General features: G+C 62.1%; 51 protein-coding genes, 3 tRNA genes and 1 pseudogene (1 of these 55 running past the window's edge). 49 read left to right on the forward strand and 6 right to left on the reverse strand.

Annotation, left to right across the window (positions count from 1 at the left end; translation table 11 throughout):
• Positions 1–132, reverse strand: a 132-nt coding sequence (locus tag AC1RNA_RS16500) for a P-II family nitrogen regulator (protein WP_492951862.1), incomplete at its 3' end; no start/stop codon positions are given.
• Between the two features lie 291 nt (positions 133–423).
• On the opposite strand from AC1RNA_RS16500, the gene AC1RNA_RS16505 reads away from it, so the two are divergent.
• Positions 424–1,923 carry an NAD(P)H-hydrate dehydratase gene (locus tag AC1RNA_RS16505; protein ID WP_492951789.1) on the forward strand — a complete coding sequence of 500 codons (1,500 nt, stop codon included), beginning with the start codon at positions 424–426 and terminating at the stop codon, positions 1,921–1,923.
• Here AC1RNA_RS16505 and AC1RNA_RS16510 read toward each other — a convergent pair.
• Positions 1,920–3,068 (reverse strand): multicopper oxidase domain-containing protein, encoded by a 1,149-nt coding sequence (locus AC1RNA_RS16510; RefSeq protein WP_492951790.1) that lies wholly within the window; start codon positions 3,066–3,068, stop codon positions 1,920–1,922. The two genes, AC1RNA_RS16505 and AC1RNA_RS16510, sit on opposite strands and share 4 nt — an antisense overlap.
• Before the next feature lie 323 nt (positions 3,069–3,391).
• Between AC1RNA_RS16510 and AC1RNA_RS16515 the strand changes: the two genes are divergently transcribed.
• From AC1RNA_RS16515 to AC1RNA_RS16550, 8 genes are all read left to right on the forward strand, one after another.
• Positions 3,392–3,476: transfer RNA gene (locus AC1RNA_RS16515), tRNA-Leu, on the forward strand.
• Positions 3,477–3,667: 191 nt separating this feature from the next.
• Positions 3,668–5,026, forward strand: a complete 1,359-nt coding sequence (tig, locus tag AC1RNA_RS16520; RefSeq protein WP_492951791.1) for a trigger factor — start codon at positions 3,668–3,670, stop codon at positions 5,024–5,026.
• A 225-nt stretch (positions 5,027–5,251) separates the two neighbouring features.
• On the forward strand, positions 5,252–5,884 hold the full coding sequence (locus tag AC1RNA_RS16525; protein WP_009340794.1) for an ATP-dependent Clp protease proteolytic subunit: 633 nt from the start codon (positions 5,252–5,254) through the stop codon (positions 5,882–5,884).
• Between the two features lie 379 nt (positions 5,885–6,263).
• Positions 6,264–7,538: an ATP-dependent Clp protease ATP-binding subunit ClpX gene (clpX, locus tag AC1RNA_RS16530; protein ID WP_009340793.1), complete on the forward strand. Its 1,275-nt coding sequence runs from the start codon at positions 6,264–6,266 to the stop codon at positions 7,536–7,538.
• Between the two features lie 318 nt (positions 7,539–7,856).
• Positions 7,857–10,280 carry an endopeptidase La gene (lon, locus tag AC1RNA_RS16535; RefSeq protein ID WP_492951792.1) on the forward strand — a complete coding sequence of 808 codons (2,424 nt, stop codon included), beginning with the start codon at positions 7,857–7,859 and terminating at the stop codon, positions 10,278–10,280.
• Between the two features lie 481 nt (positions 10,281–10,761).
• A tRNA-Val gene (locus AC1RNA_RS16540) sits at positions 10,762–10,838 on the forward strand.
• Between the two features lie 171 nt (positions 10,839–11,009).
• A complete protein-coding gene (locus tag AC1RNA_RS16545) occupies positions 11,010–11,702 on the forward strand; it encodes a glycosyltransferase (RefSeq protein WP_492951793.1) in 693 nt (230 codons plus the stop codon).
• A 30-nt stretch (positions 11,703–11,732) separates the two neighbouring features.
• On the forward strand, positions 11,733–11,984 hold the full coding sequence (locus AC1RNA_RS16550) for a hypothetical protein (RefSeq protein WP_492951794.1): 252 nt from the start codon (positions 11,733–11,735) through the stop codon (positions 11,982–11,984).
• A 44-nt stretch (positions 11,985–12,028) separates the two neighbouring features.
• On the opposite strand, the gene pepT is transcribed toward AC1RNA_RS16550, so the two are convergent.
• Positions 12,029–13,282: a peptidase T gene (gene pepT / locus AC1RNA_RS16555; RefSeq protein ID WP_492951795.1), complete on the reverse strand. Its 1,254-nt coding sequence runs from the start codon at positions 13,280–13,282 to the stop codon at positions 12,029–12,031.
• 216 nt (positions 13,283–13,498) lie between these two features.
• Positions 13,499–13,798: an HU family DNA-binding protein gene (locus tag AC1RNA_RS16560; RefSeq protein WP_002715618.1), complete on the reverse strand. Its 300-nt coding sequence runs from the start codon at positions 13,796–13,798 to the stop codon at positions 13,499–13,501.
• Between the two features lie 222 nt (positions 13,799–14,020).
• On the opposite strand from AC1RNA_RS16560, the gene AC1RNA_RS16565 reads away from it, so the two are divergent.
• The 30 genes from AC1RNA_RS16565 (at position 14,021) to AC1RNA_RS16710 (ending at position 43,425) form a co-directional block, all read left to right on the forward strand.
• Positions 14,021–14,097, forward strand: a tRNA-Asp gene (locus tag AC1RNA_RS16565).
• A gap of 212 nt (positions 14,098–14,309) precedes the next feature.
• Positions 14,310–14,603: a hypothetical protein gene (locus AC1RNA_RS16570; protein WP_048755945.1), complete on the forward strand. Its 294-nt coding sequence runs from the start codon at positions 14,310–14,312 to the stop codon at positions 14,601–14,603.
• A gap of 194 nt (positions 14,604–14,797) precedes the next feature.
• Entirely contained in the window at positions 14,798–15,889 is a 1,092-nt protein-coding gene (locus AC1RNA_RS16575) for a tartrate dehydrogenase (RefSeq protein WP_492951796.1), read from the forward strand.
• A 185-nt stretch (positions 15,890–16,074) separates the two neighbouring features.
• Complete coding sequence (locus AC1RNA_RS16580) at positions 16,075–16,440, forward strand: NADH-quinone oxidoreductase subunit A (protein WP_002715621.1); 366 nt, start codon at positions 16,075–16,077, stop codon at positions 16,438–16,440.
• Entirely contained in the window at positions 16,437–17,024 is a 588-nt protein-coding gene (locus tag AC1RNA_RS16585; protein WP_492951863.1) for a NuoB/complex I 20 kDa subunit family protein, read from the forward strand. Before AC1RNA_RS16580 ends, AC1RNA_RS16585 begins: the two co-directional genes overlap by 4 nt.
• A gap of 9 nt (positions 17,025–17,033) precedes the next feature.
• Positions 17,034–17,681 (forward strand): NADH-quinone oxidoreductase subunit C, encoded by a 648-nt coding sequence (locus AC1RNA_RS16590; RefSeq protein WP_009340784.1) that lies wholly within the window; start codon positions 17,034–17,036, stop codon positions 17,679–17,681.
• Positions 17,678–18,109, forward strand: a complete 432-nt coding sequence (locus tag AC1RNA_RS16595; RefSeq protein ID WP_492951797.1) for a thioesterase family protein — start codon at positions 17,678–17,680, stop codon at positions 18,107–18,109. Before AC1RNA_RS16590 ends, AC1RNA_RS16595 begins: the two co-directional genes overlap by 4 nt.
• The gene (locus tag AC1RNA_RS16600; protein ID WP_009340782.1) at positions 18,106–19,323 is read left to right on the forward strand and encodes an NADH-quinone oxidoreductase subunit D; all 1,218 of its coding nucleotides are present in this window, start codon (positions 18,106–18,108) and stop codon (positions 19,321–19,323) included. Before AC1RNA_RS16595 ends, AC1RNA_RS16600 begins: the two co-directional genes overlap by 4 nt.
• 70 nt (positions 19,324–19,393) lie before the next feature.
• Entirely contained in the window at positions 19,394–20,032 is a 639-nt protein-coding gene (gene nuoE, locus AC1RNA_RS16605; RefSeq protein ID WP_009340781.1) for an NADH-quinone oxidoreductase subunit NuoE, read from the forward strand.
• Complete coding sequence (gene nuoF / locus AC1RNA_RS16610; protein WP_492951798.1) at positions 20,032–21,357, forward strand: NADH-quinone oxidoreductase subunit NuoF; 1,326 nt, start codon at positions 20,032–20,034, stop codon at positions 21,355–21,357. Before nuoE ends, nuoF begins: the two co-directional genes overlap by 1 nt.
• Before the next feature lie 5 nt (positions 21,358–21,362).
• Entirely contained in the window at positions 21,363–23,435 is a 2,073-nt protein-coding gene (gene nuoG, locus AC1RNA_RS16615; protein WP_048756932.1) for an NADH-quinone oxidoreductase subunit NuoG, read from the forward strand.
• Between the two features lie 7 nt (positions 23,436–23,442).
• The gene (nuoH, locus tag AC1RNA_RS16620) at positions 23,443–24,513 is read left to right on the forward strand and encodes an NADH-quinone oxidoreductase subunit NuoH (protein WP_048755951.1); all 1,071 of its coding nucleotides are present in this window, start codon (positions 23,443–23,445) and stop codon (positions 24,511–24,513) included.
• A gap of 7 nt (positions 24,514–24,520) precedes the next feature.
• Positions 24,521–25,009, forward strand: coding sequence for an NADH-quinone oxidoreductase subunit NuoI (gene nuoI, locus AC1RNA_RS16625; protein WP_009340777.1), 489 nt, complete (start codon positions 24,521–24,523; stop codon positions 25,007–25,009).
• Positions 25,010–25,015: 6 nt separating this feature from the next.
• Positions 25,016–25,654 (forward strand): NADH-quinone oxidoreductase subunit J, encoded by a 639-nt coding sequence (locus AC1RNA_RS16630; protein ID WP_492951799.1) that lies wholly within the window; start codon positions 25,016–25,018, stop codon positions 25,652–25,654.
• A complete protein-coding gene (nuoK, locus tag AC1RNA_RS16635) occupies positions 25,651–25,959 on the forward strand; it encodes an NADH-quinone oxidoreductase subunit NuoK (RefSeq protein ID WP_002715632.1) in 309 nt (102 codons plus the stop codon). The genes AC1RNA_RS16630 and nuoK overlap by 4 nt, the downstream gene beginning before the upstream one ends.
• 7 nt (positions 25,960–25,966) lie before the next feature.
• Entirely contained in the window at positions 25,967–28,048 is a 2,082-nt protein-coding gene (nuoL, locus tag AC1RNA_RS16640) for an NADH-quinone oxidoreductase subunit L (RefSeq protein WP_492951800.1), read from the forward strand.
• The gene (locus tag AC1RNA_RS16645; protein WP_492951801.1) at positions 28,048–29,556 is read left to right on the forward strand and encodes an NADH-quinone oxidoreductase subunit M; all 1,509 of its coding nucleotides are present in this window, start codon (positions 28,048–28,050) and stop codon (positions 29,554–29,556) included. The genes nuoL and AC1RNA_RS16645 overlap by 1 nt, the downstream gene beginning before the upstream one ends.
• Positions 29,557–29,571: 15 nt before the next feature.
• Positions 29,572–31,005, forward strand: coding sequence for an NADH-quinone oxidoreductase subunit NuoN (gene nuoN / locus AC1RNA_RS16650; protein ID WP_492951802.1), 1,434 nt, complete (start codon positions 29,572–29,574; stop codon positions 31,003–31,005).
• Positions 31,005–31,784 carry a biotin--[acetyl-CoA-carboxylase] ligase gene (locus AC1RNA_RS16655; protein WP_492951803.1) on the forward strand — a complete coding sequence of 260 codons (780 nt, stop codon included), beginning with the start codon at positions 31,005–31,007 and terminating at the stop codon, positions 31,782–31,784. The genes nuoN and AC1RNA_RS16655 overlap by 1 nt, the downstream gene beginning before the upstream one ends.
• Complete coding sequence (locus AC1RNA_RS16660; protein WP_492951864.1) at positions 31,784–33,454, forward strand: ribonuclease J; 1,671 nt, start codon at positions 31,784–31,786, stop codon at positions 33,452–33,454. Before AC1RNA_RS16655 ends, AC1RNA_RS16660 begins: the two co-directional genes overlap by 1 nt.
• Positions 33,455–33,462: 8 nt before the next feature.
• Entirely contained in the window at positions 33,463–33,864 is a 402-nt protein-coding gene (mce, locus tag AC1RNA_RS16665; protein WP_492951804.1) for a methylmalonyl-CoA epimerase, read from the forward strand.
• Position 33,865: 1 nt separating this feature from the next.
• Positions 33,866–34,141 (forward strand): DUF1467 family protein, encoded by a 276-nt coding sequence (locus AC1RNA_RS16670; protein WP_009340769.1) that lies wholly within the window; start codon positions 33,866–33,868, stop codon positions 34,139–34,141.
• A gap of 531 nt (positions 34,142–34,672) precedes the next feature.
• Positions 34,673–35,035, forward strand: a complete 363-nt coding sequence (locus tag AC1RNA_RS16675) for a DUF2946 domain-containing protein (protein ID WP_492951805.1) — start codon at positions 34,673–34,675, stop codon at positions 35,033–35,035.
• An 85-nt stretch (positions 35,036–35,120) separates the two neighbouring features.
• Positions 35,121–37,535: a TonB-dependent receptor family protein gene (locus AC1RNA_RS16680; protein WP_492951806.1), complete on the forward strand. Its 2,415-nt coding sequence runs from the start codon at positions 35,121–35,123 to the stop codon at positions 37,533–37,535.
• Positions 37,532–38,752, forward strand: a complete 1,221-nt coding sequence (locus tag AC1RNA_RS16685; RefSeq protein ID WP_492951807.1) for a sialidase family protein — start codon at positions 37,532–37,534, stop codon at positions 38,750–38,752. Before AC1RNA_RS16680 ends, AC1RNA_RS16685 begins: the two co-directional genes overlap by 4 nt.
• A gap of 8 nt (positions 38,753–38,760) precedes the next feature.
• Positions 38,761–39,267, forward strand: coding sequence for a TlpA family protein disulfide reductase (locus AC1RNA_RS16690; protein ID WP_492951808.1), 507 nt, complete (start codon positions 38,761–38,763; stop codon positions 39,265–39,267).
• Between the two features lie 29 nt (positions 39,268–39,296).
• Entirely contained in the window at positions 39,297–39,812 is a 516-nt protein-coding gene (locus AC1RNA_RS16695) for a copper chaperone PCu(A)C (protein ID WP_492951809.1), read from the forward strand.
• 160 nt (positions 39,813–39,972) lie between these two features.
• Positions 39,973–41,310, forward strand: coding sequence for a proline--tRNA ligase (gene proS, locus AC1RNA_RS16700; RefSeq protein WP_492951810.1), 1,338 nt, complete (start codon positions 39,973–39,975; stop codon positions 41,308–41,310).
• A gap of 139 nt (positions 41,311–41,449) precedes the next feature.
• Complete coding sequence (locus AC1RNA_RS16705; RefSeq protein WP_009340762.1) at positions 41,450–42,718, forward strand: lipoprotein-releasing ABC transporter permease subunit; 1,269 nt, start codon at positions 41,450–41,452, stop codon at positions 42,716–42,718.
• Positions 42,719–42,726: 8 nt separating this feature from the next.
• The gene (locus AC1RNA_RS16710; RefSeq protein ID WP_009340761.1) at positions 42,727–43,425 is read left to right on the forward strand and encodes an ABC transporter ATP-binding protein; all 699 of its coding nucleotides are present in this window, start codon (positions 42,727–42,729) and stop codon (positions 43,423–43,425) included.
• A 17-nt stretch (positions 43,426–43,442) separates the two neighbouring features.
• On the opposite strand, the gene AC1RNA_RS16715 is transcribed toward AC1RNA_RS16710, so the two are convergent.
• Together AC1RNA_RS16715 and AC1RNA_RS16720 are read right to left on the reverse strand one after the other, a co-directional pair.
• On the reverse strand, positions 43,443–43,838 hold the full coding sequence (locus tag AC1RNA_RS16715; RefSeq protein WP_492951811.1) for a DUF3551 domain-containing protein: 396 nt from the start codon (positions 43,836–43,838) through the stop codon (positions 43,443–43,445).
• A gap of 27 nt (positions 43,839–43,865) precedes the next feature.
• Positions 43,866–44,123, reverse strand: coding sequence for a DUF3551 domain-containing protein (locus AC1RNA_RS16720; RefSeq protein ID WP_009340759.1), 258 nt, complete (start codon positions 44,121–44,123; stop codon positions 43,866–43,868).
• A gap of 529 nt (positions 44,124–44,652) precedes the next feature.
• Between AC1RNA_RS16720 and dnaE the strand changes: the two genes are divergently transcribed.
• From dnaE to rseP, 10 genes and pseudogenes are all read left to right on the forward strand, one after another.
• Entirely contained in the window at positions 44,653–48,123 is a 3,471-nt protein-coding gene (gene dnaE, locus AC1RNA_RS16725) for a DNA polymerase III subunit alpha (protein WP_492951812.1), read from the forward strand.
• 75 nt (positions 48,124–48,198) lie between these two features.
• Positions 48,199–50,505, forward strand: coding sequence for a caspase family protein (locus AC1RNA_RS16730; protein ID WP_492951813.1), 2,307 nt, complete (start codon positions 48,199–48,201; stop codon positions 50,503–50,505).
• Positions 50,506–50,758: 253 nt separating this feature from the next.
• A complete protein-coding gene (locus AC1RNA_RS16735) occupies positions 50,759–51,757 on the forward strand; it encodes a 30S ribosomal protein S2 (RefSeq protein WP_009340756.1) in 999 nt (332 codons plus the stop codon).
• 119 nt (positions 51,758–51,876) lie between these two features.
• Positions 51,877–52,800: a translation elongation factor Ts gene (gene tsf / locus AC1RNA_RS16740; protein WP_492951814.1), complete on the forward strand. Its 924-nt coding sequence runs from the start codon at positions 51,877–51,879 to the stop codon at positions 52,798–52,800.
• Positions 52,801–52,842: 42 nt separating this feature from the next.
• Positions 52,843–53,559 (forward strand): UMP kinase, encoded by a 717-nt coding sequence (gene pyrH / locus AC1RNA_RS16745; RefSeq protein WP_492951815.1) that lies wholly within the window; start codon positions 52,843–52,845, stop codon positions 53,557–53,559.
• Positions 53,560–53,575: 16 nt separating this feature from the next.
• Positions 53,576–54,139, forward strand: a complete 564-nt coding sequence (gene frr / locus AC1RNA_RS16750) for a ribosome recycling factor (RefSeq protein WP_492951816.1) — start codon at positions 53,576–53,578, stop codon at positions 54,137–54,139.
• A 9-nt stretch (positions 54,140–54,148) separates the two neighbouring features.
• On the forward strand, positions 54,149–54,907 hold the full coding sequence (locus tag AC1RNA_RS16755; protein ID WP_492951817.1) for an isoprenyl transferase: 759 nt from the start codon (positions 54,149–54,151) through the stop codon (positions 54,905–54,907).
• An 8-nt stretch (positions 54,908–54,915) separates the two neighbouring features.
• A pseudogene (locus tag AC1RNA_RS16760) lies at positions 54,916–55,757 on the forward strand (phosphatidate cytidylyltransferase).
• Positions 55,758–55,761: 4 nt separating this feature from the next.
• Positions 55,762–56,985 (forward strand): 1-deoxy-D-xylulose-5-phosphate reductoisomerase, encoded by a 1,224-nt coding sequence (gene dxr, locus AC1RNA_RS16765; RefSeq protein ID WP_492951818.1) that lies wholly within the window; start codon positions 55,762–55,764, stop codon positions 56,983–56,985.
• A gap of 46 nt (positions 56,986–57,031) precedes the next feature.
• Positions 57,032–57,671: the 5' portion of an RIP metalloprotease RseP gene (gene rseP / locus AC1RNA_RS16770; protein ID WP_492951819.1), read on the forward strand. Its footprint extends 509 nt past the window's final position; the window shows 640 of its 1,149 coding nt (coding positions 1–640); its start codon is at positions 57,032–57,034; its stop codon lies beyond the right edge, outside the window.

Here is a 57,671-nt window from a genome sequence, read left to right on the forward strand (position 1 = left end):
TTCGGCGTGGCCTTTCTGGCGGCCGAAGCCCTTGGCCTCGGTCACGGTGATGCCTTGAAGGCCGACTTCCTGAAGGGCTTCCTTCACCTCATCGAGCTTGAACGGCTTGATGATCGCCTCGATTTTTTTCACCTGCACGCCTCCGGCATTTCAGACTGGCGCCGCTGATGCGGCGCGGATCGTTCGGGGCCGTTTGGCGGCCTCGTTCGTTGGCCCCTTAAAAGCAGACTCCGTGCCAACTGGCGCGGCTGTCGATTGTATTGGATTATCAAACTGTTAATCTCTTCTCTGCGAGCGTCGTTGGAGCTTTTGGCTAAGTCTGTGGCGTCAAAATATGCAACTGCACAATTTTAAGGCAGGCAATCTGCCGCCGCTTTGGGCGGACATGCCTTCAAGACAGGCGGTATTGGGCGAGGGCTGGTCATGGAACTCCTGAGCGTGGCCGAAATGACTTGTGCTGATGCGCTTGCGGTAAAGGACGGCGGGGACAGCTTCGCGCTGATGCAGCGGGCGGGGCAGGCCGTGGCCGCTGCCGCGCAGGTGCTCGCACCTTCCGGAGACATCGTGGTAGTGGCTGGACGCGGTAACAATGGCGGCGACGGTTTCATTGCCGCCGCCGATCTCGCCGCGCGCGGCCGCAACGTCGCCGTGGCTTTGCTTTGCAACCCGGAGACACTGACGGGCGACGCGGCTCGTGCTGCGAAAGAGTGGCATGGTCCACTGCTGCCGTTCGTACCCCGATCGCTCGGCAAGCCCGCGCTCGTTATCGACGCGCTGTTCGGCGCGGGACTCGACCGTGAAGTCAAAGACGAGCCGCGCGCGATGATTGAGGCGATCAACGCCAGCGGCGCATTGGTGCTTGCGGTCGATCTGCCGAGCGGCGTTAACGGCAACAGCGGCGAGGCGATGGGCGTTGCGGTCCAGGCCACCCGCACGGTGACGTTCTTCCGTAAAAAGCCTGGCCATCTCCTGCTGCCCGGCCGTCTGCATTGCGGGAAGGTGAGTGTCGCCGACATCGGCATTCCGCCGCGCGTGCTCGATGTCATTCATCCGAAAACCTTCGAGAACGATCCCGCGTGGTGGCGAGGCCATTTTCCCGTCCCAGGCATCGCCGGTCACAAATACGGACGCGGTCATGCGGTGGTGATGTCGGGCGGCATGGCGGAAACGGGTGCCGCGCGGCTTGCGGCGCGCGCGGCGTTGCGCGCGGGCGCGGGACTCGTCACGGTCGCCTCACCGCGCGATGCGTTGGCGGTGAACGCGGCTGCGCTCACCTCCGTGATGGTGCGCGAGATCGGCACGGCGGTCGACTTCGCAAGCTACCTCGAGGATGCCCGGCTCAATGCTTGCGTGATCGGTCCCGGTGCGGGCATCGGCTTGCGCACGCGCGACATGGTGCTTACGGCGCTGTCAGGGCCGCGCGCCGTGGTACTCGATGCCGATGCGCTGACGAGTTTTGCCGACATGCCGCAGACGCTGTTCGACGCCATCGCGGCGCAGCCCGGCGTGCAGGCCGTGCTGACGCCGCATGAAGGCGAGTTCGCGCGGCTGTTTGCATCGCTCGCGAACAAGGATCATCCGCTTTCGAAACTGGAGCGTGCGCGCCTCGCGGCGCGCGAATCGAATGCGGTGGTGCTGATCAAGGGCGCGGACACGGTGGTGGCTGCGCCCGACGGGCGGGCGTCGATTGCGGAGAATGCGCCGCCATGGCTCGCGACCGCAGGTGCGGGCGACGTGCTCTCGGGAATGATTGGCGGGATGCTGGCGCAGCGTGTGAGCGCGTTCGAGGCGGCATCCATCGCGGTGTGGATGCACGGCGAAGCCGCGCGCATGTTCGGCCCCGGCCTGATCGCGGAAGATCTCGCGGACGTACTGCCGAATGTGTTTCGCGATCTCTATCGGCGGTTTGACGTCAACCTTTAGCCGACCTCATACCAGCGCAACCGTCGCGGCGAATTCCACTTGGTTCCCATGCATTGCATCAGCCACTTGCCGGGATGCGCGGCGTTGAACGCGATGCTTTGCGTCTGGCCGGGGTTGAATGCGAGCGTATCCAGCCAGTACGGCTTCCAGCCGTCGTCGAGGCGGTCGAGCACCCTGAAATGATGGCCGTGCAGGCGGAACGTCGCGGCGGATCCGCCGGGCGGATTGGTGATCGTAAGCACCACGGTGCGGTTAACGGTGGTGTGGAAAACGGGAGGCAGCGCCGGGTCGAACGCGATCGCGGGAAGCCACTGTCCCCGTTCGAGCGCCAGATCGATACGCTGGGCATTCTTCAGGTCGATTTGCGACGGCGGAGGTGAAGGTGTCGCCGGCGGAGGCAGAGGGGCCGCGCGCGGGGGCGACGAGAACGATGTGACGACATGGCTGATCGGTATCGGCTTGGTGCCGTCGTGCAGCAGGATTTCGTTGCGCGTGCCGACCGGCTGCGTCGCATCGAGCAGGGCATCGACCCGGCTTCCGGGTGCGAGCACGATCTGGCCATCGCGTGCGACGAATGATTCAGCCGGCTGACTGTCGACGGAGACGACGGTAATGACGCAGTCGACAAATTTCAGGGCGATGACGCTGCGCTGGCAGCCATTGACCAGCCGCAGGCGAACGCGCTCGTTGGGGCGCACGGTGATGTCGTGGATGACCCTGCGGTTGATCGTATACAGCGAGGCAACGCTTCCGCTGTCGCGGCCCGCAACCTGCGCCACGCCGTCCGTGCCGATCTTCCAGTCCTCGATCAGCAACACTTCGTCGCGGTCGGCGCCGAAGGTCTCATCGCCTTCGACAACCAGCACGCGCGGCAGGGCCGGGCGGTCGTCGTCGCCGGACAGGAGTCTCGGGTCGATCAGGAAAGTTCCGGGTTTGGACGGCAGTTCGCATGTGGCGGTGCCGCCGCGCGGGGCGAGGGGGGCATGTTCCAGCAGCGGCTCGAGGCTAGCGGGCCCGTCGAGGCCGTGAAAAGCCATGGCCACCGGCTGGGCAGTGTCGTTGGTGAAAACGATCTGGGGCGGGGTGTTCCCCGAAAAACGTGTGTAGGGGAGACCGTCGCCCAACTGCCAGACCGGCGTGGCCATTCCCTCGGTGTGCAGGTACAGCGATTGCTGCCCGAACCGCAAAAGGGCCGGGCTTCCAGGCTTGCGCGCAGGGAGGGTCTGAGCCCGCCCGGATGTCATCAGGGCAGGGCTTATCGCAGCCCCTGCAAGGGCTCCCAGAAAGCGGCGGCGCGGACGCGAAAACGATAAGAATTTCATGGCCGATGGGGACCATTTTCAGAGGCGGGAGTAAACCCGCAGGGGCTGCGGCGGATAGCGCTTTTTTTCTTGCCGCGATTGGCCGGCACCATGTTATAAGCCCGCCGCTCGCGGCTGTGCCGGGACACTAAACTATTGTGTGCTGCGCGCTCGTGGCGGAACTGGTAGACGCGCTGGGTTTAGGTTCCAGTGTCGAAAGATGTGGGGGTTCGAGTCCCTCCGAGCGCACCAACCGCCATTCGCGCCGCCAGGCAAGACGTGTTCATGCCCGCCATGACTGGACTTGAGCCGGACTTGGCGGCCTTGGCAACTGAGAGACGTGGTACTGAAGTATTTGGACTTTTCATGATGCGGCCTTGCGCGGCATCCCAACAACGACAACAGCCGATATTGGATCGGCAAGCCGGAAGAAGATTGACGCTATGCAGGTGAATGAAACCCTCTCCGAGGGACTTAAGCACGAATTCCAGATCAGCATTCCGGCCGCGGAAATCGATGCCAAGGTGAATGAACGCCTCGCCGGCATGAAGGACAAGGTCCGTATCAACGGCTTCCGCCCCGGCAAGGTGCCGGTCGCGCACCTCAAGAAGGTCTACGGCAAGTCGGTTGCGGCCGAGACCCTCGAGGAGACCATCCGCGAGACCAACCAGAAGATCTTCACTGATCGCGGCTTCCGCCTGGCCAACGAGGCCAAGGTGACGATGCCGACCGATCAGGCCGAGATCGAGGGCATTCTCGATGGCAAGAAGGACCTGAATTATTCGGTCGCCATCGAAGTCGTGCCGCCGATCGCGCTGGCCGATTTCAAGACCTTCAAGGTCGAGAAGCAAGTTGCCGAAGTCACCGACGCTGATCTCAACGATGCGCTCAAGCGCGTCGCCGATCAGAGCCGTCCCTATGCGGCCAAGGCCGAAGGCGCGAAGGCCGAGAAGGACGACCGCGTCACGGTGTCCTTCAAGGGCACCATCGACGGGGTGGCATTCGATGGCGGCACTGGCAGCGACATTCCGGTCGTGCTCGGCTCGAACTCCTTCATTCCGGGCTTCGAGGATCAGCTCATCGGCATCGGCGCGGGCGAGACCCGCACCCTGAAGGTGCAGTTCCCGAAGAACTACGGCGCGGCCAATCTCGCCGGCAAGGATGCCGAGTTCGAGACCACGGCGTCGCTCATCGAAGCGCCGCAGGACGCCAAGATCGACGACGAGTTCGCCAAGACCCTTGGCCTCGAGTCGCTCGACAAGCTCAAGGAAGCGATGCGCGAGCGTCTGACGCAGGAGTTCGCCGGTGCGACGCGCCAGCGGCTAAAGCGCAAACTGCTCGACCGTCTCGACGAGACCCACAAGTTCGATCCGCCGGAGTCGCTCGTCAACGACGAGTTCGACCTGATGTGGAACTCGATCAAGGCGGAAATGGACTCCTCCGGCAAGACGTTCGCCGACGAGGACACCACCGAGGAGAAGGCGAAGGAAGAGTATCGCAAGATCGCGGACCGCCGCGTGCGCCTCGGCCTCGTGCTCTCGGAGATCGGCGACAAGAACAAGATCACCGTTACCGACGACGAGGTGAGCCGCGCCGTGATCGAGCGCGCCCGCCAGATGCCGGGCCGCGAGAAGGAAGTCTGGGACTATTATCGCAGCAATCCGGGCGCCGTCGCGCAGCTCCGCGCGCCGATCTTCGAGGACAAGGTGGTCGATTTCATTCTTGAGCTTGCGCAGGTCACCGAGAAGAAGGTTTCCCGCGAGGAACTGCTCAAGGAAGAAGACGACAAGACCGCGGCCTGATCGCGCATCTGAACGGTCATTCCGGATCGCCCCCGCGCAGACGGGGGCGATCCTCTTTTATTAACGCCCGGTGGGGTTCTTTTGTTAACCTCACCCTCGGTGAGTGCTTCGTTTCGCCCGCCGAATCGGCTTGAACATCTCTTGCCGGGGAGCAATCCTCGCTTATCTTGGCGGGTACCGGCGTGCCGGCCATTTAACGAATTTTCCGAAAACCCCAGGTGACCAATGCGCGATCCGGTTGAAACCTACATGAACCTTGTGCCGATGGTGGTCGAGCAGACCAACCGCGGCGAGCGGGCCTACGACATTTTCTCCCGCCTGCTTAAAGAGCGCATCATCTTCCTCACCGGGCCGGTGGAAGACGGCATGTCGACGCTGGTCGTCGCGCAGCTGCTGTTCCTCGAAGCCGAGAATCCGAAAAAGGAAATCTCGATGTACATCAATTCGCCGGGCGGCGTGGTGACGTCGGGCCTAGCGATCTACGACACCATGCAGTTCATCCGTCCGCCGGTTTCCACGCTATGCACGGGGCAGGCCGCTTCGATGGGCTCGCTGCTGCTCGCCGCCGGCGAGAAGGACATGCGCTTCTCGCTGCCGAACTCGCGCATCATGGTTCACCAGCCGTCGGGCGGTTTCCAGGGTCAGGCGACGGACATCATGCTTCACGCGCAGGAAATCCTGAATCTGAAGAAGCGGTTGAACGAGATCTACGTCAAGCACACCGGGCAGGATTACAAGACGATCGAGGATGCGCTGGAGCGCGACAACTTCCTCACCGCCGACAAGGCCAAGGACTTCGGCATCGTCGACAAGGTGATCGACAAGCGGCCGGAAGATCCGGTAGCGAAAGCTGCCTGATAGGGTTGCCTCTTAAGGTGGTTTCTCAAGGCTGGTTTGGGCGATTCTGCCTGCCATAGCAGTTGGGGACCAGTGGCCCCCAACGGTCCCGGTTTCTCGTGTCATTCCCGCAACGCCGGGGTGAAATCACGGTTTGGCGGTCGTGAAATCGCGACAAATCGGGCTAGACTCGGCAAATCACCCTTCCGGGGATTAGTGAATTCTTGATCCTCGGGTGCCAGCATGGTTCGCTGGCAGAGTGAGCCAGGTTTGAATCGGGATTCGGGTAGGGTCACGATTCGGGCATATCTCGAATGCAACGTCTTTTCAGTACGCGTTTTGTTCCTATCTCCAGCAGAGAACGGGACAGCCGGACGGAAAGCGGAAGACGGAGACAGGAATGAGCAAGGTCGGTACGGGCGACTCGAAGAACACTCTCTATTGCTCATTCTGCGGAAAGAGCCAGCACGAGGTCCGCAAGCTGATCGCGGGCCCGACCGTGTTTATCTGCGATGAGTGCGTCGAACTGTGCATGGACATCATCCGCGAGGAGAACAAGTCCTCGCTCGTGAAGTCGCGTGACGGAATCCCGACGCCGAAGGAAATCTGCAAGGTGCTCGACGATTACGTCATCGGGCAGAACCATGCGAAGAAGGTGCTCTCGGTCGCGGTGCACAACCACTACAAGCGGCTGAACCACCAGACCAAGCACAACGACGTCGAACTCGCGAAGTCGAACATTCTGCTGATCGGTCCCACCGGTTCGGGCAAGACGCTGCTCGCGCAGACGCTCGCTCGTATCCTCGACGTGCCGTTCACGATGGCCGACGCGACGACGCTGACCGAAGCCGGTTACGTCGGTGAGGATGTCGAGAATATCATCCTGAAGCTGCTGCAGGCCGCTGACTATAACGTTGAGCGCGCGCAGCGCGGCATCGTCTACATCGACGAAATCGACAAGATTTCGCGCAAGTCGGACAATCCCTCGATCACCCGCGATGTCTCGGGCGAGGGCGTGCAGCAGGCGCTTCTGAAGATCATGGAAGGCACGGTCGCTTCCGTTCCGCCGCAGGGCGGACGCAAGCATCCGCAGCAGGAGTTCCTGCAGGTGGATACGACCAATATCCTGTTCATCTGTGGTGGCGCGTTCTCAGGGCTCGAGAAGATCATCTCCTCGCGCGGGCGCACCACCTCGATTGGCTTCGCGGCCAGCGTGCTCGCGCCGGAAGATCGCCGCACTGGCGAAATCTTCCGCGAGGTCGAGCCGGAAGATCTGTTGAAGTACGGCCTCATTCCCGAGTTCGTCGGCCGTCTGCCCGTGGTGGCGACGCTGGAAGACCTCGACGAGGCTTCGCTGAAGAAGATCCTGGTTGAGCCGAAGAACGCGCTGGTGAAGCAGTACCAGCGCCTTTTCGAGATGGAGAACATCGAACTGACCTTCGCCGACGAGGCTTTGGGCGCGGTCGCGCGCAAGGCCATCGAGCGCAAAACCGGCGCGCGCGGGTTGCGGTCCATTCTGGAAAGCATCCTGCTCGAGACGATGTTCGATCTTCCGGGTCTGGAAGGCGTCGAGGAGGTCGTGATCTCCCGCGAAGTGGTGGAGGCGACCGCGCGGCCGCTCTACATCTACGCGGATCGTACCGACCGGGCAGGCGAGACCAGCGCAAGCGCTTAAGTTTCGCTTCCGGAACCCGACATATTCAAGCGGCCGCTGGTTTCCGGCGGCCGTTTTTGATTCGTGTCAAACGTAAAAAAGCCCGTTGTGGCTGGGGTTTGCCAGCCGCTTGACACCCCCGTGGGGGATAGCCACCTAATGGGCTGCAGCGAAGCCTGCTTGAAGGCAGATTCGCCGCAAATACTGCCCGGAGGGAAAGGCCGCCATGTGCGGATGGCTCATTCGAGCCCTTTGTTTTCCGGCACCTCTGCACCTTGTTGCGGTTGCATCGCGCGATGGACTGCGTGCAAGGGGGCGCAATGAAAAGGAAGTAAAGGCATGACTGCCTCGACCAAGCCTCGTCCCACCATCGTCGCCGGTGAAAGCCATCAATATCCGGTCCTGCCGCTGCGCGACATCGTTGTCTTCCCGCACATGATCGTGCCGCTCTTCGTCGGCCGCGAGAAATCCATTCGCGCGCTTGAAGACGTGATGAAGAACGACGCGCTGATTTTGCTGGCGACGCAGAAGAATGCTTCCGACGACGATCCTGCGGCGGATTCGATCTATGAGATCGGCACGCTCGCAAGTGTGCTGCAACTCCTCAAGCTGCCCGATGGCACCGTGAAGGTGCTGGTCGAGGGCCTGGAGCGTGCGCGCGTCACCAAATATTCCGATCGCACCGATTACTATGAAGCGGAAGCTGTCGCGCTCGCCGACACCGACGCCACCAGCGTCGAGGCGGAAGCGCTCGGCCGCTCGGTCGTGTCCGACTTCGAGAGCTATGTGAAGCTGAACAAGAAGATCTCCGCCGAAGTGGTGGGCGTCGTTCAGCAGATCACCGATTTCGCCAAGCTCGCCGACACGGTTGCCTCGCATCTTGCGGTCAAGATCGCGGACCGGCAGGACATTCTGGAAACGCTGTCCGTCTCCCAGCGCCTGGAAAAGGTGCTCGGCCTGATGGAGAGCGAGATTTCCGTGTTGCAGGTCGAGAAGAAGATCCGCTCGCGCGTCAAGCGCCAGATGGAGAAGACCCAGCGCGAGTACTACCTCAACGAGCAGATGAAGGCGATCCAGAAGGAACTCGGCGACGACGAAGGTCGCGACGAGTTGGCGGATCTGGAAGAGAAGATCGCCAAGACCAAGCTCTCGAAGGAAGCTCGCGAGAAGGCGCAGCATGAACTGAAGAAGCTGCGGCAGATGTCTCCGATGTCCGCCGAAGCCACCGTCGTGCGCAACTATCTCGATTGGCTGCTGTCGATTCCGTGGGGCAAGAAGTCCAAGGTCAAGAAGGACCTCGGTGCCGCGCAGGAAATCCTCGATGCCGATCACTACGGGCTTGAGAAGGTCAAGGACCGCATCGTCGAGTATCTCGCCGTGCAGTCGCGCGCTAACAAGCTGACCGGCCCGATCCTGTGTCTCGTCGGCCCTCCGGGCGTCGGCAAGACCTCGCTCGGCAAGTCGATCGCGAAGGCGACCGGCCGTGAGTTCGTGCGCGTGTCGCTCGGCGGCGTGCGGGACGAAGCGGAAATCCGCGGTCACCGCCGCACCTATATCGGCTCGATGCCCGGCAAGATCATCCAGTCGATGCGGAAGGCGAAGACTTCGAATCCGCTGTTCCTGCTCGACGAGATCGACAAGATGGGTGCGGACTTCCGTGGCGATCCGTCTTCGGCGCTGCTGGAGGTGCTCGACCCCGAGCAGAACGGCACGTTCAACGACCACTATCTCGAGGTCGATTACGATCTGTCCAACGTGATGTTCATCACGACCGCGAATACGCTGAATATTCCCGGCCCGCTGATGGACCGCATGGAGGTGATCCGCATCGCCGGCTACACCGAGAACGAGAAGGTCGAGATCGCGCGCAAGCATCTGATCCCGACCGCGATCTCCAAGCACGGCTTATCGTCGAAGGAGTTCTCGATCGACGATGCGGCGTTGCTTCTGATGATCCGGCGTTACACCCGCGAGGCGGGCGTGCGTAACCTTGAGCGCGAGCTGTCCACGCTGGCGCGCAAGGCGGTCAAGGAATTGATGCTCTCGAGCAAGAAATCGATCAAGGTGACGGAAGCCGTGGTCGAGGAAATGCTCGGCGTGCCGAAATTCCGCTACGGCGAGATCGAGAACGAGGATCAGGTTGGCGTCGTCACGGGCCTTGCATGGACCGATGTTGGCGGCGAGTTGCTCACCATCGAAAGTGTCATGATGCCCGGCAAGGGCCGCATGACGGTGACGGGCAATTTGCGCGACGTGATGAAGGAATCGATCTCGGCGGCGGCATCCTATGTCCGCTCGCGGGCGATCAATTACGGCATCGAGCCGCCTCTGTTCGAGAAGCGGGACATCCACGTTCACGTTCCGGAAGGCGCGACGCCGAAGGATGGCCCGTCGGCAGGCGTGGCGATGGCAACCACCATCGTCTCGGTGCTGACCGGCATTCCGATCCGGCACGATGTCGCCATGACCGGCGAGATCACGCTGCGCGGCCGGGTGCTCCCGATTGGCGGCCTGAAGGAGAAGCTGCTCGCGGCGGGCCGTGGCGGCATCAAGACGGTCTTCATTCCCGAAGACAACGCCAAGGACCTCACCGAGATTTCCGACGCCATCAAGGGCGGCATGGAGATCATTCCGGTGAGCCGGATGGATGAAGTGCTGGCCAAGGCGCTGGTACGGGCTCCGACGCCCATCGTCTGGGAGGAGGACACCGCGGTGCCGCCTCCACAGGATGGGGCTGACGAAGCTGGCCTGACGGCTCACTGAACGCCGACAACGACCAATGAGACCAGCGGCGCCCCTCCGGGGCGCCGTTTTTTGTTGGATCAGATGGTTGGATATTCATGGATATGGATGACCTCGCCCCGCGAGTTCGCTAGAATCAAGCTTTAAGGATTGAGGGAAACAAATGATCCGCAACTGCTTGCTGGGTTTGGCGCTCGCATTGTCGGCCGGTCTTTTTGCTCAGCCGGCCTCGGCCCAATATTACGGGAGACCGGGCTACGGGCCGGGGCCGGGATATGGCCCAGGTCCTGACTATCGCCGTGGTCCTGGCCGTGGCCAGTTTTGCGCCAACGAAAATGAGGTGTGTGACGTTGGCGGCGTCGCGAATGTGCGTTATGGCGCGCGTGGCCGGTACATCGTGCGCCGGGTCCACGGCTCTATTCCTTGCATCAACCAGTACTTCGGCGGCGACCCCGCGCCCGGGATAGTCAAGCACTGCGTAATCGAATAAAGGAAAGGCGACGGGCGGCTAGCTCAGCTGGTTAGAGCATCTCGTTTACACCGAGAGGGTCGGGAGTTCGAATCTCTCGCCGCCTACCATTCGATTTCTGTGCTTTATTGAGTCGGTTCTTTGCATCGCGCCAAATATCGTGCTCCTGACACGCCGAAACGGCCGGGACGATAAACCGGCCAGTTGGTCTTGATCGAGGTTCAGGCGTGCAGAGCGATTTCCGGTCCAGCAGTCGACCCGCTTCGATTTCAGTCGCGGTGATGACTCATAATGAGATGCAGGAATTCAAGTGGCTGATGGCCGCGCTTGAGCCGGCACGGGCGATCATTGATGAAATCGTGGTCGTCGATGATTTTTCCGACGATGATTTTGTCGAAGCGATAAAATCATTCGAGAAGGATTGGCCGATCCGATTTTTCCAGCGCCGCCTGAACAACGATTTTGCCGCGCAGCGCAATTTTGCCATCGCGCAATGCCGCGGGCGGCTGATCCTGTTTCCGGATGCCGATGAACTTCCCAGCAAGCGAACCTTGATGGGATTGCCAAAGCTGCTCGCATGGATGGAAAGCCACGAGATCGATGCGTGTTACCTTCCACGCCTGAATGTCGTCGTGCCCGGCAATGATCTTATTGATCCTGCCCGCGCGCTGGATGACGCCACGCTCTATTCAAACTGGGAAGATCAGGTCCGGATTCTACGCAACCTGCCGAAGCTGAAGTTTGTCAGGCGGGTCCATGAGGTGCTGGCGGGTATCGACCGCGCCTATAAATTTCCCCACACCAAGGACTTCGCACTTCTTCACGCCAAGACATCGGTCCGCATTGAGCGGCAGCAGCGGTTCTATCGCTCTATCCGCTTGGCGACGACGTTCAGTAAGCACTGGAATTCCATCGCCAAGCGGACGTTTCGCATCGACCGCCAGAAGCTTGTCGAATCGGATCCGCCGATCTGAAAATGTGAAACCCCGCGATGGATTGATGACGTGATCGATTACAGGCTGATGATCGAGGCGGCGATGATCGTCGCCATCGCCAGCGGGATGCCGATTGCGGTGATCGCTGTGGCCGCCAGTACAGTCTGGAGAGACGGTTTCATCCTCTTCATTCCTTCTTATTTGCGCCAAGATTTAGCCGCGATTTGCGACGGCGCAACAAAGTCCGTTCGTCAAACTAACCGGATGAAGAGGGGCGAGTTCGCAATTGCGATGGTGAATTTAACGTTCGATTCACGCTGACGTGTCGGAACGATTTTCTTAGGGCCTGACGACGAGCGCGCGGTCTATGCCCGCTCTTCCCAGATCGCAGCGAGATGCACGATGGTGCGTACCGCGGCTTCCATGTCCTGTACGCTGACCCATTCGAGGCGCGAGTGGAAGGCGTGTTCGCCCGCGAAGATGTTGGGGCAGGGCAGCCCCATGAATGACAGCCGCGAACCGTCGGTGCCGCCGCGGATGCTGCCGCGTTCGGGCTTAAGTCCTGCGCGGCGAATCGCTTCCATGGCGTAATCCACGATCTCCGGCTGCCGATCCACGATCTCTTTCATGTTGCGATACTGCTCGCGGATATCGATACGATAGGTCGAGCGCGGAAAATCCTTCATCACCTCGGCGACGGTGCGCTCCAGCAACGCCTCCTTCTCCTTCAGTCCGGCTACGGTGAAGTCGCGCACGATGTAGTGCAGCGTCGTCTCTTCCAGCGCGCCGGTGATGCCAACCGGGTGGAGAAAACCCTCGCGGCCCTCGGTCGTCTCCGGCGTCAGGGTGTCCTGTGGCAGCTTCTCGACAATGCGTGCGGCGATCTTGATCGCGTGCTCCATTTTACCCTTGGCCATGCCGGGGTGGGCGCTGACGCCCTGAATGCGGATCGTGGCCGCGTCGGCAGAAAAGCTTTCGTCCTCGATTGAGCCCGCGCTTTCGCCGTCGATCGTGTAGGCGACATCCGCCCCGAGTTTCTTCAAATCCACCTTGTCGACGCCGCGGCCGATCTCCTCGTCGGGCGTGAACAGGATCTTGACCGTGCCGTGCTTGATCTGCGGATTGGCGAGAAGAACCTGCACCGCGTCCATGATTTCGGCGACACCTGATTTGTTGTCCGCGCCGAGCAGCGTGGTGCCGTCGGTGGTGACTATGTCGTGGCCGATCTGGGCGGCGAGGGCGGGGTGCTCAGCGAAGCGGATGATCTGCGAAGAATCCGCCGGCAGCACAATGTCGCTGCCCTGGTAGTTCTTCACGATCTGCGGCTTCACGTCCTTGCCACTGCAATCGGGCGAGGTGTCCATGTGCGAGCAGAAGCACACCACGGGCACCTTCTTGTCGGTGTTGGCCGGCAGTGTGGCGTAGACATAGCCGTGCTCATCGAGATGGGCGTCGGCGAGACCGAGGTCACGCAATTCCTGCGCGAGCAGGCGGCCGAGGTCTTTCTGCTTTTCGGTGGAGGGCGTGGCCGGCGATTCCGGATCGGACTGCGTGTCGATGCGTACGTAACGCAGAAAGCGGTCGAGAACGGTGTGATTGAATTTCATAGCGGACGTCATGCAGCCGGACCTCATACTCAGGGCACGGCATTCGATCCGCGCGTGTCGATGAAATCCATCTTGAGAAGAAGCGGGGCAGCGTCAAGGCGCGACCAACATGTTTTCAAACCAGCAGCCTTGCTCCGTGTTTCCATGACACGCGTATAAAGAAAAACGCCACCCCAAAACCGCGTATGCGGCTTCGGGATGGCGTTTGGCGAAAAAGCGAAAAGTCGCTTAGACGGCTTCCTTCAGCTCCTTGGCGGCGCGGAAGGCGACCTTCTTGCTGGCCTTGATGTGGATGGCTTCGCCGGTGGCCGGGTTGCGGCCCATGCGGGCAGCGCGCTTGCGGACCTGGAGGATGCCGAGGCCGACGATGCGGATGCGCTCACCCTTCTTGAGGTGCTTGGTGATCTTGGTGACCATATCGGTCAGGATTGCTTCAGCGGTCTTCTTCGACAGCTCGTGTTCTTCCGCGAGAGCGGCGGCAAGGTGCTTGAGCGTAACAGTCGCTGGGGTAGCTGCTTTCTTCGCCATGATGACCCTCCTCGTGGTACTTGGCTTTAAGGAACTGACTATCCCGCAAGGGTTAGTTGATTCGCCATGGATCTGACCATGATGTTTTGCCCATAAACAGGGTCTTTTTTGCATCAATGGTGGAAAAAGGTCCGGCGGATAGGGACATCTGTAATGTCCTTGACTTGGATTGTAGCCTCCTTTAAGTCCCAGCGTCTCGCGGATCGATCACATCGGCCCGCTGCGGGAGTAGCTCAGTTGGTTAGAGTGCCGGCCTGTCACGCCGGAGGTCGCGGGTTCGAGCCCCGTCTCTCGCGCCACCTTTTCAAGGACTTAGCAAAAGTCTGAAAAGGGGCATGATCCCAGATGGTTCTGGGATTTTTTGATACATCCGACTTTGCATGATGACCTGATCGGCAGCTCGGCGCGCATGCGTCGGGAACTGACGCGGCCGTGCCACGTTAGGGGGTGTGATATTTTTGTTGTTGATTCCCTCACGGGATCGCCATCGAAGCCAAAATCAGGAAACAGCATGAAGATGATGAAGTATCTCGCCCCCGCGATCTTTGCGTCGTTTGTCGCCATTGCCCCGGCGTCGGCTATGCCAACCTCCTCAACGACGGGACTGGACAGGGCGGATGTCTCATCCATCGTTCAGGTGCAGTATCACGGCCATGGACACCACCATGGCGCGCGCGGTCCGATCTACCGGCCCGGCGGCCGCTATTCGTCGGCTCCGCGCGGCTATCGCCGTTATGGTGCACGTCCGCATGACTGGCGCGCCCGGCGCTGTGTGATGGTGGGGCCAGTCTGGTTCTGCCCATAAGCGGATTGCAAAAAAAGAAAGCCCCGGCCTCGTGCCGGGGCTTTCGATTTCGGGGGCAGATTCGTGCCAGACATCGGAAGAGGGCGGAGGTGCATACCCCCTAGCACCTTATTGTTATCGCGAAGGAGCAGGGTTCGGCGCTATACCCCGCCGACCACCCCTTGCGATCCGCCCTCTGATTTCAGGAATTCCAGATGACCCAGCCTCGCTCCGGTACCAATCGCAAATACCGCCTCGCTATCATTCCCGGCGACGGGATCGGCAAGGAGGTCGTGCCGGAAGGCGTGCGGGTGCTGGAGGCGGCGGCGAAGAAATTCGGTTTTGAGCTGCAACTCGATGATTTCGATTTCGCCTCCTGCGACTACTACCAGAAGCACGGCCGGATGATGCCGGAAGATTGGAAGGAGCAGGTCATCCACCATGACGCGATCTTCTTCGGCGCAGTCGGCATGCCCGCCATTGTGCCCGACCACGTGTCGCTGTGGGGCTCGCTCATCAAATTCCGCCGCGAATTCGACCAATATGCCAACGTCCGCCCGGTACGGCTGATGCCGGGGGTGAAATCGCCGCTGACGGGCCGCAAGCCAGGTGACATCGATTTCTTCGTGGTGCGCGAGAATACGGAGGGCGAGTACTCGTCCGTTGGTGGACGGATGTATCCTGGCACCGATCGGGAGATCGTCACCCAGCAAACGGTGATGTCTCGCACCGGGGTCGACCGCATTTTGAAATATGCCTTCGAACTCGCCCGGAAGAGCCCGAAGAAGCATCTGACCTCCGCGACCAAGTCCAATGGTATCTCGATCACGATGCCGTACTGGGACGAGCGGGTGAAGGCGATGGCCAAATCCTATCCCGACGTGAAATGGGACCAATATCACATCGATATTCTGGCGGCCCATTTCGTGCTGAACCCGGACCGCTTCAACGTGGTGGTGGCCTCGAATCTGTTTGGAGACATCCTCTCCGACCTCGGCCCGGCCTGTACCGGCACCATCGGAATCGCACCCTCGGGAAGTCTCAATCCGGAGCGCCGCTTTCCGTCCCTGTTCGAGCCGGTCCATGGCTCGGCACCCGACATCGCGGGGCAGGGCGTGGCCAACCCGATTGCACAGATCTGGTCGGCGGCCCTGATGCTGGACCATTTGGGTGAAGCGGAGGCCTCCAAGGCCGTGATTGCGGCGATCGAGCGGGTGCTTTCGGAGGATAAGCTGCGGACCCGCGACCTTGGTGGCAGCGCGAACACGCAGGCCTGTGGCAAGGCCGTTGCAGCCACGCTCGGCTAGGCCGCGGATGCCTCGGGGGAAACATGAATTCGGCTTCTTCTTTGAGGCAAATCTTCGGTGTGCGCAGCGTTGCGGCTAGGCGGTATGCCTGTCTTGCCCTTACCGGTGGGCTGCGCTATTCCCCCTTCGAATTATTCCAAGGTTCGCGAATCCGCGGACATGATCGCCACAATTGAGGGTCTCCGATGGGCGGAATCTTGCAGAACTATCTGCCACTTGTGGTGTTTATCGGAGTAGCGGCCATTATCGGTCTGGCGCTGCTGGTTGCGCCGTTCCTGGTTGCCTATCAGCAGCCCGATCCGGAAAAACTGTCGGCCTACGAATGCGGCTTCAACGCCTTCGACGACGCCCGCATGAAATTCGACGTCCGCTTTTATCTGGTGGCGATTCTCTTCATCATCTTCGATCTGGAGGTCGCCTTCCTGTTCCCGTGGGCGGTGGCGTTCGGCAAGCTTGGCGCGGTCGGTTTCTGGTCGATGATGGTGTTCCTCGGCGTCCTGACCATCGGGTTCGCCTATGAGTGGAAGAAGGGTGCTCTTGAATGGGATTGAACCCGACCCCGGTGTCATCCGGCTCGCCGCAAATTTCACAGCCAGCGACGGGCGTGCTCGATCCGCGTACCGGCCAGCCGGTTGGTGCGGATGACCGCTATTTCCTCGAGATCAATCATGAGCTGTCCGACAAGGGGTTCTTCGTCGCGGCAGCCGACGATCTCATCACTTGGACGCGCACCGGCTCGCTGATGTGGATGACGTTTGGCTTGGCCTGCTGCGCGGTCGAGATGATGCAGGTGTCGATGCCGCGCTACGACGTCGAGCGCTTTGGCTTCGCGCCGCGCGCTTCGCCGCGCCAGTCCGATGTCATGATCGTCGCCGGCACGCTGACCAACAAAATGGCCCCGGCTTTGCGTAAGGTCTATGACCAGATGCCGGAGCCGCGCTATGTGATCTCGATGGGGTCGTGCGCGAACGGTGGTGGCTACTATCACTATTCCTATTCGGTGGTTCGCGGTTGCGACCGCATCGTCCCGGTGGACATCTATGTGCCGGGCTGCCCGCCGACCGCGGAGGCGCTGCTCTACGGCGTCTTGCTCCTGCAAAAGAAGATCCGCCGTACCGGAACGATTGAACGCTAAGGTTGAATGATGGACGACGCCAGACTCGACGCTCTCGGTGAGACGATTGTTGGTGCGCTGCCAGGCGCGGCGCTCGGGCATGCGGTCGAGGTTGGCGAACTCAACATTTCGGTCGATCTCTCCCGGATCATCGAGGTCGCGCGTTTTCTCAAGACCGATCCGCGCTGCCGTTTCGTCAACATCATCGACGTGACCGCAGTCGACTATCCCGGCCGCGAGAATCGCTTCGACGTGGTCTATCACTTCATGTCACCGACGCTGAATGCGCGGCTGCGGCTGCGCGGGCAGGCGAATGAGACGACGCAGGTGCCCTCGATCATCAGCGTGTTTCCCGGCTGCGACTGGTTCGAGCGTGAGACCTACGACCTCTATGGTGTGATCTTCACTGGCCATCCCGACATGCGCCGGCTGCTGACCGATTACGGCTTCGAGGGTCATCCGCTGCGCAAGGATTTCCCGACCACTGGTTTCGTCGAGGTTCGCTATGACGACCAGGAAAAGCGCGTGGTTTACGACCCGGTGCGTCTGAACCAGGAGTTCCGCAAGTTCGACTTCCTCTCGCCATGGGAAGGCGCTGACTATCTGCTGCCGGGTGACGAGAAGGCGAGTGCCGTTTCGAATCCGCCGGGCGAAGAAAAGAAGGCATCGACGCCATGAAGCCTTCGCTCACCGCCGGATCGACCCATCGCTTCACCTACCGCGTGCCGGAGAACAAGACCGTGCCGCATCTGTTTCCCGAAGCGCGCGATTTCCAGATCATGCCGCACGTCTTCGCCACAGGTTACATGGTCGGCCTGATGGAGTGGGCCTGCATGGACATGATCCGCCCTCATCTCGAGGAGGGCGAGGGCACGCTCGGCACCCTGATCAACGTCAATCACACAGCAGCCACGCCGCCCGGCCTCACCATCAACGTCGATGTCGAATGCACCGACGTGAAGGGCAAGCTGCTGCGTTTCAACGTCAAGGCCCATGACGGCGTCGATGTGATCGGCGAGGGCCGTCATGAGCGCTATGCCGTGATGTGGGACAAGTTTACGGCGCGGGTTTCCGAGAAGGCCGCGAAAGCGGGAGTAGCCGCATGAGCATCACCGAAGCCGACGCCCTGCGCGACACCCCCGGCACGCGCAATTTCACCATCAATTTCGGCCCGCAGCATCCGGCGGCGCATGGCGTGTTGCGCCTCGTGCTCGAACTCGACGGCGAGGTTGTCGAGCGTGTGGACCCGCACATTGGCCTCCTGCATCGCGGCACCGAGAAGCTGATCGAGCAGAAGACCTATCTGCAGGCGATTCCGTATTTCGATCGGCTCGATTACGTCGCGCCGATGAATCAGGAGCATGCCTTCTGCCTTGCGGCAGAAAAGCTGCTCGGCATCACCGTGCCGCGCCGCGGGCAACTGATCCGCGTGCTGTATTGCGAAATCGGCCGCATCCTTTCGCATCTTCTTAACGTCACCACGCAGGCGATGGACGTCGGCGCCCTGACGCCTCCGCTGTGGGGCTTCGAGGAACGCGAAAAGCTGATGATGTTCTATGAGCGGGCATCCGGTTCGCGCATGCATGCGGCGTTCTTCCGCATCGGCGGCGTGCATCAGGACCTGCCGCCGAAGCTGATCGACGATATCGACGCCTGGTGCGATGCCTTCCCCGAGAAGGTCGACGATCTCGAAGTGCTGCTCACCGACAACCGCATCTTCAAACAGCGCAACGTCGACATCGGCGTGGTGACGCTCGAACAGGCGTGGGAGTGGGGCTTCTCCGGCGTGATGGTGCGCGGCTCGGGCGCTGCGTGGGATCTGCGCAAGGCGCAGCCATACGAGTGCTACGCCGAAATGGATTTCGACATCCCGATCGGCAAGAACGGCGACTGCTACGATCGCTACTGCATCCGCATCGAGGAGATGCACCAGTCGGTCCGTATCATGAAGCAGTGCATCGCCAAGCTGCGCGCGCCGGACGGGCAGGGGCCTGTCGTGATCGAGGACAACAAGATCACGCCGCCGCGCCGGGGCGAGATGAAGCGCTCGATGGAAGCGCTGATCCATCATTTCAAGCTCTACACCGAAGGCGTTCACGTTCCGGCGGGCGAGGTCTACGCCGCCGTGGAAGCGCCGAAGGGCGAGTTCGGCGTCTATCTCGTCGCCGACGGCACCAACAAGCCTTACAAGTGCAAGATCCGTGCGCCGGGTTTTGCGCACCTGCAGGCAATGGACTTCATCTGCAAGGGCCATTTGCTGGCCGACGTTTCCGCCATTCTCGGCTCCCTCGACATCGTGTTCGGCGAGGTGGACCGGTGATGGCTATGCATATCTACAATTTGGGCAGGAGCTTCGCGCGCTGCGGCTCCATGACGATCGAGAGAATGTAATGTCCGTTCGGCGTTTGGCACCGAAAGAGCTACAGCCTGCGAGCTTCGTCTTTACGGACGAGAATCTCGCTTGGGCGAAGCAGCAGATTGCGAAATACCCGGAAGGGCGCCAGCAGTCGGCCGTGATCGCGATCCTGTGGCGCGCGCAGGAGCAGAACGAAGGCTGGGTGTCGGAAGCTGCAATCCGCGCGGTCGCGGACCTTCTCGGCATGGCGCATATCCGTGTCATGGAGATCGCGACCTTCTACACGATGTTCCAGCTTTCGCCGGTCGGCAAGAAAGCGCATGTCCAGGTCTGCGGCACCACGCCGTGCATGCTGCGCGGCGCGAAGGATCTGGTCGAGGTCTGCAAGCACCGCATCCATCACGATCCGTTCCACGTCTCGGCCGATGGCGACTTTTCGTGGGAAGAGGTCGAGTGCCTTGGCGCCTGCGTGAATGCGCCGATGGTGATGATCTGGAAGGATACCTACGAGGATCTGACGCCGGAGACGCTGAACAAGGTGCTGGACGGTTTTGCCTCGGGCAATCCGCCGAAACCCGGCCCGCAGATCGATCGCCAGTTTGCGGCGCCCGTCGGTGGCCCGCGCGTTCTGCAGGAAGTCGGTGACGACGCGACCAAGAAGGGCAAGAAGTGATGCTCGACGACAAGGATCGCATCTTCAAGAATCTGTACGGCCTTCATGATTGGGGGCTGGAAGGCGCGCGCCGTCGCGGCGCATGGGATGGCACCAAGGCTATCATCGACAAGGGCCGCGACTGGATCGTCAGCGAAATGAAGGCTTCGGGTCTGCGCGGCCGTGGTGGCGCGGGTTTCCCGACCGGCATGAAATGGTCGTTCATGCCAAAGGAATCCACCGACGGCCGTCCGAGCTATCTTGTCGTCAACGCCGACGAGTCCGAGCCTGGGACTTGCAAGGACCGCGAGATCATGCGGCACGATCCGCATCTGCTCGTGGAGGGCTGCCTGCTCGCGAGCTTCGCGATGGGCGCGCATGCTGCCTACATTTATATCCGCGGCGAATTCATCCGCGAGCGCGAGCATCTGCAGGCCGCCGTCGATCAGGCCTATGAGGCCAACCTGATCGGCAAGGATAACGTCCACGGCTGGCCGTTCGATCTCTACGTAACCCACGGCGCGGGCGCCTATATCTGCGGCGAAGAGACGGCACTTCTGGAAAGCCTCGAGGGCAAGAAGGGCCAGCCGCGCCTGAAGCCGCCGTTCCCAGCGAATGTCGGTCTCTACGGTTGCCCGACCACGGTGAACAACGTCGAGTCGATCGCGGTCGCGCCGGACATCCTTCGGCGTGGTGCTGCGTGGTTCGCGGCCATTGGTCGTCCGAACAATGTCGGCACCAAGCTGTTCGGCATCTCCGGTCATGTGAACACGCCGTGCGTGGTGGAAGATGCGCTCGGCATCACCTTCAAGGAATTGATCGAGAAGCACGGCGGCGGCATTCGCGGCGGCTGGGATAATCTGTTGGCGATCATTCCCGGCGGCGCATCGTGCCCACTGATCCCGGCGCATGATTGCGAAGAGCTCATCATGGATTTCGACGGCACCCGTGCGGTGAAGTCGAGCCTTGGCACCGCCGGTGTCATCGTCATGGACAAGTCCACCGACGTGGTCGCGGCGATCGCGCGCATTTCCTACTTCTTCAAGCACGAGAGCTGCGGTCAGTGCACGCCGTGCCGCGAAGGCACCGGCTGGATGTGGCGCGTGCTGACGCGCATGGTCGAAGGCCGCGCCCACAAGCGGGAGATCGACATGCTGCTGGAAGTCACCAAGCAGGTCGAAGGCCACACCATCTGCGCGCTCGGCGACGCGGCGGCATGGCCGATCCAGGGCCTGATCCGCGCCTTCCGGCCGGAGATCGAACGGCGCATCGACGACTTCACGCGCAAATCTACACTCGACGATCAGGGCATTCTTGACCCCGATCACATGGTCGCGGCGGAGTGAATGCGATGACCAAGATCCTCGTCGACGGAAAAGAAATCGATGTCCCGGCCGAGTACACGCTGTTGCAGGCGTGCGAGGCGGCGGGCGCCGAGATTCCGCGCTTCTGCTACCACGAGCGGCTCTCCATCGCCGGCAACTGCCGTATGTGCCTCGTCGAGGTCGCTGGCTCGCCGAAGCCGGTCGCAAGCTGCGCCTGGGGCGTGCGCGACTGCCGGCCGGGCCCGAACGGCGAATTGCCCTCGGTGAAAACCAAGTCGCCGATGGTGAAGAAGGCACGCGAAGGCGTGATGGAGTTCCTGCTCATCAACCATCCGCTCGATTGCCCGATCTGCGATCAGGGCGGCGAGTGCGATCTGCAGGATCAGGCGATGGGCTATGGTGTTGACACTAGCCGCTTCGCCGAGAACAAGCGCGCGGTCGAGGACAAATATCTCGGCGTGCTGGTCAAGACGGTGATGACCCGCTGCATCCAGTGCACGCGCTGCGTCCGCTTCGCCAATGAAGTGTGCGGCGTGCCGGAAATGGGCCTGATTGGCCGCGGCGAAGATGTCGAGATCACCACCTATCTCGAAAGCGCACTGACCTCCGAGTTGCAGGGCAACCTCGTGGATATCTGCCCGGTAGGCGCGCTGACCTCGAAGCCTTATGCGTTCGCCGCGCGCCCGTGGGAGCTGGGCAAGACGCAATCCGTGGACGTGATGGATGCGGTCGGCTCCGCGATCCGCGTCGATACCCGTGGCCGTGAAGTGATGCGCATCCTGCCGCGCGTCAACGAGGCGGTGAACGAGGAATGGATTTCTGACAAGACCCGTCACATCGTTGACGGTCTGCGCACTCAGCGCCTTGATCGTCCTTACATTCGTGAGAACGGCAAACTGCGTGCTGCGTCGTGGAGCGAGGCGTTTGCCGCCATCGCCGCGAAGAAGGTGCGGGGCAGCCGCATCGGCGCCATTGCGGGCGATCTCGCGGCCGTGGAAGAGATGTTCGCGCTGAAGGATCTGCTGTCGCGGCTCGGTTCGAACAACATCGCGACGCAGAATGTCGGCGCGTTCGATCCAAAGCTCGGCCGCGCGTCCTATCTGTTCAACCCGACCATTGCGGGTATCGAGGAAGCCGACGCGCTTCTCATCATCGGCGCAAATCCGCGCAAGGAAGCGCCGATCATCAACGCGCGTATCCGCAAGCGCTGGCGCACTGGCCAGATGAAGGTCGGCGTGATCGGCGAGAAGCCCGATCTGACCTATCGCTACGAACACCTCGGCGCGGGCGCCGACACCGTTGCGGAGATTGTTGCGGGCAAGCATTCGTTTGCCGACGTGCTCAAGGGCGCGAAGAAGCCGATCGTGCTGGTCGGGGCGGGCGCCTTTGGCCGCAAGGACGGCGCGGCTCTGCTGGCACAGGCCGCCTCATTGGCCTCAGGCATTGCTGCCGTGAAGGACGGCTGGAACGGTTTCGCCGTGCTGCACACAGCGGCCTCATCGGCCGGTGCGCTCGACATCGGCTTCGTGCCGGGCGAGGGCGGCCTTGATATCGAGAAGATGCTCGCTCCCGGCACGCTGGACGTTCTGGTTCTGCTCGGTGCGGACGAGGTCGAAGTGCCTGCGGGCACGTTCGTCGTCTATATCGGCACCCATGGCGACCGTGGCGCACACCGCGCCGATGTCATCCTGCCGGGCGCGGCCTACACCGAAAAGAGCGGCATCTACGTCAACACCGAAGGGCGCGTGCAGATGGCCAACCGCGCAGGCTTCCCGCCGGGCGATGCCCGCGAGGATTGGGCGGTGCTGCGTGCACTGTCGGACACGCTCGGCGAGCGGCTGCCTTACGACTCCTTGCAGCAGTTGCGGCAGGCGATGTTCAAGACCGTGCCGCACCTGATGCGTCTCGACCAGATCGAGGCGTCGGATGGAGCGGCCGCGCTGAAGGCGCTGGCTGCGCGGGGCGGTGCTGCCGACAAGGCTGCCTTCAAGAGCCCGGTTGCCGACTTCTATCTGACCAATCCGATTGCCCGTGCATCCGCGGTGATGGCCGAATGTTCGCGCCTTGCCTCCGGGCAAGTCCTTAGCGCAGCGGAGTAGTGAGCTGATGTCCGAATTCTTCGCAAGCTCTGTCTGGACGGACTTCCTCTGGCCGCTGATCGTGATGCTGGCGGAAAGCGTGCTGCTGCTCGTCGTGCTGCTGGTCGCGATCGCCTACATCCTGCTCGCCGACCGCAAGATCTGGGCGGCGGTACAGATTCGCCGTGGTCCGAACGTGGTCGGCCCATGGGGTCTTTTCCAATCCTTCGCCGATCTTCTGAAGTTCGTGCTGAAGGAGCCGACGATTCCGGATGGCGCCAACAAGGGCATCTTCCTGCTCGCGCCACTCGTCTCCTGCGTGCTGGCGCTGGCGGCCTGGGCGGTGATCCCGGTCAACCTCAATTGGGTGATTGCCGACATCAATGTCGGCATCCTCTATATCCTCGCGATCTCCTCGCTGTCGGTCTACGGCATCATCATGGCGGGCTGGTCGTCGAACTCGAAATATCCGTTCATGGCGGCGCTGCGTTCGGCGGCGCAGATGGTGTCTTATGAAGTCTCGATCGGCTTCGTCATCATCACTGTGCTTCTGTGCGTCGGTTCGCTGAATCTCACTGCGATCGTCGAGGCGCAGCACCATCGCGGACTCGCCACCATGCTCGGCGTGCCGTGGCTCAGCTTCCTGAACTGGTACTGGTTGCCGCTGCTGCCGATGTTCGTGGTATTCTACGTCTCGGCGCTTGCGGAAACCAATCGCCCGCCGTTCGATCTCGTGGAAGCGGAATCCGAACTCGTCGCGGGCTTCATGACCGAATACGGCTCGACACCGTATCTCCTGTTTATGCTCGGCGAGTACGTTGCGATCTGCACCATGTGCGCGATGGCCGCCATCCTGTTCATGGGCGGCTGGCTGCCGCCGGTCGACCTGCCGCCGTTCAACTGGGTGCCTGGTGTGATCTGGTTTACGCTCAAGGCGTTCGCGTTCTTCTTCATGATTGCGATGGCGAAGGCGATCGTGCCGCGCTACCGCTACGATCAGTTGATGCGGCTCGGCTGGAAGGTGTTCCTGCCGCTGTCGCTGGCGATGGTCGTAATTGTTGCAGGCGTCCTGCAGTTTGCCCAATGGGCGCCGAAGTGAGGGCATCATGGGAATAGCATCAGCCGTCAACTCGCTTCTGCTCAAGGAATTCGCCGCCGCCTTCGTGGTGACGATGCGCTACTTCTTCAAGCCGAAGCCGACCGTGAACTATCCGTTCGAGAAGAACCCGATCTCGCCGCGCTTCCGCGGCGAGCATGCGCTGCGCCGTTATCCGAACGGCGAGGAGCGATGCATCGCCTGCAAGCTGTGCGAGGCAATCTGCCCGGCGCAGGCCATCACCATCGAGGCGGGGCCGCGCCGCAACGACGGCACGCGCCGCACCGTGCGCTATGACATCGACATGGTGAAGTGCATCTATTGCGGCCTGTGCCAGGAAGCCTGCCCGGTGGATGCCATTGTCGAGGGACCGAACTTTGAGTTCGCCACCGAGACGCGCGAAGAACTCTACTACGACAAGGCCCGATTGCTCGCGAACGGCGACCGCTGGGAACGCGAGATTGCCAAGAACATCGAACAAGACGCGCCGTACAGGTAACGCCTCATGATCCTTCCCGCGCTGTTCTTTTATCTCTTTGCCGGCGTCTGCGTCGCCTCGGCCGTGATGGTCGTGACCGCGCGCAACCCGGTGCATTCGGTGCTGTTCCTGATCCTGACCTTCGTTAACGCGGCGGGACTGTTCGTGCTCCTGAACGCCGAATTCCTCGCGATGATCCTGATCGTGGTCTATGTCGGCGCGGTCGCGGTTCTGTTCCTGTTCGTCATCATGATGCTGGACGTGGACTTCGCCGAACTGCGGCAGGGCTTTATCGAGTATCTGCCGGTGGGCCTGCTGATTGGCGCGATCTTCCTCGCCGAACTGCTGCTGGTCGCGGGCGGCTGGGTGCTGAGCCCGAATGTCGCGCATTCGATCACTGCGCCGATCCCGACGACCGTTACCAACACCGAGGCCATCGGCCTCGTGCTCTACACGCGCTACATCCATTACTTCCAGCTCGCGGGCCTCGTGCTGCTGGTGGCGATGATCGGCGCCATCGTGCTGACGCTGCGTCACAAGCCGAGCGTCAAGCGGCAGAACATCAGCGCCCAGAATGCGCGCGGCAAGGCGACCGCGATGGCGGTGCGTCAGGTGCCATCGGGGCAGGGGCTGCAGGACGCCGACGCCGGGGAGTGGGTGAAATGACGATCGGTCTTGGGCATTATCTGGCTGTCGCCGCGATCCTGTTCACGCTCGGGATTCTCGGCATCTTCCTCAACCGGAAGAACGTCATCATCATCCTGATGTCGGTCGAGTTGATCCTTTTGTCGGTCAACATCAACCTCGTGTCGTTCTCGAGCTTCCTCCATGACATCGTCGGTCAGGTGTTCGCGCTGCTGGTTCTTACGGTGGCAGCGGCCGAGGCGGCGATTGGCCTTGCGATCCTCGTCGTTTACTTCCGCAACCGCGGCTCCATCGCAGTCGAAGACATCAACCTGATGAAGGGCTGACAGGGTTATGATTCAGGCGATTGTTTTCCTGCCACTGATCGGCGCGCTGATCGCGGGCCTCATCACGCTCCTCGGCGCGCATGCGCGTTGCCCCGGCGGCGACGAGATGGACCACGCGCACGGGCATGACGATCATGCTCATGGCGCGGCGCACGCTCATGACGCCCACCACGATGCGGATCATGGTCACGACGATCACGGTCCGGTCGAACCGGCGGCGGCAGGCTCTCGCCTGGCCGAAGTCATCACCACAGCGCTGCTGCTGACGTCGGCGGCGCTCGCCTGGGTGATGTTCGTCGATGTCGCGCTGATGCATCACGACCTGCGCGTGGTGCTGACGAGTTGGATTGATTCCGGCACTCTCAAGATCAACTGGGCGCTGCGCGTGGATACGCTGACGGCGGTGATGCTGGTCGTGGTCACGACCGTGTCCTCGCTCGTCCATCTGTATTCGGTCGGCTACATGAACGAGGACCCGAACCGTCCGCGCTTCATGGCGTACTTGTCGCTGTTCACCTTCGCGATGCTGATGCTGGTGACCTCCGACAACCTCGTGCAACTGTTCTTCGGCTGGGAAGGCGTGGGCCTTGCGAGCTATCTCTTGATCGGCTTCTGGTACAAGAAGCCCTCGGCGAACGCGGCCGCGATCAAGGCATTCGTTGTCAACCGCGTTGGCGATTTCGGCTTCGCCCTCGGCATCTTCGCGATCTTCGCACTGGTCGGCTCGACCGACTTCGAGACGATCTTCGCGAGCGCCCCCGGCCTCGTCGGCAAGACCATCCATCTGTTCCGCTGGGACGTCGATGCGCTGACGCTGACCTGCCTGTTGCTGTTCATGGGCGCGATGGGCAAGTCCGCACAGTTCCTGCTGCACACCTGGTTGCCGGACGCGATGGAAGGCCCGACGCCGGTCTCCGCGCTGATCCACGCCGCGACCATGGTGACCGCCGGCGTGTTCATGGTGGCGCGCCTGTCGCCGCTGTTCGAACTGGCACCCCACGCCAAGGCCTTCGTGATGTTGATCGGCGCGACCACGGCGCTGTTCGCCGCAACCGTCGGTCTCGTGCAGAACGACATCAAGCGCGTCGTCGCATATTCGACCTGTTCGCAGCTCGGCTACATGTTCGTGGCGATGGGGGCGGGCGCTTATTCCGTCGGCATCTTCCATCTGTTCACGCACGCCTTCTTCAAGGCGCTGCTGTTCCTGGGTTCGGGCTCGGTGATCCTCGCGATGCATCACGAGCAGGACATGCGCAACATGGGCGGGCTGTGGCGGAAAATTCCGTTCACCTACGCCACCATGGTGATCGGCACGCTGGCGCTGACGGGCTTCCCGCTCACCGCGGGCTACTTCTCGAAGGATGCGATCATCGAAGCCGCCTTCGCCGCAGACAGCAGCAACCCGTTCGCGTTCTACGGCTTCCTCTGCACCGTGGTCGCGGCAGGCCTGACCTCGTTCTACTCGTGGCGCCTGATTTTCATGACCTTCCACGGCAAGCCGCATGACGAGCATCATTACGAGGCGGCGCATGAAAGCCCGCTGGTGATGCTGATCCCGCTCGCGGTACTTGCGATCGGCTCCTTCGCCGCGGGTTTCCCGTTCAAGGAATTGTTCGCGGGTCATGGCGTCGAAGAGTTCTTCCGCTCGGCGCTGAAGGTCGACAGCCATGTGATGGAAGGGATGCACCACATCCCGCACTGGATCGGCTTCCTGCCGACGCTGATGATGCTGATCGGTCTTGCGATGGCGTATCTGTTCTATATCGCCAAGCCGTATCTGCCGGTCGAACTCGCTCACCAGCAGCCGCTGCTTTACAAATTCCTGCTCAACAAGTGGTACTTCGACGAGCTGTACGACGTGATCTTCGTGCGCACGGCCAAGTGGATCGGCTACACGCTGTGGAAGAAGGGCGATGGCATGCTGATCGATGGGTTGGGGCCTGACGGCGTGTCCAAGCGGGTACTGGACGTGACGCGGGGCGTCGTCAAGCTGCAGACCGGATATCTCTATCACTACGCCTTCGCCATGCTGATCGGCGTGGCGGGGCTTATCACCTGGTTCATGTTCGGTCTCGGGGGCCAGCAATAATGACCACCTGGCCTGTTCTTTCCGTCACCACCTTCCTGCCGGTTGTTGGCGCGGTGTTGCTATATCTGCTGGCGCGGGGCAACGATGCCATTGCCGCCCGCAACGCGCGCTGGATCGCGCTGTGGACCACCCTCATCACCTTCGCGGTGTCGCTGGTTCTGCTACTGCATTTCGATCCATCGCAGCCTGGCTTCCAGTTCGTCGAGAAGGGCCAGTGGCTGGGTGCTGCAATCAACTACCACATGGGCGTGGATGGCATTTCGCTGCCGTTCGTGATCCTGACCACGGCGCTGATGCCGTTCTGCATCCTTGCGAGCTGGAAATCGATCCAGAACCGTGTTCGCGAATACATGATGGCGTTTCTGTTCCTTGAGACGCTGATGATTGGCACGTTCTCCTCACTCGACCTTGTGCTGTTCTATCTGTTCTTCGAAGGCGGCCTGATCCCGATGTTCCTCATCATCGGCGTCTGGGGCGGCCCACGCCGCGTTTATGCGAGCTTCAAGTTCTTCCTCTACACGCTGCTCGGCTCGGTGCTGATGCTGCTCGCCATCATGGCGCTGTATGCGAAGGCAGGCACCACCGATATTCCGACGCTGATGACGACGAACCTGCCGCACAATCTCCAGCGGTGGGCATGGCTGGCGTTCTTCGCGTCCTTCGCGGTGAAGATGCCGATGTGGCCGGTCCACACATGGTTGCCGGATGCGCACGTTGAAGCGCCGACCGCGGGCTCCGTGGTGCTCGCCGCGATCCTGTTGAAGATGGGCGGCTACGGCTTCCTGCGGTTCTCGCTGCCGATGTTCCCGCTGGCTTCGCATGATTTCGCGCCGCTGGTATGGACGCTGTCGGCCATCGCCATCGTTTACACCTCGCTGGTCGCGCTGATGCAGGAGGACATGAAGAAGCTGATCGCTTATTCGTCCGTCGCGCATATGGGCTTCGTCACGATGGGCATTTTCGCAGGCACCATGCAGGGCGTCGCCGGCGGCGTGTTCCAGATGATTTCGCACGGCATCGTGTCCGGCGCGCTGTTCCTCTGCGTCGGCGTGATCTACGACCGCATGCACACCCGCGAGATCGCGGCCTATGGCGGCCTCGTTAACCGCATGCCGCTGTATGCCTTCACATTCCTTCTGTTCACCATGGCCAATGTCGGCCTGCCGGGAACCTCCGGCTTCGTCGGTGAATTCCTGACGCTGCTGGGCACCTTCAAGGTGTCGGTCCCGACCGCGATCTTCGCCACTCTCGGCGTGATCCTGTCGGCGGCCTATGCGCTGTGGCTGTATCGCAAGATCGTGTTCGGCGAGATGACCAAGGCGTCGCTCGCCAGCATCAAGGACATGACCGGGCGCGAGATCGCGATCTTCGTGCCGTTCATCGTTCTCACCATTCTGTTCGGCGTGTATCCGAAGCCGGTGCTGGATATGTCGGCGGCATCGATCCATCAACTCGTCGAGAATTACGGCGCGGCGGTTCATGCCGTCAAAGCCGCGGCACTATTTTAAGAGCAGGGCGCACGAATGAACGTCAACGTCGCAGATTATTCGCTGCTTCCGGTCCTGCCCGAGATCGTGCTCGCGCTGGGCGCAATGGCGCTCCTGATGCTGGGTGCGTATCGCGGCGAGCGCACGGTGCGCATCGTCACAATTCTGGCGGTCGTGCTTCTGGCCGTGACGCTGGTGCTGGAACTGATGCTGCCCGCCGGGCGACTGACGACGTTCGGCAACAGCTTCGTGGTCGATGACTACGCGCGCTTCCTGAAAACCGTGATGCTGGTCGCGTCCGCCGCGACGCTGGTGATTTCGCGCGGCTTCCTCGCCAATCAGGCGCGGATTTTCGAGTATTCCATCCTCGTGCTGCTTTCGAGCGTTGGCATGATGGTGCTGATCTCGGCGACGGACCTGATCACGCTTTACCTCGGCTACGAGTTGATGAGCCTTGCGCTCTATGTCGTCGCCGCGAGCCACCGCGACAATCTGAAATCAACGGAAGCGGGCCTGAAGTACTTCGTGCTCGGCGCGCTGTCGTCCGGCATGATGCTGTACGGCGCCTCGCTGATCTACGGCTTCACCGGCACGGTGGAGTTCGCGGGCATCGCCGCCGCTGCCAAGACCGGCAGCATCGGCGTGATCTTCGGCATCGTCTTCCTGCTGGTCGGACTGTGCTTCAAGATCTCGATCGTGCCGTTCCACATGTGGACGCCGGACGTTTACGAGGGTGCGCCGACGCCGGTGACGGCGTTCTTCGCCTCCGCCCCGAAGGTCGCGGCGCTTGCGGTGCTGGTGCGCGTGCTGCTCACCGCATTCCCGAACGTGACGCATGACTGGCAACAGATCGTCACCTTCGTTTCCATCGCTTCGATGGCGTTGGGCTCATTCGCTGCGATCGGTCAGAAGAACATCAAGCGCCTGATGGCCTATTCCTCGATCGGCCATATGGGCTTCGCGCTGGTTGGTCTCGCGGCGGGCACGGCGCAGGGTGCGCAGGGCGTGCTGATCTATCTCGCGATCTACGTGGCGATGACGTTCGGCAGCTTCTCGTTCATTCTCTGTCTGAAGCGTAACGGCCAGCCGTTCGAGCAGATCAGCGATTTCGCTGGCCTGTCGCGGACCAACCCGTATCTCGCTTTCATGTTCGCGATGCTGCTGTTCTCGCTCGCGGGCATTCCGCCGCTTGCTGGCTTCTTCGCGAAGTTCTACGTTTTTCTCGCTGCGATCCAGGCCGGGCTTTACCCTCTGGCGGTGATCGGCGTGCTGACGAGCGTGGTAGGCGCGTTCTACTATCTCGCCATCATCAAGACGATGTATTTCGACGAGGCCAAGGGTGCGGTCGATCCGATGGCGGGTGAGCTGCGCACAGTGCTGACGCTCGCAGGCATCTTCAACCTCCTGTACTTCGCCTATCCCGGTCCTCTGGTCAGTGCGGCCACGGCTGCGGCGAAGTCGCTGTTCTGATGGGTTTCGCGCTCGGACCCCGAGCACGATCAGCACAATACCGCCTTGTCAGCTTTGACACACTCAACTCGACCAACGCCGAGGCGCTGACGCGCCTGCGCGCGGGTGAGCGCGGACCGCTCTGGCTTGCCACCGCGCACCAGACGGCAGGGCATGGACGGCGGCAGCGGGCGTGGATTTCTCCGCCAGGCAATCTTGCCTGCAGCGTTGTCGAAACACTCACAGCCGATCACGCAGGCGCGGCGACGCTGGGCTTCGCGGCGGGCCTCGCACTGGAGACGGCACTACGGCAGGTGAGCGGTGATGCGGCTTTGTTCAGGCTGAAATGGCCGAACGATGTGCTCGCGAACGAGGCCAAGCTCGCGGGTATCCTGATCGAGGCGGAAGCGACGCCGGACGGCCTTGCAGCGGTCGTCGGCATGGGTCTCAACGTCGTCGCCGCGCCAGAAGGCACGCCATATCCGGCGACTTCGCTCAGGGCGTTGGGGCTTGTGACGGATGCGGAGACACTATTCGCAGCGCTGACGGACGCATGGGCCGAGTGGTTCCCGATCTGGGATCATGGCCGGGGCTTTGAGGCGATCCGCACGCAATGGCTTGCGCGCGCGGCCGGGCTCGGCGCGGCGATACAGGTGCGGCAAGGCGATCGCGTGATTGACGGAACGTTCGAGACCATCGACGAGGCCGGGCGTCTTGTCGTGTCTCATGGCGGCGGGGCCACCACGGTGGCCGCGGGTGATGTTTATTTCGGTGCGGCGATGTCCGCGGGAGCGGCATGATGGCGCGTGCAGACGAACTGAGTTTTGTGCCGCTCGGAGGCGTCGGCGAGATCGGCATGAACCTGTCGCTCTACGGCCTCGGCAAGGGCCGGCAGCGCTCATGGCTTGCGGTCGATCTTGGCGTGTCGTTCGGCAACGAGGAGCATCTGCCGGGGATCGACGTGGTGATGCCCGACACCCGCTTCATCGAATCCGAAAAGAAGAATCTCGTCGGCCTCGTGCTGACGCATGCCCACGAAGACCATTTCGGCGCGATCATTGATCTGTGGCCACGGCTGCAATGTCCGATCTTCGCCACAAAGTTTTCCGCCGCGCTGTTCGAGGCGAAGTGTGCGAGCGAACGCAACCCGCCGAATATCCCGGTTACCGTGATCGAATCCGGCGGACGGGTCGATATCGGCCCGTTCAACGTCGAATTCGTCGCCGTGCAGCACTCGATTCCGGAATCGCATGCGCTGGCGATCCGCACGTCCGAGGGGCTGGTGCTGCACACCGGCGACTGGAAACTCGATCCCACGCCGCTGATCGGCGAGCCGACCAATGAGAAGCGGCTGCGCGAACTCGGCGACGAGGGCGTACTGGCACTGATCGGCGATTCCACCAATGCCGTGCGGGAGGGCCGTTCGCCATCCGAGCGCGAAGTCGCGCATGGTCTGACCGAGATCATCAAAGACGCGAAGGGGCGGGTGGCGGTAACCACCTTCGCCTCCAATGTTTCGCGAATGCGCGCCGTGGCGGAAGCCGCGCGCGAGGCGGACCGCGAGGTCGTGCTGATCGGGCGCGCGATGGAGCGTGTGGCGCAGGTCGCGCGCGAAACCGGTTATCTCGACGGCATCGCCCCGTTTCGCGGCGCCGACCTCTATGGCCATTTTCCGCCGAACAAGGTGCTGGCGCTGTGCACCGGCAGCCAGGGTGAGCCGCGCGCGGCGCTGGCGCGTATCGCCAATGACGATCATCCCGAGGTGACGCTCAACAGTGGCGATACGGTCATTTTCTCCTCGCGCACCATTCCTGGCAACGAGAAGTCGGTCGGAACGATCATCAACGGCCTAGTCAGTCAGGGCATCAAGGTCATCACCGACAGAACCCACATGGTCCACGTCTCCGGCCATCCGCGCCGCGACGAACTGCGCGACATGATCTCATGGGTGCGACCGCAACTGCTGATTCCGGCGCATGGCGAGGCGTTGCATCTGTCGGAACATGCGAGCCTCGCGCGGTCCTGTGGCGTACCGAAGGTGCTGATCTGCAAGAATGGCGATCAGGTCCGGCTTGCGCCGGGCGAGCCTGCCATCATTGAGCAGGTGCCGTCTGGCCGCCTCTACAAGGACGGCAAGATTCTGGAGGACCAGAACGCGCGCGCGGTGGTGGCACGGCGACGGCTGGCGTTTGCCGGCAGTGCGTTCGTGGCATTGGCGCTGACGGAGCAGGGGGAACTGGCGGACGATCCACAGGTCGACTTGGTGGGCATTCCCGAGCGCAATGCCGCAGGCGAGTTGATGGATGAACTGATTTTCAACGTCGCGGTTGCGACCTTCGATAACCTGCCGCGCGCCAAACGGCGCGATTCCGATGCGGTCGGTGAAGCGGTGCGGCGCGCGGTCCGCTCGGCGATCGCCGAGCAGTGGGGCAAGAAGACGGTCTGCGTCGTCCACGTTCTGGAGGTCTGAAAGGCGTGATGCTGGGCCGGCTCAACCACGTGGCGATCGCAGTCAGGGATGCACGGGCAGCTGCCGCCGTCTATGCGGCAGCTGGTGCCGAGGTATCGGCACCGGCAGACCAGCCGGAGCACGGCGTCGTCACCGTGTTTGTGACGCTGCCAAACACCAAGATCGAGTTCATCGAGCCTTTGGGCGAGGCGTCGCCGATCTCAAAATTCCTTGAGCGCAACCCGGATGGTGGCATTCACCACATTTGCTTCGAGGTTGATGATATTATCGCGGCGCGCGACCGGCTCGTTGCCGATGGCAGGCGGGTGCTTGGCGACGGTACACCGCGCATCGGGGCGCACGGCAAGCCGGTGCTGTTTTTCCACCCGAAGGATTTTTCGGGAACACTGATCGAGATCGAGGAGGCGTAAAATGGCTCAGACAATCTCCTCCGCCTTTGCGATCTATTTCGTCGTCTGGTGGATCACCCTGTTCGCGGTGCTGCCGTTCGGCGTGCACAGCCAGCAGGAAAGCGGCGAGGTGAGCATGGGGACCGATCCCGGCGCGCCGGTGCTGGCGCGCATGGGCCGTAAGCTGCTGTGGACGACGCTGATCTCGTCGATTATTTTCGGCTGTGCATTTTTTGCATATCAGTTCGGGTTTATCGATATGGATCGCATAAGTAAGGCGATCGGCCTGCCGTTTTGATCCACGGAATTGGATCGTGACACGATCAAATTGAATGGTCTGATATTTTTCCATCGCTATCGCGCTTGATCCAGCGCAATGCGCGCGTAGCTGCGCGCGATCAGCATGATGCGAACAGAGCCAGGCCACCAAAGATGAGGTCGACAAAGACAGGCGAGAAAATGGGCCGGAAATAGGGGCAAAAAAAGAGCAGGGCCGGAAGCCCTGCTGCTTAAATGTCGCGACCCTGTGTCCCCGAACAGTTGGATCTATCGTTGTTTAGACGGGGATGACGCTGCGTTGTGCGCGTCGGGCCTCCTCCCAAGACCTAGACCACAGCAGGTTCGGCGGTATGGCCGCCCTGACTGACGCGCCTGTGTAGCGCAAGATTTTCCGCCTGTCATCATTTTTGGAAACAAAATTCATATTGGAGTCCGGCTTTGAATTTTTGTTGCGCGGCGGTGTTCTAAATGGAGGAACAAGCGATATCGACATTTCGATATTGCCGTGCTTAGTCAGTCACACCCGGATTTTCATCCGGTGGGGGTAGCAATGCGCAGGCGGCTGGGACGTTTGGTTCCCATCATCATGATCGCGGTTCTGGTGCAGCTTTTTGCACCGATTGCGATGATGCGTGCCGCTGCCGCCGCGACCTCCGATCCGCTCAGCGGTATTGTGATCTGCGTAGGGCATGGCGACGAGGCTTCCGACGCCGCGCCCGCGGCAAATCATGTGGCCTGTTGCCCGCTTTGCGTTCTGGCGCATGTCGCACCGACTCTCGATCATCCCATTGCACCTTACGTCGCCATCCAGCGCGTCTATCAGCGTGTGGCGTGGCTCGAGAGCCAGACGCCATTCCGCAGCAGCGGAATCGATGATCGGCCGCATGCGCGCGGCCCTCCCGCCTATTCCTGATTGAGACAGTCCACGCGGCGGCGAAACCCGCCTGCCGTTCTCATGTTCGAAACAACTGCCCGTGGCAGTTATCGGGAATATTTCAATGTTCAAGCCAAACGCCCTTGGTGGCGTCACGATTCTCGCCGCTTGCGGTGCGCTCTTTGCTGGTGCGTCATCCAGCCTTGCCGATCATGTCGACGGCCACGTTCTCCCTGAGGTGACGGTAGATGCGCCGCGCACGGCGCGCGCCAAGCCCGCCCGCAAGCCGAAAGCGCGCGCGGCTGCGGCAACACGATCTTCGCGATCCGCCGCCAGCACGCCAGCAAATCCGCCACGGGTGATTGTGACCGGCGGCAGCACTACGCCGGCGGCAGCGCTTGCGGGGCTGACGCAATCGCCGACCGGCCAGACCACGACCACCATTGGCCACGATCAGTTCGACAATCGCCCGTCGTTTTCAGTGAGCGACGTGCTGCGCGACAGCCCTGGTATCTCGGTGAAGCAGGGCAACGGGCCGCGCGATTTCGGCATCTCGATTCGCGGCTCGAACGCGCGCAACGGCTTCGGCATCCGCAACATGGTGATCTTCGACGACGGCTTTCCGGTGACCCAGCCGGACGGCCTCTCCCGAAGTGATCTGATTGATCCGCACGCCTATGGCGCCATCGACGTGATCCGGGGGCCGTCCTCGGCGCTGTACGGCAATTATGCCACCGGTGGCGCGCTGAATTTCCGCACCCGTCCCGGCGGCAGCATCGACGGCGTCGAGTACGGCATCGATGGCGGCAGCTTCGGCTACCTCAACAATTATTTCACCGTCGGAAAGAAAGTCGGCAACTTCGAAGCCTCGCTGTTCGCGAGCGATGCACGCGGCGACGGCTTCATCGGCAATAGCTGGTTCAACACCCAGACGGTGAATTTCCTCGGCACCTATCAGGCGACGCCCGACGACCGCTTCACGCTGAAGATCATCAACAACAATCTCGATGCGCGGCTACCGATCCGGCTGTCGCTCAACCAGTTTGAGCAGAATCCGTTCCAGCGCGGCTGTTCGACTTTTGCGGGCATGGCACCGGGTTGTGCGACGGTGACGCTCAATAAAAACGGTTTCAATAATTCTGCTGGGGTAGACAAGGAGACTGCGGAACAGGCGGGACTCAACCGCGATGACCGCCGGACCATCGTCGGTGCGCGGTGGGAGCACGATTTCGACAACCAGACGACATGGCGCAACCAGTTGGTGTTCGACGACCGCAATATCAATCAGCCGACGGGGACGACCAGTGCGATCGGCGATTATCCCTCCTACAATTTCATGAGCGACATCACCCACAAGGGTCAGTTGTTCGGTTTCGATTCCACCACTTACTTTGGCGGCTTCTACAACACGCTGAGTTGGTCCGGCGACACCCGCAACGTGATGCCGGGCGGCAACGCCACGCTCGGGCTGCTGTCCTCGAACGTCACCGGCACGCACACCAATTTCGGCCTGCGGGCACGCGAAGAGGTGCGATTGACCGATGCGCTGACCTCCATCGCCGGGATCGGCTGGGAAAACACTCAGCTCAAAGGCGTGAACACCGCGTATAAATATCCTCCCACCAACGATCCGACCGCAACGCTAGCGCTGACTCCAGCCGACAAGCAGTTCACCAACGTCGCGCCCGAATTCGCGCTGCTCTACAAGTTCAACAACGAATGGCAGGGACGGGCGCGCGTCGGCACCGGCTACGGCACGCCGCAGCTCGGCAACCTGTTCGTGCTTGCCAATGGCCAGAACGGCAACAACACGAACCTCGTGCCGCAGCGGAATGTCGGCTACGACCTCGGGGTCGACTGGACGCCTAACAAGACGGTCAAGGTCAGCCTCACCGGCTTCTATGAATTCTTCCGCAACGAGCTTGTGTCGCAGGCAACGCCACCGAACCAACCGAATTCCAGCTTCATGTTCAACGCGCCGCGCTCGGAGCATCGCGGCATCGAACTCGCCGCCGACTGGCGATTCCAGCCCGGCTGGCGCGCGACGCTCGCCTATACCTATCTCGATGAGATCTACACCGACTACACCGAGATACTGAATAACGGCGCGAGCTTCAGCTTCAATCGTGCGGGCAATAAAATTCCCGGCATCTCTCCGAACGAACTGACTGCGCGTCTCGGCTATGACGAGATGGCGGGCATCTATGCCGGCCTCGGCGCGTTCGTCGAAGTCCAGTGGAAGGATGCCTTCTACATGGACAACGCCAATCTGCTGAAAGCGCCGGGCTACGAACTGGTGAATCTCAACGTGCACTATACGACTGGCCTGAAGTCGGACGTCTTCAAGACACTCAATGTTTACTTTGAGGTCCGCAACCTGTTCGATAGGACCTACGTTGCCTCGGCCAATAATATCCCAAATAGTGTGTCGAACACCGGCATACAGGATTCGGCGAGCGTTCTGGCAAACAAGACAGGCTCGATCTACGCGGGCTCGCCGCGTGCATTCATTGCCGGCATGAAGGTGGCGTTCCGATGAAGCAGATCATCATGAAAAAATGGATTGCTTCCGCTGCCGCGCTGATGCTTTCGCAGGCGCCAGCGCTTGCGCATGACATGCATAGCCACGCAAGCGATGCCGGTTGCACGGAAGTCGCGCTGTCTTGCGCGACCAAGGTGACACCCGCATTCGGGCCGGATGGCAAGCTCTGGATCGCGATGCTGGCGGGCGGCAAGGTCGCCGTTGCCAGCTCAACAGATGGCGGACGAAATTTCAGCAAGCCTGTTGCCGTCACCGATCAGAAGCTCGACATGGACTGGGGCCCGGATGCGCGCCCCAAGATCGTGATCGACAAGCACGGCGATTTGATCGTGGCGTTCTCGACGTTCCGCGATAAGGCATTTAACGGCGAGGTCTTCACCACGCGCTCTGCCGATGGCGGCAAGACGTTCGCTCCCATCAGGCCCATCACGCCGAGCAATGTCAGCCAGCGGTTCGAGGCGCTCGCGCTCGACAATGATGGCACGGTGTTCGCGGCATGGCTCGACAAGCGCAACCGCGCGCCCGCGAAGAAGAAGGGCGAAGCCTATGACGGCGCGGGTCTGTTCTTCGCAACATCGAAAGACGGCGCGGTCTATTCGCAGGCGCAGCTTGTGCACGACAACACCTGCGAGTGTTGCCGGCTCGGTGTGGCGTTCGCCGGGCCGGGGCGGCCTGTCGTGATCTTCCGCAACATCTTCGAGGGCGGTGTACGTGATCACGCCATCACGACGTTCAGCGATCTGAAAACGCCCGGCGCTATTCACCGCGTCAGCAATGACGATTGGAAGATTTCCGCCTGTCCGCATCAGGGACCAAGCCTGTCGATCGCGCCGATCGGCACCTATCATGCGACCTGGTACACCAACGGCAAAAATCGTCAGGGCCTGTTCTATGCGCGCTCGACGGATGGCGGCGCGACATTCTCCGATCCGGTCGCGATCGGCGATCCGTCGCACAATCCGGCGCGGGCCTTCGTGCTTGCCACCGCCAAAGATACTTATCTGGCGTGGAAGGAATTCGACGGAGAGAAGACCACGGTGCGAATGATGCAATCCACCGATGACGGCAAGACCTGGTCGGAGCCGAAGACAGTCGCAGCGACGGTAGATTCCTCAGACCATCCGTTGCTGGTGAGCTATGGCCGCACAGTATTCCTGTCGTGGATGACAAAGAAGGACGGCTATCATTTCCAGCCGGTCGGGCAGAGAACATGAGACCTCACATGAAACAGCATCTGATGGGCCGGCTGTTCGCGGTTGCGGCGGCGGTCCTGTTCGCGAACGTCGCGCTGGCCGATGCCACCACCATCGAGATCAGGCCGTTCGAGCGCGGAAGCTGGCAAACGATCCAGCAGGCCCATGCCGGGCGGTCGACGCTGGTGCATTTCTGGGGCGTCACCTGCGGGCCGTGCAAGGTCGAACTGCCGGAGCTTGGCAAGTTCGTGAAAGCCAATCCCGGCGTGGACGTGGTGATGATCGATGCCGATCTGGTTCCGAACACGCCGGCCGCCGTGCGGGCAATGGTGTCGCAGGCGGGGCTGGCGTCCACCGAGAACTGGGCGTTCGGTGACACCTTCGCCGAGCGGCTTCGCTACGAGGTTGATCCCAAGTGGCAGGGGGACATTCCGCGCACAATCCTGATGAGTAAGGACGGCACTACGACCACGATCGAAGGATCTGCCAATATTTCAAGTCTCGAAAACTGGGCAGCAAGCGAAAGGAAGAAATAATGCGGAAGATGACAAGTGTTGCAAGCGCCATGCTGCTTCTGGTGGTTGGCGCGATCACACCGACCTTCGCAACCGACTATAAGGCTGGCGATCTGACGGTTGTGCAGCCGTGGGCGCGGGCCACGCCTGCTGGCGCCAAGGTCGGCGGCGCGTATCTTGTGGTTACTAATAATGGCAAGACGGCCGATCGGTTGACCGGCGTGTCCATATCGGCTGCGGATCATGTCGAAATCCATGAAATGAAAATGGACGGCGGCGTGATGAAGATGCGGCCCTTGCCCAACGGCATCGAGATCAAGCCCGGCCAGACGGCGAAGCTCAATCCCGAAGGTAATCATCTGATGTTGATGGGACTGAAGGCTCCTCTCAAGCAAGGAGAAACCATCAAGGGCAGGCTGACCTTCGAAAAGGCCGGGGCCGTGGATGTTGAGTTCAAGGTCAATTCCATCGGGGCTATGAAGGCCGACAACGCCGCCTCGGGCGGAGCGATGAAGATGGACGGCATGAAAATGCAGAACACAGACAATATGCAAAAGGGACACTGAGCCTACCTGACGGGGCAGCGACCCGCGTTTTCATCAAAAGAGCCGGTAAAAGGCAGCCAGTCGTTCGAGCAACGGCTGGCTGCGCCGGTAAAACCCTTGTATTTTGCCCGCCAATCCGGTTTCAGTGACGGCTTCCCGCCCCACGATTCCAGAGCATCCCATGCGGCTGACGCGCTTTTTTCTCCCCATCCTCAAGGAAACGCCGAAAGAGGCGGAAATCGTCTCGCACCGGCTGATGCTGCGCGCGGGCATGATGCGGCAGGAGGCTGCGGGTATTTATGCCTGGTTGCCGCTCGGCTTCCGGGTGCTGAAGAAGATCGAGAAGATCGTCCGCGAGGAGCAGGACCGTGCCGGCGCCATCGAGCTTCTGATGCCGACGCTGCAACTGGCAGATTTGTGGCGCGAGAGCGGCCGCTACGACGCCTACGGGCCTGAGATGCTGCGCATTCAGGATCGCCACAAGCGTGAGTTGCTGTATGGGCCGACCAACGAGGAAATGATCACGGAGATTTTCCGCGCCTACGTGAAGTCGTACCGCAGCCTGCCGCTCAACCTTTATCACATCCAGTGGAAATTCCGCGATGAGCAGCGGCCGCGTTTCGGCGTGATGCGCGGCCGCGAATTCCTGATGAAGGATGCCTATTCGTTCGACATCGACGAGGCCGCCGCGCGGCTGTCCTATAACAAGATGTTCGTCGCCTATCTGCGCACCTTCGCCCGCATGGGGCTGAAGGCGATCCCGATGCGCGCCGAGACCGGGCCGATCGGCGGCGATCTGTCCCACGAGTTCATCGTGCTGGCGGAGACCGGCGAATCCGGCGTGTTCTGCAACAAGGATGTGCTCGATCTGCCGGTGCCGGGCGCGGACGTGAATTATGACGGCGATCTCACGCCGATCATCAAGCAGTGGACCGAGTTGTACGCTGCGACCGAGGACGTACACGACGAAGCCCGCTACGAGAAGGAAGTGCCCGCCGACAAGCGCGTCAACACCCGCGGTATCGAGGTCGGCCAGATTTTCTACTTCGGCACCAAATATTCGGATTCGATGAAGGCGCTGGTGGTCGGCTCGGACGGTGCGGAGAAGCCGATCCATGGCGGCTCCTACGGCATCGGCGTCTCGCGCCTCGTCGGCGCGATCATCGAAGCCTGCCACGACGAAAACGGCATCCAGTGGCCGGAGGAGGTCGCTCCGTTCCGTGTCGCCATTCTCAATCTCAAGCAAGGTGCGACGGATACCGACACAGCCTGCGAGAAGCTCTACAAGGAATTGTCGTCGGCGGGCGTGGACGTTCTCTACGACGACACTGACCAGCGGCCCGGCGGCAAGTTCGCCACCGCCGATTTGATTGGTATTCCGTGGCAGATTCTGGTCGGACCGAAGGGCCTCGCCGAAGGTAAGGTCGAGATCAAGAAACGCGCCGACGGCAGCCGCGAGATGATGAGCGTCGACGAGGCGTCCCGCCATTTCCAGACGAAATGGAAGTCCGCCAACTGACATGACCGATATTTAACGTCGCATTGTCGGCGCTGGTGCGATTGAGCAGTGAATCATTGCGCTGCGGGGGCGGCGCGGACGTGGGCCTGGACTACAATTCGCCTGATTCGCATGGAATCCGGGGCGATGGACAGATTTGATGAGTGAGCCAGTTCGGACTGCCCCTTTTGCTCCTTTCGAGTGGCTGATCTCGGCGCGCTATCTGCGGGCGCGGCGCAAGGAAGGCTTCATCTCGGTCATCGCGGGCTTCTCGTTCCTCGGCATCATGCTGGGCGTCGCCACACTGATCATCGTGATGGCGGTGATGAACGGTTTTCGGAAAGAACTGCTCGACAAGATTCTCGGTCTCAACGGTCATCTGCTGGTGCAGCCGCTTGAATCGCCGCTGACCGACTGGAAGGAAGTCGCCGACCGCATCAATGGCGTGCAGGGCATCCGTCTCGCCGCACCCATCGTCGAGGGACAGGCGCTGGCGTCCTCGCCATTCAACGCTTCCGGCGTGCTGGTGCGCGGCATTCGCGCCGCCGATCTCGAAAAGCTCACCTCGATTTCCAAGAATATCAAGCAGGGCACGCTTGAGGGTTTTGACGATGGGCAGGGCGTCGCCATCGGCCGCCGTCTCGCCGATCTGTTGTCGTTACACGCGGGCGATACCGTCACACTGGTTGCGCCGCGCGGCGCCGTGACGCCGATGGGCACTACGCCGCGCATCAAGCCCTACAAGGTCGCCGCCGTGTTCGAGATCGGCATGTCGGAATACGATTCCTCCTTCGTGTTCATGCCGCTGAAAGAAGCGCAGGCCTATTTCAACCGCCCCAACGATGTCACCGCCATCGAGATCTATACCGATAATCCCGACAAGGTGGATGAATACCGCAAGGCGGTGGCGGAGGCGGCGCAGCGACCGATCTTCATGGTGGACTGGCGGCAGCGCAACTCGACCTTCTTCAACGCGCTGCAGGTCGAGCGCAACGTCATGTTCCTGATCCTGACGCTGATCGTGCTGGTTGCTTCGCTCAATATCATTTCCGGCCTGATCATGCTGGTGAAGGACAAGGGCAGCGACATCGCCATCCTGCGGACCATGGGTGCGACGCAGGGCTCGATCATGCGCATCTTCCTGATCACGGGTGCGGCGATCGGCGTGGTCGGCACGCTGGTCGGTTTCCTGCTCGGCGTCATCATCTGTCTGAACATTGAGAATATCCGCCAGTTCATCTCCTGGCTGACCAATACCGAACTGTTCTCGCCGGAACTGTACTTCCTGTCCAAGCTGCCGGCCGAGATCAGCATCGGCGAGACAGCGGCGGTCGTCATCATGGCATTGACGCTGTCGTTCCTGGCGACGCTGTATCCGTCGTGGCGCGCGGCGCGGCTCGACCCCATTGAAGCCCTGAGATACGAGTGAGCGCGCCGATGCAAGACGGAGACAACGACGCGCCGGTGGTATTCCTCCACGACATCCATCGCCAGTACCGGCAGGGCGAAACCACGCTGACCATTCTCAACGGCGCCAAGCTCGCGCTGTGGGCGGGGCAGTCGGTGGCGCTGGTGGCGCCGTCGGGCACCGGCAAATCGACGCTGCTGCATATCGCGGGACTTCTCGAGCAGCCGGATTCCGGCGAGGTCTACGTCAATGGCGCGCCGACCTCGACGCTGTCGGACGGTGACCGCACCCAGATTCGTCGCACCGATATCGGCTTCGTCTACCAGTCACACCGCCTGCTGCCGGAATTCTCGGCGCTGGAAAACGTGATGATGCCGCAGATGATCCGTGGCCTGCCGCGCAAGGAGACGGTGCAGCGCTCCAAGGAAATCCTGGCCTATCTCGGCCTCGGCGACCGCATCACGCATCGCCCGGCCGAACTGTCCGGCGGCGAACAGCAGCGTGTCGCGATCGCGCGCGCGGTAGCCAACGCGCCCCGTGTTCTGTTCGCGGACGAGCCGACCGGCAACCTCGACCCGCACACCGCCGATCACGTCTTCAATGCACTGATGCAACTCGTGAAGGCGACGCAGGTGGCGATGCTGATCGCGACCCACAACATGCAGTTGGCCAATCAGATGGACCGCCGCGTCTCGCTGGCGGACGGGCAGGTGGTGGAGCTGGACTGAGGCTGCGCCTCACAGCATCAATGCGTGTGATGCGTCTTGCGCTTGTGCTTGTGGCGGACCTGTCGATGAGGTCCGGGCGCGGGCGCTGCGCGATAGGGATCGTAATTAGGATCGATATTGCTGCCGAACGGCGAATAGGGCACGCGCGGCTGCTTGATCACATAAGGGCTGCCGGGCGGCCCGTCATAGAACGGGTCGCGGTAGCACATCGCCGAGCGGCCCGATGCGCTCATCTGACATTGCGCCAGCGTCGAATAGCTGCAATCGGTGTACTGGTCGCGCGTATAGACCTTCATGCAATAAGGGTAGTCAATCAACGCCTGCGCAGGCGAAGAGGTCGCTGCGCCCATTAACAGGGCAAGACCGAGCGCGGAGAAGGCCAAGGATAGTCGGCGTACGATCATGTCATTCATGACGGCCCCTCCAGCGTCTCTTATGCCTCAGTAGGTTTCGCGGTAAACGCGGCGGCCCGGACGCGGCGCGTCGGGCACGCGCTGGATGAATGGATTACGCTCGCAATAGGCGAAGCGGCCGGATGCTGCGGCCGCGCAAGCCGCGTAACTGGGGTAGCTGCAATCGCCAAAACCCGGGTAGTCGCGGCCACGGATGCAGTAAGGATACTCCTGCGCGGCCGCCGGCGTGATATCGAGGCTAGCGTACGCGCTGAGCGCGAGGGCCGCGAAAAGCAATTTGCGCATCGGTGTCTCCTGAAATTTGCGCGTCTGTATCTTCTGTATCTTATGAATCGTCTGAACCCGTTCGTGAACGTGTCCAGTTCCATGGTCAATACACTTCGACGCCAGTGGTTCGGTGACGGGGTGGGTCTGTCCCGTCAAACCTTCGTTAAGGCTGTTTATTCAGTCACGCTTCCGTGCGTCTTGACGAAAGAACAGATATAGAACATTGTTCTCTATATGTTCCAACCAAGCTTTCCGGGCATTTCCGGGGATCAAGGAGCCGATCATGTTGAAGATGTTCTTCGAGGAAGCCGCCGCACTGGCCTCGCTGGTGCTGTTTGTGGGAACCGTGGCGGTGTGGGCGCACCTTATTCCTCAACTGTAAAACGATCTGGGAACCGTGGTGCGGCCGCAGGCTGGGGAAAGGGATGATAGCGCCAGCCAGGATGTGGTTACGCATGGACAGCGACGGGAGCGGGCGGCACCGTTGAGGCAGTGAGTCGCCTCCCGCGACCCTTTTCAATTCCCCAGCGCGCGAAAGTCTGCCCGGATGGCTTCTCCCGGATTTATCCATCTTCACGTCCACTCGGCTTACTCGCTGCTGCAGGGCGCGATGAAGATTCCCAAGCTCGCCGAGCTTGCGAAGGCCGATCACCAGCCGGCACTGGCGCTGACCGACCGCGACAACATGTTCGGCGCGCTGGAGTTCTCCGAGAAACTCGCGGGCGTCGGCATTCAGCCGATCATCGGCTGTGCGCTCGCAGTCGATTTCGGCGACGTCGATCCGAATGCGCGCAACGCGCAGGCGCTCGGACCGGCTCGCATCGTAATGCTCGCTGCGAGCCAGGAGGGTTATCGCAGCCTGATGCGGTTGAATTCGCGCGCCTTCCTCGACATGCCCGGGCAGCAGATTCCCCACGTCAAGGCGGAATGGCTTAAGGATGATACCAGCGGCCTGATCGCGCTGACCGGCGGACCGGAAGGGCCGGTGTCGCAGGCGCTCACCGCCGAGCAGCCGGAGCTTGCGCTCCAGCGGGTGGAGAAACTGGTAGGCCTGTTCGGCGACCGGCTCTATATCGAACTGCAACGTCATGGGCTCGATAGCGAACGGCGCGTTGAGAGCGCGCTGATCGACATTGCCTACGGCAAGGGCCTGCCGCTGGTCGCGACCAACGAGCCGTATTTCGCTACCGCCGACGATTACGAATCCCACGATGCGCTTCTGTGTATCGCGGGCGGGCGGTTGATCGCGGAGACGGAGCGCGCGCACCTGACGCCGGACCATCGCTTCAAGACCCGCGCCGAGATGGCCGTGTTGTTCGCCGATCTTCCCGAGGCGCTGGCGTCCACGGTTGAGATCGCGCAGCGCTGCTCGTTCCGCCCCAAAACGCGCAAGCCGATCCTGCCGCACTTTACCGTCGGTAGCGGACATCACGAGGACCCGTCCGCCGCCGAGGCGGCCGAGTTGCAGCGGCAGGCCAAGGAGGGGCTGGCGCACCGGATCGAGAAGCACGGGCTCGCGGAAGGGCAGACCGAAGAGGACTATTACAACCGCCTCGCCTTCGAACTCGATGTCATCAAGCGGATGAAATATCCGGGCTACTTCCTGATCGTGTCCGACTTCATCAAGTGGGCGAAGGCGCAGGGCATTCCGGTCGGGCCGGGGCGCGGCTCCGGCGCGGGCTCGCTGGTGGCCTATGCGCTGACCATCACCGACCTCGATCCGCTGCGCTTCGGCCTGCTGTTCGAACGCTTTCTCAATCCCGAGCGCGTGTCGATGCCGGACTTCGACATCGACTTCTGTCAGGATCGCCGCGGCGAGGTGATCCACTACGTGCAGGAGCGCTATGGTCGCGATCAGGTCGGCCAGATCATCACCTTCGGCACCCTGCAGGCGCGCGGCGTGCTGCGCGACGTCGGCCGCGTGTTGCAGATGCCTTATGGTCAGGTCGACAAGCTCACCAAGCTGGTGCCGCAGAATCCTGCCGCACCCGTGACGCTCGCCGCTGCCATCGCGGGCGAGCCGAAATTGCAGGCGTTCCGCGATGAGGACCCAGTGGTGGCGCGTGCTTTCGACATCGCCCAGCGTCTTGAAGGTTTGACGCGGCACGCCTCGACCCACGCGGCGGGCATCGTGATCGGCGACCGCCCGCTGTCCGAACTCGTGCCGATGTATCGCGATCCGAAATCCGACATGCCGGTGACCCAGTTCAACATGAAATGGGTCGAGCCCGCGGGGCTTGTGAAATTCGACTTCCTCGGCCTCAAGACGCTGACGGTGCTCGATGTCGCGGTGAAACTGCTGAAGCAGCGCAACGTCCATGTCGATCTGGCGCACCTGCCGCTCGACGACAAGGAAACCTACGAGATGCTGACGCGTGGCGACGTGGTCGGCGTGTTCCAGGTTGAAAGTCAGGGCATGCGGCGCGCGCTTGTCGACATGCGCCCTGACCGTTTCGAGGACATCATCGCGCTAGTCGCGCTCTATCGTCCGGGTCCGATGGCGAACATCCCGACCTATTGCGCGCGCAAGCATGGCGACGAAGAGCCGGAATATCTGCATCCGGTGCTGGAGCCGATCCTGAAGGAGACGTTCGGCGTCATCATCTATCAGGAACAGGTGATGCAGATCGCGCAGGTGATGGCGGGCTATTCGCTTGGCGAGGCCGACCTCTTACGCCGCGCGATGGGCAAGAAGATCCGTGCCGAGATGGAAAAGCAGCGCGTGCGTTTCGTCTCCGGCTCGGTCGAGCACAGCATCACCAAGGGGCAGGCCGAGCAGATTTTCGAGCTGCTCGCGAAATTCGCCGACTACGGCTTCAACAAGAGCCATGCCGCCGCCTACGCGCTGGTGTCGTACCAGACCGCGTTCATGAAGGCGCATTACCCGGTGGAGTTCATCGCCGCCTCGATGACGCTCGACACCGGCAACACCGACAAGCTGTCCGAATTTCGCGCCGAGGCGCAGCGGCTTGGCATCAAGGTCGAACCGCCGTCGATCAATCGTTCGGAGGGCACCTTCACCGTCGGCGGCAATACGATCTTCTATTCCCTCGCGGCGCTGAAAGGCGTGGGCACACATGCGATCGACATGATCGTGGAAGCGCGCAAGAACGGCGGACCGTTCACCTCGCTCGCGGATTTCGCCGCGCGCGTGCCGCCGCGTGCGATCAACAAGCGCGTGCTGGAAAGCCTCGCCGCAGCCGGTGCGTTCGACGAATTCAACCCCAACCGCGCTGCAGTGTTCGCAGGCGCTGACGCGATCCTTGCCGCCTGCCAGCGCAGTCATGATGCGGTCACGCTCGGGCAGAGTGACATGTTCGGCAGCCAGAGCGGCGCGCCGACGCTGATCCTGCCGAATGTCGAGCCGTGGCTTCCGGCGGAGCGATTGCAGCGTGAGTACGGCGCGGTCGGCTTCTTCCTCTCCGGTCATCCGCTTGACGATTACAGGGTCGTGCTTCAGCGGCTCAACGTGCAGTCGTGGGCGGAATTCTCCAACGCGGTGAAGAACGGTCGCACCGCAGGCAAGGTTGCCGCCACGGTTGTGTCGCGCATGGAGCGTCGCACGAAGACCGGTAACAAGATGGGCATCATCGGCCTGTCCGATCCGACCGGACATTTCGAGGCGGTGCTGTTCTCTGAGGCGCTCGGCCAATTCCGCGACATGCTGGAGCCGGGGCTCGTGGTGTTGCTGCAGCTGGCCGCTGAATTACAGGGCGAAGACGTGCGCGCGCGGATCAACAATGTCGAACTGCTCGATCAGGCGGCTGCGAAGACGCCGATGGCGCTCAAGATATTCCTGCGCGATGGCAAGCCGGTCGAATCGATCCGCCGCCGCCTTGAAGACCATGCGCAGGGGGCAGCCGCGCGCTCGGGCAGCGCGGGCGAGGTCACAGTGGTGATGATGCTCGATCTCGAGACCGAGGTGGATATGAAACTGCCAGGTCGCTTCAAGGTGTCGCCGCAGATCGCCGGTGCGCTGAAGGCGATCACCGGCGTGGTGGATGTACAGACGCTTTAGAGACCGTTCAAATAATATTCAGACACGTCCGGGCCGAATATGCCATGATCGCGAAGTATCGCATCGGAGGCTGCCATGGCGTTTCGTCTCGTGGGATTGTTTGCTGCCGTCGCTTTACTGGCCGTGGCAACGCTGCCGGTATCCGGTCAGGCCCAACAGCCATCGCAGCAGCCGCAGGAAAAGCGCATCGCGCTTGTGATCGGTAACGGCGCCTACACCAAGGCACCGCTTGCGACCGCCGCTAATGACGCAGGTCTCGTCGCGCAGACATTGCAGGCTGCGGGATTTGAGGTGATCGGCGCGCGCGATCTCGACGGCGATACGCTGCGCGGCAGCTTCCGCGATTTCATCCAGAAGGCGGAAGCCTCCGGACCCGATACGGTGGCAATGGTCTATCTCTCGGGTTACGGCCTGCAACTCGCGGGCGAGAACTATTTCATCCCTGTCGATTCCAAGATCGAGCGCGACACCGACATTCCGACCGAGGGCCTGCGCCTCAACGACTACATGCGCCAGCTTGCGGCGCTGCCGCTGAAGGCGGGCGTCGTCGTGCTCGACATCGCGCGCCAGCAGCCCTTCATTGATGGGAATGCGCAGATCGCGAGCGGTCTTGCGCTGGTCGATCCCGAGCCGAAGATGCTGATCGCGTTCAACGCAGCGCCGGGCACCGTCGCGCCGGAGGAGCAGGGCGCTTATGGCGCCTACGCGCAGGCGCTCGCCGAGATGATCCGCGCGGGCGGTCTGCCGTTGCCGGAACTGTTCGATCGCGTGCGGTTGCGCGTCAACGAAACCACCAAGGGAGCGCAGGTGCCGTGGGACGCACAAAAGGTGGACGCGCCATTCGTGTTCTTCGACCGCGCGCCGGATGCGCCGCCGCAGGCGACGCCCGAGCAGGCCGCCGCCGCGCGCAACAAGCCGATCAAGGACATGGGTGCGCAGGATGCCTATGCCGCAGCACTCGAGCGCGACACGCTGCAGGGCTATGAGGATTTCCTCAATGCCTATGCCGGCGATCCGATGGCCAAGCGCGTGCGCGTGATCGTGGCTGCGCGGCGCGAGGCGATCACATGGCGGCGGACTTATCGCACCGATACGCCGGATGCCTACTGGTCCTATCTGCGTCGCTATCCGCACGGCCCGCATGCCGCCGATGCGCGCCGCCGTCTTTCTATTTTGTCCGCTGCGCTGGAGCCGCCGCAGTCGTTCGCGATGATCGACTACGACGTGCCGCCGCCGCCGCCGGATGAAATTGTGTATGTCGACCGGCCGGTGCTGATGTTCTCCGATCCGGATTTCGATTTTGCGCCGCCGCCACCGCCGCCGGTTTATTATCTGCCGCCGCCACCGGAGGATTTCATCGATCTGCCGCCGCCGTATTATTCGGATGATCTGTTCATCCTGCCGCAGCCGATTTTCGTGCCGATCCCGATCTTCGTGCGTCCGCCGATCTATGTGCGACCGCCGCAGCACAACTTCATCTTCGCCAACATCCACAACCGCGCGGTGATCGACAACCAGATCAACCGGCGTGGACCGGGCAGCTTCAACCGGCCGGGACCGAACGGCCCCGCGGGTCAGCGGCTGTCGCCGCAATTCAATGCCGGCACGGCATTGCCCGGCGCGGTGCAGCGGCGCGCTACTCTCATTCAGGAGGGTAAGGCGCAGCGCCCCGCGAGTTCGTTCATCAATCCGCGCGCCAATGTCGGCAATGTCGACCGCCGCGCGCCACTGCCGGGGCCGCGCAAGTTCGGTCCCGCCGCCAACACGCCGCCGGCTGCGCCGGGTGCGCGGACCATGACGCCGGCCACGACGCCGAATCGCAATGCGTTGCCGGTGCCGGGTCGCAGCAATGTGCCGAATGCTCCCGCCGCACGGGGACCGCAGCCGAACGCGGCAACGCCGCAGGCACGTCCGGGTGGTCCGGGCGCTCCGAATGCCGGTGGTCCAGGTGCGGGCGGACCGGGCCATATGGGACAGCGTCCCGATCGTCGCGGACCGGATGCCATGAGGCCGCCATCGGCCCGGCCGTCGCCGCCGCCCACCGGAACGCGACCCGTGCCGCAGGTCCAGCGGCCTGTCGCCCCCTCACGGCCCGCGCCGCAGGTTCGCCCGCAGGCCCAGCCCCGAATGGCGCCTCCACCATATCAGGCAGCTCCTCAACCGCGTATGGCGCCGCCACCCCGGATGGCTCCGCAGCGTCCGCCGCCGATGGTCCGGCCAGCGGCTCCTCCGCGTCCGGCCCCGGCCGCGCGGCCAGCGCCACCGCCAAGGGCAGCGCCACCCCGGGCTGCCCCTCCACCAAGAGCGGCCCCGCCGCGCCCGGCGCCACCACGGCCAGCCCCGCCGGCCAAGCGGTGTCCGCCGAACGTACCGAAATGCTGAAAAAGGCCAGGCCGGCGGGTATCCCCGCCGGCCTTCTCTTCAACGCCGGAACCCGGCGGGCGGGGGGGCAAATAATGCCCCCAAATCCTTGCGTTATGGCCCCTCTGTGGGTATAAGCCGCGCCATCTCACACGGAAACATGGCTGTCACAGGCCGTCCGGTGGCAACCGGACCGCACGATCTGTCCATTTCGGACGCATCCGTAAGGTCCATTGCTCACACGTTTCCGGAGGAACCAACCGGAGAATACACAATGGCGCTTCCCGATTTCTCGATGCGTCAGCTCTTGGAAGCTGGCGTTCACTTTGGTCACCAGTCCCACCGATGGAATCCGAAAATGGCGGATTACATCTTCGGTGCCCGCAACAACATCCACATCATCGACCTCGCTCAGACCGTTCCGCTGCTGCATCGTGCGCTGCAGGCGGTGAGCGACACCGTCGCCAAGGGCGGCCGTATCCTGTTCGTCGGCACCAAGCGCCAGGCACAGGATGGCGTGGCGGAAGCCGCGAAGCGTTCGGCGCAGTATTTCGTCAACTCGCGCTGGCTCGGCGGCACGCTGACCAACTGGAAGACGGTGTCGGGCTCGATCAAGCGTCTGCGCCAGCTCGAAGAGATGCTGGGCTCCGCCGAAGGCAACCAGTACACGAAGAAAGAGCGCCTCACGCTTCAGCGCGAGCGCGACAAGCTCGACCGTTCGCTCGGCGGCATCAAGGACATGGGTGGTCTGCCCGACCTGATCTTCGTGATCGATACCAACAAGGAAGATATCGCGATCCAGGAGGCTCAGCGCCTCAACATTCCGGTCGCGGCGATCGTCGACACCAACTGCGACCCGAAGGGCATCACCTACGTCGTTCCGGGTAATGACGACGCGGGCCGCGCCATCGCGCTGTATTGCGACCTCATTGCGCGTGCGGCCATCGACGGTATTTCCCGCGGTCAGGGCGATGCCGGCATCGATATCGGCGCCATGGCCAACCCGCCGAAGGAAGACGCGGCAGCGGCTCCGAAGGCCGACGGCTTCCAGGGCCTCGCCGGTCCGCGCGGCGTTGCCGACGACCTCAAGAAGCTGTCGGGTGTGTCCGGTGCGATCGAGAAGAAGCTCAACGATCTCGGCGTTTTCCACTACTGGCAGATCGCCGAACTCGACCACGACACCGCACACAAGATCGGCGAAGAAGTCGGTCTTCCGGCCCGCGCCGATGGCTGGGTTACCCAGTCGAAGGCGCTGACCGCCGACGCGGAATAATTCAAGACCACCTTCGCGGCCGGCTCTGCCGGCCGCATCATTTTCAGGCAAGAAACGCCCTGTAAGACGATGGCATGCGGCACCGCAGCCGCGAACTGCAGGCGAGAGGATATTTGACGATGGCAACGATCTCAGCAGCGATGGTCAAGGATCTGCGCGAAAAGACCGGCGCGGGCATGATGGATTGCAAGCAGGCGCTCAATGAAAACAACGGCGATATCGACGCCGCGGTGGACTGGCTGCGCAAGAAGGGCCTGTCAAAGGCCGCGAAGAAGGCCGGGCGCGTCGCCGCCGAAGGCCTGATCGGCGCGGTTGTCTCCGGCAACAAGGGCGTTGTCGTCGAGGTCAACTCGGAAACCGATTTCGTGGCCCGCAACGAGCAGTTCCAGGGCCTCGTCAAGATGATCGGCCAGGTCGCGCTCGACGCTGGCGCCGATGTCGAGAAGATCAAGGCTGCCAAGGTCGGCGCCGTCACGGTGGAAGCCGCGATCAACGACGCGATCGCCACCATCGGCGAGAACATGACGCTGCGCCGTGCCGCTACGCTCTCGGTCGGCAATGGCGTGGTCGCCAGCTACGTGCACAATGCCGTCACTGACGGCCTCGGCAAGATGGGCGTGATCGTCGCGCTCGAATCGACCGGTAAGGCCGACGAACTGGCAGCCCTCGGCCGCCAGCTCGCGATGCATGTCGCTGCCGCCAATCCGCAGGCGCTGGACGCCGCCGGTCTCGACCCGCAGGTGGTTGCCCGCGAGAAGGACGTGCTGGCCGACAAGTACCGCCAGCAGGGCAAGCCGGCTGCGATGATCGAGAAGATCGTCGAATCGGGCCTCAAGACCTACTACAAGGAAGTCACCCTGCTGGAGCAGGCCTTCATTCATGACAGCGGCAAGAGCGTCGCCCAGGCCGTGAAGGAAGCCGAAAGCAAGGTCGGCGCGCCTATCAAGGTTGCCGGATTTGTGCGCTATGCTCTCGGCGAGGGAATCGAGAAAGAAGAATCCGATTTCGCCGCCGAAGTCGCCGCCGCTGCCGGACAGGGCTGAGCGGAGACTTCCGCTCAACCGATCTGGAAGGGACAACGCGTCATGGGTGAGCCGCTCTATCGTCGCGTCGTGGTGAAACTGTCCGGCGAGTATCTCGCCGGCCACCAGCCTTTCGGCATCGATCAACCGACACTGGACCGCGTTGCAGGCGACCTCATCGAGGCGGTGGAGCGCGGCATTCAAGTCGCCGTCGTCGTGGGCGGCGGCAATATCTTCCGCGGCGTGGATGTATCCTCGCGCGGCGTGTCGCGGCCGACCGGCGACACCATGGGTATGCTCGCCACCGTCATGAACTGCCTCGCGCTGGAATCGGCGCTGGAGCGCAAAGGCCAGTCCGCGCGCACGCTCTGCGCGCTGGCGATGCCGCAGGTCTGTGAACTGTTCACCCGCAAGGCGGCGCTGCGTTATCTCGCGGACGGCCGCATCGTGCTGTTCGCGGGCGGCACGGGCAATCCGTTCTTCACCACCGACACCACCGCCGTGCTGCGCGCGAGCGAGATCGGCGCGCAGGCGGTGCTGAAGGCCACCAATGTGGACGGCGTCTACAGCGCCGACCCGAAAGTCGACAAGACCGCCAAGCGGTTCGAACGGCTGACGCATTCCCAGGCTATCGAGGGCGGCTACAAGGTGATGGACGCGACAGCGTTCGCGCTTGCCCGCGAGAACTCATTGCCTATCATCGTGTTTTCAATCGCCGAATCCGGGTCGATCGGCGCAATTCTGGACGGCACCGGCAACGGCACGATGGTGGCTGGCTGACAAGGAGCGGAAGTTCATGACGACGAACGGTTTCGACATCAACGATCTGAAGCGCCGCATGGATGGCGCCAAGGATTCGCTGAAGCACGAACTCGGCGGCCTGCGCACCGGGCGCGCAGCGATCTCGATGGTCGAGCCGGTCCAGGTCGAAGCCTATGGCAGCCACATGCCGCTCAATCAGGTCGCAACCGTCAGCGTCCCCGAACCGCGCCTTCTCTCCGTGCAGGTCTGGGACAAGTCGATGGTCAAGGCGGTCGAGACCGCGATCGTCAACTCGAACCTTGGCCTCAATCCCGCGACAGAGGGCCAGGTGATCCGGCTGCGGATTCCGGAATTGAACGAGGAGCGCCGCAAGGAACTCGTGAAGGTCGCGCATAAATATGCGGAGGCGGCCAAGGTCGCGGTGCGTCACGTTCGCCGCGACGGCCTCGACATCGTCAAGAAGCTGGAGAAGGATCGCCAGATGTCCGAGGACGAGCAGGAGCGGGCGTCCGGCGAAATCCAGAAGGTGACCGATGCCGCTATTGCCGACATCGACAAGCTGCTCGCCACCAAGGAAAAAGAAATTCTCACCGTCTGAGAGAAACCGATGTTGAAAGGCGACACGCCGCAGACTGGAGAGCCGGAAAACACCGGATCGCCGCGGCATGTCGCAATCATCATGGACGGCAACGGACGCTGGGCGGCTGCGCGTGGACTGCCGCGCGCGGAAGGGCATCGCCGCGGCGTCGAGGCGCTGCGCAAGGTTTTACGCGCCGCGCATGAACTCGGCATTTCATATCTGACGATCTTCTCCTTCAGTTCGGAGAACTGGTCGCGTCCCGCGAGCGAGATCGGCGATCTGTTCGGCCTCTTGCGCCGCTTCATCCGTAACGATCTTGCCTCCCTGCACAGGGACGGCGTCTGTGTGCGCATCATCGGCGAGCGCGAGGGACTGGAGCCGGACATCAAGGCGCTCCTGAAGGAAGCCGAAGATCTGACGCGCCACAACACGCGGCTGACGCTGGTGGTGGCGTTCAACTACGGCTCGCGCCATGAAATCGCCCATGCCGCACAGCGGCTGGCGGTCGAGGTCGCCGAAGGCAAGCGCGATCCGGCGACGATCACGGCCGAAACGCTCGGCAGTTATCTCGATGCGCCCGACATCCCCGATCCTGATCTGATCATCCGCACCAGCGGCGAGCAGCGGCTGTCGAATTTTCTGATGTGGCAGGCGGCTTACAGTGAACTTGTTTTCGTGCCGATTCATTGGCCGGATTTCGACAAGGCGGCCCTAGAAGGAGCGATTGCCGAATATGCGACCCGCGAGCGCCGTTTCGGCGGCCTGATCGCAAAGACAGGATCGTGAACGGCGCGATGCCGGACTCTTCCGCGCCAACACTCCCCGTGAAGGGATCGCGCAATCTCATTGCGCGGATCGCTGCTGCCGCATTGCTGGCGCCGGTGGCCTTGATGTTCGTATTCGCCGGCGGCTGGCTCTGGGTGCTGCTGGTCACCGCGATCGCGGTCGGCCTGTTTTACGAATGGCACGAGATCGTCAATCCGGCGCGCAACCCACGCACCTTCGCCGCTGGCGTGATCGCTCTCGAACTGATCGGCCTGGCGCTCTGGTTCGGATGGGGCGGTGTAGCGTGGGCCGCGTTTATTCTCGGCGTCACGCTGATCGTCTTTCTGGCGACGGAGCAGCGGCGCTGGACCACGGCGGGATTCATCTACGCGGCGGCGGCGCTTGTTGCCTCGGCAATGGTGCGGCTCGACGGCGCGATGGGGTTTTACGCGCTGATGTTCACGCTGTTCGTTGTCTGGGCGAGCGACATCGGCGGCTATTTCGCGGGCCGCGCCATCGGCGGCCCGAAACTCTGGCCGCGTGTCAGCCCGAACAAGACATGGGCAGGCTCGATCGGCGCGCTTGTTCTGAGCGCCGTGGTAGCGCTGGTCGTCAGTTGGCTTGGCTGGGGGCGGTTTGTGCCGCTGCTCATTCTCGCGCTCGCGATGTCGGTGGTGGCGCAACTCGGCGATCTGTTCGAGTCGGCAGTGAAGCGCCGTTTCGGGGTCAAGGATTCGAGTCAGATCATTCCGGGCCATGGTGGCCTGATGGATCGGCTCGATGGGTTCGTCGCTGCGATTATTTTCGTGGCTTTGATCGGGTTTTTGCGTGCCGGCGCGGATGCATCGGCCGTGGTTTCATGATTTGGTGATCTGATGAGTGTTGTGCCTCTCCGTCAAAGCGAACCGATGTTGCATGCCGATCGTGTCGTCACGATTCTCGGCGCCACCGGCTCGATCGGCCAGAGCACCGTCGATCTGGTGCGCCGTGCACCGGATCGCTATCGCGTCGAGGCTTTGACTGCACACAGCAATGTCGCCGAGCTTGCGAAGCTCGCGCGCGAACTCAACGCACGCTTTGCCGCGATTGCAGATGAAGCGAAGTATGACGAGTTGAAAGACGCGCTTGCGGGCTCCGGCATCGAGGCGGGGGCGGGCGAGGGCGCGCTCGTGGAAGCAGCACTTCGTCCCGCCAACTGGGTGATGGCGGCGATGAGTGGTGCCGCAGGCCTCAAGCCCGCGATGGCCGCAGCCGGACGCGGCGAGATCGTCGCGCTGGCGAACAAGGAATGTCTTGTCTGCGCGGGCGAAGCCTTCATGAAGCACGCAGCTGCCAGCAAGGCGACGGTGCTGCCGGTCGATTCCGAGCACAACGCGATCTTCCAGGCGCTCGGCGCGGGCCGCCGCGAAGATCTCGTTCGCATCATTCTGACGGCATCCGGCGGGCCGTTCCGTTCGGCGACGCGCGAGCAGATCGAGAATGCGACCGTGGAGCAGGCGCTCAAGCATCCGAACTGGAGCATGGGCCGCAAGATCACCATCGACTCCGCGACCATGTTCAACAAGGCGCTGGAGATCATCGAGGCGTTTCATCTGTTTGAACTTGAGGCCGACCAGATCGACGTACTGGTGCACCCGCAGTCGATCATCCATGGCCTCGTCGAATTCTCCGACCGCTCGGTGGTGGCGCAGATGGGCGCGCCCGACATGCGCACGCCGATCGCGCATTGCCTCGGCTGGCCGCACCGGATCGACGGTCCGGCCCAGCGTCTCGATCTTGCCACATTGGGCCAACTGACCTTTGAGGCGCCGGATCCGGTCCGGTTTCCGGCCCTGCGGTTGGTGCAGGAGGCGCTACGGGCGGGCGGCGCAGCGCCGACCGTACTCAACGCGGCTAACGAGGTTGCGGTTGCCTCATTCCTTGATCGCAAGATTCCGTTCGGCGGCATCGCGCGGCTCGTGGAAGCGACGCTCGAGGCTCTGGTGGCCAAGGGAACGGCGCAGGCGCCGCAGAGTGCGGACGAGGCTTTGGCTGTTGACCATACTGCGCGAAAAACCGCAGCAGGCCTCTTGCCTCAAATTGCCTTAAAGGCATCCTAGACGATTGGGGAAGCAGGCCTGTGCGGCTTGCACGCGAGGAACGGACGTGGATTTTTTCTTCAATGCTTTCCATACGTTAAGCCACGGCCTGATCGGCTATCTCATTCCTTTTCTGTTTGTCCTGACGGTCGTCGTTTTCTTCCACGAACTGGGGCACTTCCTGGTGGCGCGCTGGGCTGGTGTGCGCGTGCTGACGTTCTCCCTCGGCTTTGGCCCCGAACTGTTCGGTTTCAATGACCGCACCGGCACCCGCTGGAAGCTCTCCGCCATTCCGCTCGGCGGCTACGTGAAATTCTTCGGCGATGCGAGCGAGGCCTCAACGCCTGCGCCCCAGATGCTTGCCGCGATGTCGGAGAAGGAGCGGCAGGATAGCTTCCACCACAAGAGCGTTGCGCGCCGCGCCGCTATCGTGGCGGCAGGTCCGATCGCGAATTTCATTCTGGCGATCGTGATTTTCGGTGCCCTGTTCACATTCTACGGCAAGCCCAACACCAGTGCGCGGGTCGACACCGTGCAGGCCAACAGCGCCGCTGCTGCAGCGGGTTTCAAGCCGGGCGACGTTGTCACGTCGATCGACGGGCAGACCATTGAAACCTTCGTGGACATGCAGCGCATCGTCTCCACACGTGCGGGCGAGCAACTGCACTTCACGGTGAAGCGTGGCGATCGCGTCGAGAATCTCACCG

This window comes from Afipia sp. GW821-FHT14H12 (genome assembly GCF_058803465.1).

Excerpts from the sequence above, each read along its gene's own strand:
- AC1RNA_RS16505 (WP_492951789.1), top strand. The coding sequence starts at position 424 with ATGGAACTCCTGAGCGTGGCCGAAATGACTTGTGCTGATGCGCTTGCG.
- AC1RNA_RS16510 (WP_492951790.1), bottom strand. The coding sequence starts at position 3,068 with ATGGCCACGCCGGTCTGGCAGTTGGGCGACGGTCTCCCCTACACACGT.
- tig (WP_492951791.1), top strand. The coding sequence starts at position 3,668 with ATGCAGGTGAATGAAACCCTCTCCGAGGGACTTAAGCACGAATTCCAG.
- AC1RNA_RS16525 (WP_009340794.1), top strand. The coding sequence starts at position 5,252 with ATGCGCGATCCGGTTGAAACCTACATGAACCTTGTGCCGATGGTGGTC.
- clpX (WP_009340793.1), top strand. The coding sequence starts at position 6,264 with ATGAGCAAGGTCGGTACGGGCGACTCGAAGAACACTCTCTATTGCTCA.
- lon (WP_492951792.1), top strand. The coding sequence starts at position 7,857 with ATGACTGCCTCGACCAAGCCTCGTCCCACCATCGTCGCCGGTGAAAGC.
- AC1RNA_RS16545 (WP_492951793.1), top strand. The coding sequence starts at position 11,010 with ATGACTCATAATGAGATGCAGGAATTCAAGTGGCTGATGGCCGCGCTT.
- pepT (WP_492951795.1), bottom strand. The coding sequence starts at position 13,282 with ATGACGTCCGCTATGAAATTCAATCACACCGTTCTCGACCGCTTTCTG.
- AC1RNA_RS16560 (WP_002715618.1), bottom strand. The coding sequence starts at position 13,798 with ATGGCGAAGAAAGCAGCTACCCCAGCGACTGTTACGCTCAAGCACCTT.
- AC1RNA_RS16570 (WP_048755945.1), top strand. The coding sequence starts at position 14,310 with ATGAAGATGATGAAGTATCTCGCCCCCGCGATCTTTGCGTCGTTTGTC.
- AC1RNA_RS16575 (WP_492951796.1), top strand. The coding sequence starts at position 14,798 with ATGACCCAGCCTCGCTCCGGTACCAATCGCAAATACCGCCTCGCTATC.
- AC1RNA_RS16580 (WP_002715621.1), top strand. The coding sequence starts at position 16,075 with ATGGGCGGAATCTTGCAGAACTATCTGCCACTTGTGGTGTTTATCGGA.
- AC1RNA_RS16590 (WP_009340784.1), top strand. The coding sequence starts at position 17,034 with ATGGACGACGCCAGACTCGACGCTCTCGGTGAGACGATTGTTGGTGCG.
- AC1RNA_RS16595 (WP_492951797.1), top strand. The coding sequence starts at position 17,678 with ATGAAGCCTTCGCTCACCGCCGGATCGACCCATCGCTTCACCTACCGC.
- AC1RNA_RS16600 (WP_009340782.1), top strand. The coding sequence starts at position 18,106 with ATGAGCATCACCGAAGCCGACGCCCTGCGCGACACCCCCGGCACGCGC.
- nuoE (WP_009340781.1), top strand. The coding sequence starts at position 19,394 with ATGTCCGTTCGGCGTTTGGCACCGAAAGAGCTACAGCCTGCGAGCTTC.
- nuoF (WP_492951798.1), top strand. The coding sequence starts at position 20,032 with ATGCTCGACGACAAGGATCGCATCTTCAAGAATCTGTACGGCCTTCAT.
- nuoG (WP_048756932.1), top strand. The coding sequence starts at position 21,363 with ATGACCAAGATCCTCGTCGACGGAAAAGAAATCGATGTCCCGGCCGAG.
- nuoH (WP_048755951.1), top strand. The coding sequence starts at position 23,443 with ATGTCCGAATTCTTCGCAAGCTCTGTCTGGACGGACTTCCTCTGGCCG.
- nuoI (WP_009340777.1), top strand. The coding sequence starts at position 24,521 with ATGGGAATAGCATCAGCCGTCAACTCGCTTCTGCTCAAGGAATTCGCC.
- AC1RNA_RS16630 (WP_492951799.1), top strand. The coding sequence starts at position 25,016 with ATGATCCTTCCCGCGCTGTTCTTTTATCTCTTTGCCGGCGTCTGCGTC.
- nuoK (WP_002715632.1), top strand. The coding sequence starts at position 25,651 with ATGACGATCGGTCTTGGGCATTATCTGGCTGTCGCCGCGATCCTGTTC.
- nuoL (WP_492951800.1), top strand. The coding sequence starts at position 25,967 with ATGATTCAGGCGATTGTTTTCCTGCCACTGATCGGCGCGCTGATCGCG.
- AC1RNA_RS16645 (WP_492951801.1), top strand. The coding sequence starts at position 28,048 with ATGACCACCTGGCCTGTTCTTTCCGTCACCACCTTCCTGCCGGTTGTT.
- nuoN (WP_492951802.1), top strand. The coding sequence starts at position 29,572 with ATGAACGTCAACGTCGCAGATTATTCGCTGCTTCCGGTCCTGCCCGAG.
- AC1RNA_RS16655 (WP_492951803.1), top strand. The coding sequence starts at position 31,005 with ATGGGTTTCGCGCTCGGACCCCGAGCACGATCAGCACAATACCGCCTT.
- AC1RNA_RS16660 (WP_492951864.1), top strand. The coding sequence starts at position 31,784 with ATGGCGCGTGCAGACGAACTGAGTTTTGTGCCGCTCGGAGGCGTCGGC.
- mce (WP_492951804.1), top strand. The coding sequence starts at position 33,463 with ATGCTGGGCCGGCTCAACCACGTGGCGATCGCAGTCAGGGATGCACGG.
- AC1RNA_RS16670 (WP_009340769.1), top strand. The coding sequence starts at position 33,866 with ATGGCTCAGACAATCTCCTCCGCCTTTGCGATCTATTTCGTCGTCTGG.
- AC1RNA_RS16675 (WP_492951805.1), top strand. The coding sequence starts at position 34,673 with ATGCGCAGGCGGCTGGGACGTTTGGTTCCCATCATCATGATCGCGGTT.
- AC1RNA_RS16680 (WP_492951806.1), top strand. The coding sequence starts at position 35,121 with ATGTTCAAGCCAAACGCCCTTGGTGGCGTCACGATTCTCGCCGCTTGC.
- AC1RNA_RS16685 (WP_492951807.1), top strand. The coding sequence starts at position 37,532 with ATGAAGCAGATCATCATGAAAAAATGGATTGCTTCCGCTGCCGCGCTG.
- AC1RNA_RS16690 (WP_492951808.1), top strand. The coding sequence starts at position 38,761 with ATGAAACAGCATCTGATGGGCCGGCTGTTCGCGGTTGCGGCGGCGGTC.
- AC1RNA_RS16695 (WP_492951809.1), top strand. The coding sequence starts at position 39,297 with ATGCTGCTTCTGGTGGTTGGCGCGATCACACCGACCTTCGCAACCGAC.
- proS (WP_492951810.1), top strand. The coding sequence starts at position 39,973 with ATGCGGCTGACGCGCTTTTTTCTCCCCATCCTCAAGGAAACGCCGAAA.
- AC1RNA_RS16705 (WP_009340762.1), top strand. The coding sequence starts at position 41,450 with ATGAGTGAGCCAGTTCGGACTGCCCCTTTTGCTCCTTTCGAGTGGCTG.
- AC1RNA_RS16710 (WP_009340761.1), top strand. The coding sequence starts at position 42,727 with ATGCAAGACGGAGACAACGACGCGCCGGTGGTATTCCTCCACGACATC.
- AC1RNA_RS16715 (WP_492951811.1), bottom strand. The coding sequence starts at position 43,838 with ATGAATGACATGATCGTACGCCGACTATCCTTGGCCTTCTCCGCGCTC.
- AC1RNA_RS16720 (WP_009340759.1), bottom strand. The coding sequence starts at position 44,123 with ATGCGCAAATTGCTTTTCGCGGCCCTCGCGCTCAGCGCGTACGCTAGC.
- dnaE (WP_492951812.1), top strand. The coding sequence starts at position 44,653 with ATGGCTTCTCCCGGATTTATCCATCTTCACGTCCACTCGGCTTACTCG.
- AC1RNA_RS16730 (WP_492951813.1), top strand. The coding sequence starts at position 48,199 with ATGGCGTTTCGTCTCGTGGGATTGTTTGCTGCCGTCGCTTTACTGGCC.
- AC1RNA_RS16735 (WP_009340756.1), top strand. The coding sequence starts at position 50,759 with ATGGCGCTTCCCGATTTCTCGATGCGTCAGCTCTTGGAAGCTGGCGTT.
- tsf (WP_492951814.1), top strand. The coding sequence starts at position 51,877 with ATGGCAACGATCTCAGCAGCGATGGTCAAGGATCTGCGCGAAAAGACC.
- pyrH (WP_492951815.1), top strand. The coding sequence starts at position 52,843 with ATGGGTGAGCCGCTCTATCGTCGCGTCGTGGTGAAACTGTCCGGCGAG.
- frr (WP_492951816.1), top strand. The coding sequence starts at position 53,576 with ATGACGACGAACGGTTTCGACATCAACGATCTGAAGCGCCGCATGGAT.
- AC1RNA_RS16755 (WP_492951817.1), top strand. The coding sequence starts at position 54,149 with ATGTTGAAAGGCGACACGCCGCAGACTGGAGAGCCGGAAAACACCGGA.
- dxr (WP_492951818.1), top strand. The coding sequence starts at position 55,762 with ATGAGTGTTGTGCCTCTCCGTCAAAGCGAACCGATGTTGCATGCCGAT.